This window comes from Stutzerimonas nosocomialis (assembly GCF_005876855.1).
In the GTDB taxonomy this organism is placed as follows: Bacteria; Pseudomonadota; Gammaproteobacteria; order Pseudomonadales; family Pseudomonadaceae; genus Stutzerimonas; species Stutzerimonas nosocomialis.
In genome coordinates this window covers 173,015-229,512 of record NZ_QLAE01000002.1, presented here as the reverse complement: position 1 = coordinate 229,512, position 56,498 = coordinate 173,015, and the positions used below count along the sequence as shown (strand labels likewise).

Annotated in this window: 50 protein-coding genes and 1 other RNA gene (1 of these 51 cut by a window edge); 25 read left to right on the top strand and 26 right to left on the bottom strand. The window is 67.0% G+C overall.

The window, feature by feature from the left end:
* A protein-coding gene (radC, locus tag DN824_RS02135) for a RadC family protein (protein WP_138406744.1) crosses the window boundary here: on the bottom strand, nucleotides 1-632 show its 5' portion. 43 nt of this gene lie to the left of the window's left edge; 632 of the gene's 675 nt are visible here — the first part of the coding sequence; its start codon is at nucleotides 630-632; its stop codon lies off the left edge, out of view.
* Between the two features lie 249 nt (nucleotides 633-881).
* Between radC and coaBC the strand changes: the two genes are divergently transcribed.
* The 4 genes from coaBC (at nucleotide 882) to argB (ending at nucleotide 6,106) form a co-directional block, all read left to right on the top strand.
* Nucleotides 882-2,090, top strand: a complete 1,209-nt coding sequence (gene coaBC, locus DN824_RS02130) for a bifunctional phosphopantothenoylcysteine decarboxylase/phosphopantothenate--cysteine ligase CoaBC (RefSeq protein WP_138406743.1) — start codon at nucleotides 882-884, stop codon at nucleotides 2,088-2,090.
* A gap of 6 nt (nucleotides 2,091-2,096) precedes the next feature.
* Nucleotides 2,097-2,552, top strand: a complete 456-nt coding sequence (gene dut, locus DN824_RS02125; protein WP_138406742.1) for a dUTP diphosphatase — start codon at nucleotides 2,097-2,099, stop codon at nucleotides 2,550-2,552.
* Between the two features lie 1,241 nt (nucleotides 2,553-3,793).
* A complete protein-coding gene (gene algC / locus DN824_RS22635) occupies nucleotides 3,794-5,185 on the top strand; it encodes a phosphomannomutase/phosphoglucomutase (RefSeq protein WP_206666157.1) in 1,392 nt (463 codons plus the stop codon).
* Nucleotides 5,186-5,200: 15 nt separating this feature from the next.
* A complete protein-coding gene (gene argB / locus DN824_RS02115; RefSeq protein WP_138406740.1) occupies nucleotides 5,201-6,106 on the top strand; it encodes an acetylglutamate kinase in 906 nt (301 codons plus the stop codon).
* A 334-nt stretch (nucleotides 6,107-6,440) separates the two neighbouring features.
* Here the strand turns inward: argB and DN824_RS02110 are convergent, their stop codons facing one another.
* The gene (locus DN824_RS02110; RefSeq protein ID WP_138406739.1) at nucleotides 6,441-7,037 is read right to left on the bottom strand and encodes a DUF4124 domain-containing protein; all 597 of its coding nucleotides are present in this window, start codon (nucleotides 7,035-7,037) and stop codon (nucleotides 6,441-6,443) included.
* 21 nt (nucleotides 7,038-7,058) lie between these two features.
* Nucleotides 7,059-7,700, bottom strand: a complete 642-nt coding sequence (gene pyrE / locus DN824_RS02105) for an orotate phosphoribosyltransferase (RefSeq protein ID WP_138406738.1) — start codon at nucleotides 7,698-7,700, stop codon at nucleotides 7,059-7,061.
* Nucleotides 7,701-7,783: 83 nt separating this feature from the next.
* Here pyrE and DN824_RS02100 point away from each other — a divergent pair, with 83 nt between their 5' ends.
* Entirely contained in the window at nucleotides 7,784-8,563 is a 780-nt protein-coding gene (locus DN824_RS02100; protein WP_138406737.1) for an exodeoxyribonuclease III, read from the top strand.
* 40 nt (nucleotides 8,564-8,603) lie between these two features.
* Here DN824_RS02100 and DN824_RS02095 read toward each other — a convergent pair whose 3' ends face one another.
* Complete coding sequence (locus DN824_RS02095; RefSeq protein ID WP_138406736.1) at nucleotides 8,604-8,972, bottom strand: DUF4870 domain-containing protein; 369 nt, start codon at nucleotides 8,970-8,972, stop codon at nucleotides 8,604-8,606.
* 11 nt (nucleotides 8,973-8,983) lie between these two features.
* On the bottom strand, nucleotides 8,984-9,706 hold the full coding sequence (gene rph / locus DN824_RS02090) for a ribonuclease PH (protein WP_138406735.1): 723 nt from the start codon (nucleotides 9,704-9,706) through the stop codon (nucleotides 8,984-8,986).
* 171 nt (nucleotides 9,707-9,877) lie between these two features.
* On the opposite strand from rph, the gene DN824_RS02085 reads away from it, so the two are divergent.
* The 6 genes from DN824_RS02085 (at nucleotide 9,878) to DN824_RS02060 (ending at nucleotide 16,654) form a co-directional block, all read left to right on the top strand.
* Nucleotides 9,878-10,741 carry a YicC/YloC family endoribonuclease gene (locus DN824_RS02085; protein WP_138406734.1) on the top strand — a complete coding sequence of 288 codons (864 nt, stop codon included), beginning with the start codon at nucleotides 9,878-9,880 and terminating at the stop codon, nucleotides 10,739-10,741.
* A gap of 52 nt (nucleotides 10,742-10,793) precedes the next feature.
* Nucleotides 10,794-11,411: a guanylate kinase gene (gmk, locus tag DN824_RS02080; RefSeq protein ID WP_138406733.1), complete on the top strand. Its 618-nt coding sequence runs from the start codon at nucleotides 10,794-10,796 to the stop codon at nucleotides 11,409-11,411.
* A gap of 117 nt (nucleotides 11,412-11,528) precedes the next feature.
* Nucleotides 11,529-11,792, top strand: a complete 264-nt coding sequence (gene rpoZ / locus DN824_RS02075) for a DNA-directed RNA polymerase subunit omega (protein ID WP_138406732.1) — start codon at nucleotides 11,529-11,531, stop codon at nucleotides 11,790-11,792.
* A 60-nt stretch (nucleotides 11,793-11,852) separates the two neighbouring features.
* Nucleotides 11,853-13,961 (top strand): bifunctional GTP diphosphokinase/guanosine-3',5'-bis pyrophosphate 3'-pyrophosphohydrolase, encoded by a 2,109-nt coding sequence (gene spoT, locus DN824_RS02070; protein WP_138406731.1) that lies wholly within the window; start codon nucleotides 11,853-11,855, stop codon nucleotides 13,959-13,961.
* Nucleotides 13,962-14,084: 123 nt separating this feature from the next.
* Nucleotides 14,085-14,465: a RidA family protein gene (locus DN824_RS02065; protein WP_138406730.1), complete on the top strand. Its 381-nt coding sequence runs from the start codon at nucleotides 14,085-14,087 to the stop codon at nucleotides 14,463-14,465.
* A gap of 77 nt (nucleotides 14,466-14,542) precedes the next feature.
* A complete protein-coding gene (locus tag DN824_RS02060) occupies nucleotides 14,543-16,654 on the top strand; it encodes a CHASE2 domain-containing protein (RefSeq protein ID WP_138406729.1) in 2,112 nt (703 codons plus the stop codon).
* Nucleotides 16,655-16,660: 6 nt separating this feature from the next.
* Here DN824_RS02060 and DN824_RS02055 read toward each other — a convergent pair whose 3' ends face one another.
* Nucleotides 16,661-17,248 (bottom strand): OmpA family protein, encoded by a 588-nt coding sequence (locus DN824_RS02055; RefSeq protein ID WP_138406728.1) that lies wholly within the window; start codon nucleotides 17,246-17,248, stop codon nucleotides 16,661-16,663.
* 3 nt (nucleotides 17,249-17,251) lie between these two features.
* Complete coding sequence (locus tag DN824_RS02050) at nucleotides 17,252-17,710, bottom strand: FecR family protein (protein WP_138406727.1); 459 nt, start codon at nucleotides 17,708-17,710, stop codon at nucleotides 17,252-17,254.
* Between the two features lie 114 nt (nucleotides 17,711-17,824).
* On the opposite strand from DN824_RS02050, the gene DN824_RS02045 reads away from it, so the two are divergent.
* From DN824_RS02045 to DN824_RS02030, 4 genes are all read left to right on the top strand, one after another.
* Entirely contained in the window at nucleotides 17,825-19,903 is a 2,079-nt protein-coding gene (locus DN824_RS02045) for an HD family phosphohydrolase (RefSeq protein WP_138406726.1), read from the top strand.
* 419 nt (nucleotides 19,904-20,322) lie between these two features.
* Entirely contained in the window at nucleotides 20,323-22,290 is a 1,968-nt protein-coding gene (locus DN824_RS02040; protein WP_138406725.1) for an AAA family ATPase, read from the top strand.
* 464 nt (nucleotides 22,291-22,754) lie between these two features.
* Nucleotides 22,755-27,491: a PAS domain S-box protein gene (locus DN824_RS02035; RefSeq protein ID WP_138406724.1), complete on the top strand. Its 4,737-nt coding sequence runs from the start codon at nucleotides 22,755-22,757 to the stop codon at nucleotides 27,489-27,491.
* Nucleotides 27,492-27,571: 80 nt separating this feature from the next.
* The gene (locus DN824_RS02030; protein WP_138406723.1) at nucleotides 27,572-27,886 is read left to right on the top strand and encodes a DUF2388 domain-containing protein; all 315 of its coding nucleotides are present in this window, start codon (nucleotides 27,572-27,574) and stop codon (nucleotides 27,884-27,886) included.
* Nucleotides 27,887-27,941: 55 nt separating this feature from the next.
* Here the strand turns inward: DN824_RS02030 and gcvP are convergent, their stop codons facing one another.
* The 9 genes from gcvP to DN824_RS01985 all read right to left on the bottom strand — a co-directional run bounded on the left by gcvP (nucleotide 27,942) and on the right by DN824_RS01985 (nucleotide 39,786).
* The gene (gene gcvP, locus DN824_RS02025; protein ID WP_138406722.1) at nucleotides 27,942-30,818 is read right to left on the bottom strand and encodes an aminomethyl-transferring glycine dehydrogenase; all 2,877 of its coding nucleotides are present in this window, start codon (nucleotides 30,816-30,818) and stop codon (nucleotides 27,942-27,944) included.
* Nucleotides 30,819-30,961: 143 nt separating this feature from the next.
* Nucleotides 30,962-31,351: a glycine cleavage system protein GcvH gene (gene gcvH / locus DN824_RS02020; protein ID WP_138406721.1), complete on the bottom strand. Its 390-nt coding sequence runs from the start codon at nucleotides 31,349-31,351 to the stop codon at nucleotides 30,962-30,964.
* Between the two features lie 40 nt (nucleotides 31,352-31,391).
* Nucleotides 31,392-32,474, bottom strand: coding sequence for a glycine cleavage system aminomethyltransferase GcvT (gcvT, locus tag DN824_RS02015; RefSeq protein ID WP_138406720.1), 1,083 nt, complete (start codon nucleotides 32,472-32,474; stop codon nucleotides 31,392-31,394).
* A 144-nt stretch (nucleotides 32,475-32,618) separates the two neighbouring features.
* A complete protein-coding gene (locus DN824_RS02010; RefSeq protein ID WP_138406719.1) occupies nucleotides 32,619-34,235 on the bottom strand; it encodes an ABC transporter permease in 1,617 nt (538 codons plus the stop codon).
* Nucleotides 34,236-34,320: 85 nt separating this feature from the next.
* Nucleotides 34,321-35,322, bottom strand: a complete 1,002-nt coding sequence (locus DN824_RS02005; protein WP_138406718.1) for an extracellular solute-binding protein — start codon at nucleotides 35,320-35,322, stop codon at nucleotides 34,321-34,323.
* A 108-nt stretch (nucleotides 35,323-35,430) separates the two neighbouring features.
* Nucleotides 35,431-36,651, bottom strand: coding sequence for a 2-octaprenyl-3-methyl-6-methoxy-1,4-benzoquinol hydroxylase (locus DN824_RS02000; RefSeq protein WP_138406717.1), 1,221 nt, complete (start codon nucleotides 36,649-36,651; stop codon nucleotides 35,431-35,433).
* Nucleotides 36,652-36,706: 55 nt separating this feature from the next.
* Entirely contained in the window at nucleotides 36,707-37,882 is a 1,176-nt protein-coding gene (ubiH, locus tag DN824_RS01995) for a 2-octaprenyl-6-methoxyphenyl hydroxylase (RefSeq protein WP_138406716.1), read from the bottom strand.
* A complete protein-coding gene (gene pepP, locus DN824_RS01990) occupies nucleotides 37,883-39,217 on the bottom strand; it encodes a Xaa-Pro aminopeptidase (protein ID WP_138406715.1) in 1,335 nt (444 codons plus the stop codon). It abuts the gene before it with no gap.
* Between the two features lie 14 nt (nucleotides 39,218-39,231).
* Nucleotides 39,232-39,786, bottom strand: a complete 555-nt coding sequence (locus tag DN824_RS01985; RefSeq protein ID WP_138406714.1) for a YecA/YgfB family protein — start codon at nucleotides 39,784-39,786, stop codon at nucleotides 39,232-39,234.
* A 133-nt stretch (nucleotides 39,787-39,919) separates the two neighbouring features.
* Here DN824_RS01985 and DN824_RS01980 point away from each other — a divergent pair, with 133 nt between their 5' ends.
* The 5 genes from DN824_RS01980 (at nucleotide 39,920) to DN824_RS01960 (ending at nucleotide 42,066) form a co-directional block, all read left to right on the top strand.
* The gene (locus DN824_RS01980) at nucleotides 39,920-40,129 is read left to right on the top strand and encodes a TIGR02449 family protein (protein WP_138406713.1); all 210 of its coding nucleotides are present in this window, start codon (nucleotides 39,920-39,922) and stop codon (nucleotides 40,127-40,129) included.
* Nucleotides 40,126-40,440, top strand: a complete 315-nt coding sequence (locus DN824_RS01975) for a cell division protein ZapA (protein ID WP_138406712.1) — start codon at nucleotides 40,126-40,128, stop codon at nucleotides 40,438-40,440. Before DN824_RS01980 ends, DN824_RS01975 begins: the two co-directional genes overlap by 4 nt.
* 33 nt (nucleotides 40,441-40,473) lie before the next feature.
* A non-coding RNA gene (gene ssrS / locus DN824_RS01970) (6S RNA) lies at nucleotides 40,474-40,652 on the top strand.
* A 3-nt stretch (nucleotides 40,653-40,655) separates the two neighbouring features.
* Nucleotides 40,656-41,264: a 5-formyltetrahydrofolate cyclo-ligase gene (locus DN824_RS01965; protein ID WP_138406711.1), complete on the top strand. Its 609-nt coding sequence runs from the start codon at nucleotides 40,656-40,658 to the stop codon at nucleotides 41,262-41,264.
* Between the two features lie 352 nt (nucleotides 41,265-41,616).
* Nucleotides 41,617-42,066: an EVE domain-containing protein gene (locus DN824_RS01960; protein WP_138406710.1), complete on the top strand. Its 450-nt coding sequence runs from the start codon at nucleotides 41,617-41,619 to the stop codon at nucleotides 42,064-42,066.
* Between the two features lie 19 nt (nucleotides 42,067-42,085).
* On the opposite strand, the gene DN824_RS01955 is transcribed toward DN824_RS01960, so the two are convergent.
* The 6 genes from DN824_RS01955 to cyoA all read right to left on the bottom strand — a co-directional run bounded on the left by DN824_RS01955 (nucleotide 42,086) and on the right by cyoA (nucleotide 47,398).
* Nucleotides 42,086-42,490 (bottom strand): flagellar basal body-associated protein FliL, encoded by a 405-nt coding sequence (locus DN824_RS01955; protein WP_138406709.1) that lies wholly within the window; start codon nucleotides 42,488-42,490, stop codon nucleotides 42,086-42,088.
* A 124-nt stretch (nucleotides 42,491-42,614) separates the two neighbouring features.
* Nucleotides 42,615-43,514, bottom strand: a complete 900-nt coding sequence (gene cyoE / locus DN824_RS01950; RefSeq protein WP_138406762.1) for a heme o synthase — start codon at nucleotides 43,512-43,514, stop codon at nucleotides 42,615-42,617.
* A gap of 2 nt (nucleotides 43,515-43,516) precedes the next feature.
* Nucleotides 43,517-43,849 (bottom strand): cytochrome o ubiquinol oxidase subunit IV, encoded by a 333-nt coding sequence (cyoD, locus tag DN824_RS01945; protein ID WP_138406708.1) that lies wholly within the window; start codon nucleotides 43,847-43,849, stop codon nucleotides 43,517-43,519.
* Nucleotides 43,846-44,460: a cytochrome o ubiquinol oxidase subunit III gene (gene cyoC, locus DN824_RS01940; RefSeq protein ID WP_138406707.1), complete on the bottom strand. Its 615-nt coding sequence runs from the start codon at nucleotides 44,458-44,460 to the stop codon at nucleotides 43,846-43,848. The genes cyoD and cyoC overlap by 4 nt, the downstream gene beginning before the upstream one ends.
* A 4-nt stretch (nucleotides 44,461-44,464) precedes the next feature.
* Entirely contained in the window at nucleotides 44,465-46,438 is a 1,974-nt protein-coding gene (gene cyoB, locus DN824_RS01935) for a cytochrome o ubiquinol oxidase subunit I (RefSeq protein WP_138406706.1), read from the bottom strand.
* A gap of 48 nt (nucleotides 46,439-46,486) precedes the next feature.
* Nucleotides 46,487-47,398 carry a ubiquinol oxidase subunit II gene (gene cyoA, locus DN824_RS01930; protein WP_138406705.1) on the bottom strand — a complete coding sequence of 304 codons (912 nt, stop codon included), beginning with the start codon at nucleotides 47,396-47,398 and terminating at the stop codon, nucleotides 46,487-46,489.
* A 561-nt stretch (nucleotides 47,399-47,959) separates the two neighbouring features.
* On the opposite strand from cyoA, the gene DN824_RS01925 reads away from it, so the two are divergent.
* A complete protein-coding gene (locus DN824_RS01925; protein ID WP_138406704.1) occupies nucleotides 47,960-48,940 on the top strand; it encodes an NADPH:quinone oxidoreductase family protein in 981 nt (326 codons plus the stop codon).
* Nucleotides 48,941-49,030: 90 nt separating this feature from the next.
* Here the strand turns inward: DN824_RS01925 and secB are convergent, their stop codons facing one another.
* The 3 genes from secB to DN824_RS01910 form a co-directional block, all read right to left on the bottom strand.
* Nucleotides 49,031-49,528: a protein-export chaperone SecB gene (gene secB / locus DN824_RS01920; protein WP_138406703.1), complete on the bottom strand. Its 498-nt coding sequence runs from the start codon at nucleotides 49,526-49,528 to the stop codon at nucleotides 49,031-49,033.
* A 66-nt stretch (nucleotides 49,529-49,594) separates the two neighbouring features.
* Nucleotides 49,595-49,849 carry a glutaredoxin 3 gene (gene grxC, locus DN824_RS01915; RefSeq protein WP_138406702.1) on the bottom strand — a complete coding sequence of 85 codons (255 nt, stop codon included), beginning with the start codon at nucleotides 49,847-49,849 and terminating at the stop codon, nucleotides 49,595-49,597.
* 1 nt (nucleotide 49,850) lies between these two features.
* On the bottom strand, nucleotides 49,851-50,264 hold the full coding sequence (locus DN824_RS01910; RefSeq protein ID WP_138406701.1) for a rhodanese-like domain-containing protein: 414 nt from the start codon (nucleotides 50,262-50,264) through the stop codon (nucleotides 49,851-49,853).
* Nucleotides 50,265-50,402: 138 nt separating this feature from the next.
* On the opposite strand from DN824_RS01910, the gene gpmI reads away from it, so the two are divergent.
* From gpmI to DN824_RS01890, 4 genes are all read left to right on the top strand, one after another.
* The gene (gpmI, locus tag DN824_RS01905) at nucleotides 50,403-51,938 is read left to right on the top strand and encodes a 2,3-bisphosphoglycerate-independent phosphoglycerate mutase (protein ID WP_138406700.1); all 1,536 of its coding nucleotides are present in this window, start codon (nucleotides 50,403-50,405) and stop codon (nucleotides 51,936-51,938) included.
* A gap of 147 nt (nucleotides 51,939-52,085) precedes the next feature.
* Nucleotides 52,086-53,360 (top strand): murein hydrolase activator EnvC family protein, encoded by a 1,275-nt coding sequence (locus DN824_RS01900; RefSeq protein ID WP_138406699.1) that lies wholly within the window; start codon nucleotides 52,086-52,088, stop codon nucleotides 53,358-53,360.
* Between the two features lie 26 nt (nucleotides 53,361-53,386).
* Nucleotides 53,387-54,721 (top strand): S41 family peptidase, encoded by a 1,335-nt coding sequence (locus DN824_RS01895; RefSeq protein ID WP_138406698.1) that lies wholly within the window; start codon nucleotides 53,387-53,389, stop codon nucleotides 54,719-54,721.
* A 5-nt stretch (nucleotides 54,722-54,726) separates the two neighbouring features.
* Nucleotides 54,727-55,536, top strand: coding sequence for a divergent polysaccharide deacetylase family protein (locus DN824_RS01890; protein ID WP_414718391.1), 810 nt, complete (start codon nucleotides 54,727-54,729; stop codon nucleotides 55,534-55,536).
* 6 nt (nucleotides 55,537-55,542) lie between these two features.
* Here the strand turns inward: DN824_RS01890 and DN824_RS01885 are convergent, their stop codons facing one another.
* A complete protein-coding gene (locus DN824_RS01885; RefSeq protein WP_138406696.1) occupies nucleotides 55,543-56,292 on the bottom strand; it encodes a substrate-binding periplasmic protein in 750 nt (249 codons plus the stop codon).
* Nucleotides 56,293-56,498: the final 206 nt, after the last annotated feature.

Genomic DNA, 56,498 nt, shown 5'->3' with positions numbered 1-56,498 from the left:
CCGACGATGAAATGGTCGAGCACCCGCACGTCCACCAGCGCCAGGGCGTCGGTCAGGCGCCGGGTCAGCTGGCGGTCGGCCTGGCTCGGTTCGGCTACGCCGGAAGGGTGGTTGTGGGTCAGGATCAGCGCCGCCGCGTTGTGCGCCAGGGCGCGCTTGACCACCTGGCGCGGGTAGACGCTGGCGCCGTCGATGGTGCCGTGGAACAGCACCTCGAAGGCCAGCACGCGATGCCGCGAATCGAGAAACAGGCAGGCGAACAGCTCGTGGGGCTCGTGCCGCAGCCGCGCCTTGAGGTAGTCGCGTACCGCCTGCGGGCTCTCCAGCGCCGAGTCGCGACGCATGCGCTCGGCCAGGTGACGGCGGCCCATTTCCAGGACCGCCTGCAACTGGGCATATTTGGCAGGGCCCAGCCCCAGGTGCGCGCCGAATCGCGCGAGGTCCGATTCGAGCAGCGCGCGCAGGCCGCCGAATTCGGCCAGCAGGTGGCGCGACAGGTCCACCGCACTCTTGCCGGCCACGCCGGTACGCAGAAAGATCGCCAGCAGTTCGGCATCCGAAAGGGCCGCTGCGCCCTGTTCGAGGAGCTTTTCCCGGGGTCGCTCGGCCGCCGGCCAGTCACGAATGCTCATGTCATCTCCTTGTGAGCCGCGGCCCCTGTTCCATCAGGGGCGCTGTGCTATCTTAGCGCTCTTTTTCGCACAGCGGCCGCCCGGCAGGTCGCTGAAAATAACGAGAGCATCGGTTGCCCGGCACTAGGTGCCAGGGACCGCCGGGAAGCACGAACCGCCGCAGCGCCGGACCGATCGCGCCCTTCTCGCCCGCCTCCATTTTCAGCACCCGTCTGCGTCGCCCACCCTCTCCGGCAACAAGGCAGGCTTATGCAGCGGCTGTATCGTAAACGCATCGTCCTGGGCGTCGGCGGCGGCATCGCCGCCTACAAGAGCGCCGAACTGGTTCGCCGTCTGCGCGAGCATGGCGCCGAAGTCCGTGTCGTCATGACCCACGGCGGGCGCGAGTTCATCACCCCCCTGACCCTCCAGGCGCTGTCCGGCCATCCGGTTCATCTGGACCTGCTCGATCCCGCCGCCGAAGCCGCGATGGGCCATATCGAGCTGGCACGCTGGGCGGACCTGATCCTGGTCGCGCCCGCCACCGCCGACCTCATGGCACGCCTGGCCCAGGGCGTGGCCAACGACCTGCTGACCACCCTGGTCCTGGCTACCGACGCCCCCGTCGCCCTCGCCCCCGCCATGAACCAGGCGATGTGGCGCGACCCGGCCACCGAGGCCAACGCCGCCCTGCTGGTCGAGCGCGGCATCCGCCTGCTCGGCCCCGGCGCCGGCGTTCAGGCCTGCGGCGATGTCGGCCTCGGGCGGATGCTCGAGCCGGATGATCTGGCCCGCGCCGCGGCCGACTGCTTCGAACGGGACCTGCTCACCGGCCGCCACGTGCTGATCACCGCCGGGCCGACGCAGGAGAACATCGACCCGGTGCGCTACATCACCAACCACAGCTCCGGGAAGATGGGCTTCGCCCTGGCCGAGGCCGCCGCCGAGGCCGGCGCGCGGGTCACCCTGGTGTGCGGCCCGGTGCACCTGCCCACGCCCGACCGGGTCCACCGCATCGATGTGGTCAGCGCCCGCGACATGCTCGCCGCCTGCGAGGCCGCCATGCCCTGCGACCTGTTGATCGCCGCCGCCGCGGTCGCCGACTACCGCCCGGAAGTGGTCGCACCGCACAAGTTGAAAAAAGACCCCGCCAGCGGCGATGGTCTGCTGCTGCAGATGGTGCGCAACCCTGACATTCTGGCCACCCTTGCGGGCCGGGCGGATCGCCCCTTCAGCGTCGGCTTCGCCGCCGAGACCGAGAATCTGCTCGACTACGCCGCACGCAAGCTGCGCGACAAGAACCTCGATCTGATCGTCGCCAACGACGTCGCCAATCCGAGCATCGGCTTCAACAGCGAGGAAAACGCCGTGAGCGTGATCGACCGCAACCAGCAGGAAACCCGCTTTGGCCAGGCCAGCAAGGGGCACATCGCGCGCCAGCTGGTGGCCTTCATCGCCGACCGATTCAACCAGGCCTGACCCTCCATGCAAAAGCTCCAAGCCAAGATCCTCGACCCCCGCCTCGGCCGCGACTTTCCCTTGCCGCACTACGCCACGCCCGGCTCCGCCGGACTGGACCTGCGGGCCATGCTGCCCGCCGACAGCCGGGTCGAGCCCGGCCAGACCCTGTTGATCCCCACGGGCCTGGCGATCCACATCGCCGACCCCGGCCTGGCCGCCCTGGTGCTGCCGCGCTCGGGCCTGGGCCACAAGCACGGCATCGTGCTGGGCAACCTGGTCGGCCTGATCGACTCGGACTACCAGGGCGAGCTGATGGTGTCGTGCTGGAACCGCGGCAGCCAGCCGTTCGACATCGCCGTCGGCGAGCGCATCGCGCAGCTGATGCTGGTGCCGGTCGTGCAGGCCGAGTTCGAACTGGTCGAACGCTTCGACGACAGCGACCGCGGTGCGGGCGGCTTCGGCCATTCAGGCACACGCTGAACCCTTCTTTTCAGGATGAGATGTCGGCAGGAAACATGACAGTCTTCAAGCGCACCGCCAAGGAACCCGGCACGTTGAATCCGGCCGATGCCACCTCCACCCCGCGTCCCGCCGGCCCCGGCCTCGCGGCGATGCTGCCCGGCCTGGTTTCCAGCCTCGTCGGGCTGGCCGCCGCCGCCGCCCTGCTCTGGTTCAGCCTGCAGGCCAGCGAGCAGCGGCAGCTGAGCGAACTGCGCAGCGCCTGGGGGGAAGGCCAATCCGGTGCGATCAACCAGGCCCTGAACCAGATCGCCGCCGACACCCAGTCCGCCGCCAGCGACCCGCGTCTGCTCGAGGCGCTGCTCAGCGAGCAGCCCGAGCGCATCCGCACCGCGGAGCGCAACCTGGGCTACCGGAGCGGGGTCGTCGATGCCTACCTGAACCTTCGCGGCCGCGCCACCCAGAACACCGGGCGCGTGGCACCGGTGAGCTTCGCGGCGCTGGACCTGCTGCAACGCGCCGAGAACGGCCAGACACCGGCGCCCGAGGCCTACAAGGTCGGCAGCCGCTGGATGCTCTACAGCGTCGCCGCGCTTCGGCCCGACCCGCAGCAGCCGGCGGTCGGCACCCTGCTGCTGGTGTTCGAGTTCGACCGCCTGCTGGCCGCGCTGCCGGCGCTGCCCGATGGGGTCGGGCAACTGCGCCTGCAGCAGCAGTTCGGCAGCGCCCCGCCACAGCTGCTCGCCCAGCTCGGCACCCCGGGCCGCGACGACCTGCGCCAGAACCTGCCCAGCGGCAACCCGAACTGGCAGCTCAGCTTCTCTCCCGGCAACCGGCTGGTGCAGCCCTCCGTCTCGCCGGTGGTGCTGATCCTCGCCGCCCTGCTGGCACTGGCCGGCAGCCTGTTCGGCCTGCAACTGGTACTCGGTTCGCAACAACGGCGACTGCGCCAGGATGTCCTGCAGTTGAGTCGCATGGTGCAGGAACTCTCCGCCGGCAAGGCCATCAAACCTCCGACTTTGAGCCTGCCGGCGCTCGACGCGCTGGCCAAGAGCCTGGTCCGCATGCCACGGCGCCCCCCGGCTCCGGCAGCCGGCGCTGCGCCTGTCAGCCCCGCTCCCGCTCCGGTGGCCGCCTCCCGGCAAGCCAAACCCACCGAGTTCGTCGACCCGCTATACCAGGACACCGATATTCTCGACATCGACATCCTCGATGAAGACCAGGACCTGTTTGGCCTCGACACCATGGAGCGAGAATCCGCAATGAGCAGCGCCAAAGCCCCCCGATTGCCCGCAAGTATCTTCCGCGCCTACGACATCCGCGGCGTGGTTGGCGACAGCCTGACGCCCGAAGCGGCCTACTGGATCGGCCGCGCGATCGGCTCCGAAAGCCTGGCCAAGGGCGAACCGAACGTGGCGGTGGGCCGTGACGGGCGCCTGTCCGGGCCACAACTGGTGCAGCAGCTGATTCAGGGCATCGCCGATTGCGGCTGTACCGTCAGCGACATCGGCATGGTGCCGACCCCCGTGCTCTATTACGCCGCCAACGTCCTGGCCGGCAAATCCGGCGTGATGCTCACCGGCAGCCACAACCCACCCGACTACAACGGCTTCAAGATCGTCATAGCCGGCGACACCCTGGCCAACGAGCAGATCCAGGCGCTGCGCCAGCGCATCGAGAACAACGACCTGGCCAGCGGCGTCGGCAGGATCGAGCAGGTCGACGTGCTGGAGCGCTACTTCAAGCAGATCCGCGACGACATCGCCCTGGCCAAGCCGATGCGCGTGGTGGTCGACTGCGGCAACGGCGTGGCGGGCGTGATCGCGCCGCAACTGATCGAAGCGCTCGGTTGCACCGTGATCCCGATGTACTGCGACGTCGACGGCAACTTCCCGAACCACCACCCCGACCCGGGCAAGCTGGAAAACCTGCAGGACCTGATCGCACGCGTGAAGGCCGAGGACGCCGACCTGGGCCTGGCCTTCGACGGCGACGGCGACCGCGTCGGCGTGGTGACCAACACCGGCACCGTGGTCTATCCGGACCGCCTGCTGATGCTCTTCGCCAAGGACGTGGTCTCGCGCAACCCGGGCGCCGACATCATCTTCGACGTCAAATGCACCCGCCGCCTGACCCCGCTGATCAGCGGCTATGGCGGTCGCCCGGTGATGTGGAAGACCGGCCACTCGCTGATCAAGAAGAAGATGAAGGAATCCGGCGCCCTGCTCGCAGGCGAGATGAGCGGCCACATCTTCTTCCAGGAGCGCTGGTTCGGCTTCGACGACGGCATCTACAGTGCCGCCCGCCTGCTGGAAATCCTCAGCCAGGACAAGCGCAACGCCGAAAGCGTCTTCGCCGCCTTCCCCAACGACATCTCGACGCCGGAGATCAACGTCACCGTCACCGAGGAGAGCAAGTTCACCATCATCGAGGCGCTGCAGCGCGACGCCGAATGGGGCGAGGCGAACCTGACCACCCTCGACGGGGTGCGGGTGGATTACCAGAAGGGCTGGGGCCTGGTGCGTGCCTCCAACACCACGCCGGTGCTGGTGCTGCGTTTCGAGGCCGAGTCCGAGGAAGAACTGGCGCGCATCCAGGAAGTCTTCCGCGCCCAGCTCTATACTGTTGCGCCTGATCTTGCCCTGCCGTTCTGACATTCGGAGCCCTGCATGACCCTCAGCCGTGAAGCTGCCACCCAATTCGCCCAGGTACTGTCCGAGGCGCTGCCCTACATCCGACGCTTCGTCGGCAAGACGCTGGTCATCAAGTACGGCGGCAACGCGATGGAAAGCGAGGAGCTCAAGACCGGCTTCGCCCGCGACATCGTGCTGATGAAGGCGGTGGGCATCAACCCGGTGGTGGTTCACGGCGGCGGTCCGCAGATCGCCGAGCTGCTCAAGCGTCTGAACATCGAGAGCCAGTTCATCGACGGCATGCGGGTGACCGACAGCCAGACCATGGACGTGGTCGAGATGGTTCTCGGCGGGCAGGTCAACAAGAGCATCGTCAACCTGATCAACGGGCACGGCGGCAGCGCCATCGGCCTGACCGGCAAGGATGCGCAGCTGATCCGCGCGAAGAAGCTGCACGCCAGCCGCCAGACCCCGGAGATGACCAAGCCGGAGATCATCGACATCGGCCAGGTCGGTGAAGTCACCGGGGTCAACACCGAGCTGCTGGACATGCTGGTGCGCGGCAACTTCATCCCGGTCATCGCGCCCATCGGCGTCGGCCAGGATGGCGAGTCCTACAACATCAACGCCGACCTGGTGGCAGGCAAGGTGGCCGAGGCCCTGAAAGCCGAGAAGCTGATGCTGCTGACCAACATCGCCGGCCTGATGGACAAGGAAGGCAAGGTGCTCACCGGCCTGACCACCGCCCAGGTCGACGCGCTGATCGCCGACGGCACCATCTACGGCGGCATGCTGCCGAAGATCCGCTGCGCACTCGAGGCCGTCCAGGGTGGCGTCCACAGCGCCCATATCATCGACGGCCGGGTGCCCAATGCGGTGCTGCTGGAGATCTTCACCGACGTCGGCGTCGGCACCCTGATCACCAACCGCAAGCATCACTGACACCCGCACCGCCGCGATAGCCAGGCCTGGCTGTGGCGGCGGTCCGCGCCCAAAGCCCTCCGGCGCACGCTGATCCGGGTCGCCCTGACCTCACCACTCCCCCTGAAACCCCTCATCCTGGCCCGGATATGCGTTTTTGCGTGCAGCCGCAGTCGCCAGCGCACGTCCGCTCTCCCGCACCCAGCAGATCGGGCAAGCGTTGGCCTCGGCGCAGCGCGTCAGGCGTGAATTCGGATCGTCATGAGACCGGAGGGCTTGCGGGGGAGATCGCCGCGCTCGGCGGCAGGGAGGTGCCATGCACCTGGTATCGGCATGGCAAGGAGCGGAGATCGGCTTAGCGCTGCAGGCGCCCCAGCAGTTCCTGCAGGCGATCGCGATCGGCGGTGAAACTGGCGTCGGCCTGCTCGCGGACCTGCCTGTAGCGCTCGACGTTGCGCTGCAGACTGGCCTGTTCCTTCTTCAGGTTTTCGATCTGGGCCAGCAGATGCTCGGGCACCTTGCGCCCCGCGCGCTCATGGTCGGCCGCCTGGCTCTGCAGGTTCGCCTGCTGGGTGCGCAGCGACTGCAGGTTGCCCTGGGTCACGCCGATGACGCTTTCCAGCTCCGCCAGCTTGCGCGCCTTGGCGCGCTCGACGTCCTCGACGCTGGTGTAGAGGCGCAGCAGTTGGGCGTCGGAACTGGCACGCGCCTTCTCTTCCAGCAGGCGCTTCATTTCCTCGGGCGAGGGCGCCGGCGGAACGACCCGCACCACACGGCCCTGCTCGTTGAGCACCTCGTAGCCCTTGCCGATATGCTGCGGCGGCACGCCTAGGCGGTCGAGCACCACGACACCCTTGTCATCGACGTAGCGATAGAGTTCGGCGGCGCCAGCAAGCTGCGCCTGCAGCAGACCAAGCATAACGAAGGAGCCAACGGCAGCCGGCTTGAACATGGGTGCTGTACCTTCCTGGGATCAGATTCCGTATTGCGCGCGGTAGGCCTCCACCGCTGGCAAGTGCTGTTTCAGCTGATTATCGCAGGCCAGATATTCCAGAACTTGCGACAAGGACACAATACTGACTACTGGCATATTGAAATCACGCTCGACTTCCTGGATCGCCGACAGCGCGCCTTGACCCCGCTCCTCGCGGTTGAGTGCAATCAGCACGCCCGCCGGCTGCGCCTGGTTGGCCTGGATGATCTGCATCACCTCGCGGATGGCGGTGCCCGCGGTGATCACGTCATCGACGATCATCACCCGCCCGGTCAGCGGCGCACCGACGAGGGTGCCGCCCTCGCCGTGATCCTTGGCCTCCTTGCGATTGAAGCACCAGGGAAGGTCCCGGCCGTGGTGTTCGGCCAGCGCCACGGCGGTGGAGGCCGCCAGGGGAATGCCCTTGTAGGCCGGCCCGAACAGCACGTCGATCTCAAGGCCACTGGCGACCAGTGCCTCGGCATAGAAACGACCCAACTGCGCCAGCGCCGAACCGCTGTTGAAGAGGCCGGCGTTGAAGAAATAAGGACTGGTGCGTCCGGATTTCAGGGTGAACTCACCGAAGCGCAGGACGCCGCGCTCGATGGCAAAACGGATGAATTCGCGCTGGTACGCCTGCATGAAAGAAATTCCCGGAAGCCACGGATTTAGCTAATTGCAAACAGCTCGGTTATCATACACCGACGTGTTTTTAGGGGCCATTTATGCGGATCATCAGTGTCAACGTGAATGGCATTCAAGCGGCAGCACAGCGAGGACTTCTCAGCTGGCTGCAGGCTCAGAATGCCGACGTCATTTGCCTGCAGGATACCCGCGCCTCTGTCCTGGAACTCGAGGACCCTGCCTACCAGCTCGACGGCTACTTTCTCTACGCCAGCGACGCCGAGATTCCCGAACAGGGCGGTGTAGCCCTCTATTCCCGGCTACAACCGAAAGCGGTGATCAGCGGGCTCGGCTTCGAAATGGCCGACCGCTACGGGCGTTATCTGCAGGCCGACTTCGACAAGGTGAGCATCGCCAGCCTGCTGATGCCTTCGGGCCAGAACGGTGATGAGAACCTGAACCAGAAATTCAAGTTCATGGACGACTTCACCCATTACCTGGACAAGCAGCGCCGCAAGCGCCGCGAGTACCTGTATTGCGGCTCGCTGTATGTTGCCCACCAGAAGCTGGACCTGAAGAACTGGCGCGACTGCCAGCAGACCCCGGGCTTCCTGCCGCCGGAGCGCGCGTGGCTGGATGAAGTGTTCGGCAACCTGGGCTACGTCGACGCCCTGCGTGAAGTCACCCGCGAGGGCGACCTGTACAGCTGGTGGCCGGACACCGAGCAGGCCGAGATGCTCAACCTCGGCTGGCGCTTCGACTACCAGGTCCTCACCTCGGGCCTGCGCCGCTTCGTACGCAGCGCGCGCCTGCCGCGCCAGCCGCGCTTCTCCCAGCACGCCCCGCTGATCGTCGACTACGACTGGACGCTGAGCCTCTGACGACCATCGGGCCGGCCACAGGCCCGATGGATGCGATCCCCTACTTGACCAGCCGCCAGCAGAACGGATAGCGATAGGGCTTGCCCTCGTTGGCGCGGATTCCGGCGATCACCACCAGCACCAGCGTCACGATGCTGATCAGCGCCATCAGCGGGAAACCGATCAGAACCCAGGCCAGCAGGCCGCAGATCATCATCAGCACGCTGAAGGTGATCTGGAAGTTAAGCGCCTCCTTGCCCTGCTGGTCGACGAACGGGTCGCTGTCCTTCTTCAGCTGCCAGACGATCAGCGGCCCCAGCACGTTGCCGATCATCGGCACCAGAAACCAGAAGAACGCCGAATAGTGGCAGAACATCGCCCACTGCCTCGCCTCGCGGCTGGGCAGGGGTACCAGATCCTGATCGTTCATCCGCGCCTCCTTCAGTCGCTCAGCGCGGCGCGCTGCAGCGTGAACAGCTCGCGCGTGCCCGCCTGGGCCAGCGCCAGCATGGCGTTGAGCTCCTCGGGCTGGAACGGGGCGCCCTCGGCCGTGCCCTGCACCTCGATGAAGCCACCGCCTTCGGTCATCACCACGTTCAGATCGGTCTCCGCCGCCGAATCCTCGAGGTAGTCCAGATCCAGCACCGGCTCGCCCTGGTAGATGCCGACCGACACGGCGGCGACCATCTGCTTGAGCGGATCGCCGCCCTTGAGCCCACCGCGCTTCTTCAGCACCTTCAGCGCGTCGGCCAGCGCGACCATTGCCCCGGTGATCGAAGCGGTACGGGTGCCGCCATCGGCCTGGATCACGTCGCAGTCGATGTAGAGGGTGTTTTCGCCCAGCTTGGTCATGTCCAGCGAGGCGCGCAGCGAACGGCCGATCAGCCGCTGGATTTCCAGTGTCCGTCCTCCCTGCTTGCCACGGCTGGCCTCGCGCTGGTTACGGTCGCCGGTGGCCCGGGGCAGCATGCCGTATTCGGCGGTGAGCCAGCCCTGGCCCTGCCCCTTGAGGAAACGTGGCACGCCGGACTCGATACTGGCGGTGCAGATCACCTTGGTATCGCCGAACTCGACCAGCACCGAACCCTCGGCATGCTTGGTGTAGTTGCGGGTGATGCGAATCGGGCGCAGCTGATCGGCGGTGCGGCCACTGGGACGTTTCATGAAGTTCTCGCTTAGCAATAGGAGGATCGGCGGCCATTATAGAAGCGTCGACCGGCCTTGCGGGGATCGGCATGGCACCAGCCGACCGCCGCCGCCGAGCCGCCCACCCCGCGAGGGGCTTTTGCTTTACAATCCACCGCCTTTTCGCAGCCCGCACCGAGAGGTATTCCCATGACCCACAGCATGACGGCCTTTGCCCGCACCGAGCAGGCCGGCACCCAGGGCACCCTCAGCTGGGAAATCCGCTCGGTCAACCACCGCTACCTCGAACCCCACCTGCGTCTGCCCGACGCCTTCCGCGAACTCGAAGGCCCGGTGCGCGAGGCGCTGCGCAAGGGGCTGTCGCGCGGCAAGGTCGAATGCACGCTGCGCTTCGTCGAGGAATCGGGCAGCCGCTCGCTGCAGATCGACGAGGACAGGGCCAGGCAGGTCATCGCCGCCGCCGAGCAGCTGTCGCGCCTGATCGCCCAGCCGGCGCCGCTCAATCCGCTGGAGGTCCTCGCCTGGCCAGGCGTGATGGCGGGCGACGCGAGCGATCCGCAGGCGCTCAACCAGAGCGCGCTGCAGTTGTTCCACGCCGCGCTCGACGAGCTGAAGAAGGGCCGCCAGCGCGAAGGCGCCGAGCTGGCCCGCCTGATCGACGAACGCCTGGAGGCGATCCTCGCCGAGGTGGCCACCCTGCGCGAGCAGGTGCCGCAGATGCTCGCCGCCCAGCGCCAGAAGGTGCTCGACCGCTTCGCCGAGATGCAGGCCGAACTCGACCCTCAGCGCCTGGAACAGGAAATGGTGCTGCTGGCGCAGAAGAGTGACGTCGCCGAGGAGCTCGACCGCCTGAACACCCACGTGACCGAGGTGCGCCGTGTGCTCAAGAGCGAGGGTGCCGCCGGTCGCCGGCTCGACTTCCTGATGCAGGAGCTCAACCGCGAGGCCAACACCCTGGGCTCCAAGGCGTTCGACCCGCGCAGCACCCAGGCCGCGGTCAACCTCAAGGTCCTGATCGAGCAGATGCGCGAGCAGGTCCAGAACATCGAATGACGGCGGCACCACGCCGCGCATGACTCCACACCGGATACCTCAGGAAACCATCATGTCCGCCACCGGCACGCTCTACATCGTTTCAGCCCCCTCCGGCGCGGGCAAGACCAGCCTCGTCAAAGCGCTGGTCGACGCCCAGCCGCAGGTCCGTGTGTCGGTGTCGCACACCACCCGGGCGATGCGCCCTGGCGAGGTCGACGGGGTGAACTACCACTTCGTGACCCGCGAGGACTTCCTCGAGCGCCTTGAGCGCAACGAATTCCTCGAACACGCCGAGGTCTTCGGCAACCTCTACGGCACCTCCCAGCGCTGGCTGGAGCAGACCCTGGAGGAAGGCTACGACCTGATCCTGGAAATCGACTGGCAAGGCGCCCAGCAGGTCCGCCGGCTGATGCCCCAGGCCCGCTCGATCTTCATTCTGCCGCCCACCCAGGACGCCCTGCGCCAGCGCCTGACCAACCGCGGCCAGGACAGCGACGAGATCATCGAGCGGCGCATGCGCGAGGCGGTCAGCGAGATGAGTCACTACGTCGAGTACGACTACCTGGTGATCAACGACGACTTCGCCCACGCCCTGGCCGACCTGCAGGCGATCTTCCGCGCCAACCAGCTGCGCCAGGCCACCCAGCAGCAGCGCTACGGAAGCCTGCTCAGCCAGCTGCTGGCCTGAGTTGGCCGCCGCCGGCGATCGATTTACCGCTTCCCTAACAGCTGGTTATTTTTTAAACTAATCCGTCCGCTCGCCCATTCGGGCACGCTCCACCGCTCAAAGATCACGAGGAACACCATGGCTCGCGTTACCGTCGAAGACTGCCTGGACAACGTTGATAACCGCTTCGAGCTCGTCATGCTCGCCACCAAGCGCGCGCGCCAGCTCGCAACCGGCGGCAAGGAGCCGAAGGTAGCCTGGGAAAACGACAAGCCGACCGTGGTCGCCCTGCGCGAAATCGCTTCCGGCCTGGTCGATTACGACGTGATCGCCCAGGACGAGATCGTCACCGACGAGCCGCTGTTCGCGCCCTTCGAGGATGATTCCAACGAGGCCATCTGATTCCATGCCAGGTCGAAGTCGAGCCGCGCGCGCTGCATCTCGCCGGCAGGGAGGCCATCCTTGCCAGCCATAGATTCACTTGCCGATCGCCTGTCGACCTACCTGGACGAAGAACAGGTCAACCTGGTCCGCCGCGCGTACTTCTACGCCGAGCAGGCCCATGACGGGCAGCGCCGCCGCAGCGGCGAAGCCTACGTCACGCATCCGCTGGCGGTAGCCGGCATTCTCGCCGACATGCACATGGACCATCAGAGCCTGATGGCCGCCATGCTGCACGACGTCATCGAAGACACCGGCATCGCCAAGGAAGCGCTCACCGCGCAGTTCGGCGAGACCGTGGCCGAACTGGTCGACGGGGTCAGCAAACTGACCCAGATGAACTTCGAGACCAAGGCCGAGGCGCAGGCCGAGAATTTCCAGAAGATGGCCATGGCCATGGCGCGCGACATCCGCGTGATCCTGGTCAAGCTCGCCGACCGCCTGCACAACATGCGCACCCTCGAAGTGCTCTCAGGCGAGAAGCGCCGGCGCATCGCAAAGGAAACCCTGGAGATCTACGCGCCCATCGCCAACCGCCTCGGCATGCACGCGATGCGCGTCGAGTTCGAAGACCTGGGCTTCAAGGCGATGCACCCGATGCGTTCCGAGCGCATCCGCGCCGCGGTGCGCCGCGCCCGAGGCAACCGCAAGGAAATCGTCAACAAGATCGAGCAGTCGCTGATCCACTGCCTGGAGCGCGAAGGGCTCGAGGGCGAGGTGATCGGGCGCGAGAAACACCTGTTCAGCATCTACCAGAAGATGCGCGGCAAACGTAAGGCGTTCAACGAGATCATGGACGTCTACGCCTTCCGTATCGTGGTCGACAAGGTCGACACCTGTTACCGCATCCTCGGCGCCGTGCACAGTCTTTACAAGCCGCTGCCCGGCCGCTTCAAGGACTACATCGCGATTCCCAAGGCCAACGGCTACCAGTCGCTGCACACCACCCTGTTCGGCATGCACGGCGTGCCCATCGAGATCCAGATCCGCACCCGCGAGATGGAAGAGATGGCCAACAACGGCATCGCCGCCCACTGGTTGTACAAGTCCAGCGACGATGAAGCGCCCAAGGGCACCCATGCCCGCGCCCGCGAGTGGGTCCGCGGCGTACTCGAACTGCAGCAGCGCGCCGGCAATTCGCTGGAATTCATCGAGAGCGTGAAGATCGACCTCTTCCCCGACGAGGTCTACGTCTTTACGCCCAAGGGCAGCATCATGGAGCTGCCCAAGGGGTCCACCGCGGTGGACTTCGCCTACGCGGTGCACACCGACGTCGGCAACACTTGCATCGCCTGCCGCATCAACCGCCGCCTCGCACCGTTGTCGCAGGCGCTGGAAAGCGGCTCGACGGTGGAGATCGTGACCGCTCCCGGCGCCCGGCCCAACCCCGCCTGGCTCAATTTCGTCGTGACCGGCAAGGCACGCACCCACATTCGCCACGCGCTCAAGCTGCAACGCCGCTCGGAATCGATCAACCTCGGCGAGCGGCTGCTCAACAAGGCCCTCAACGGCTTCGATACCAGCCTCGAGAAGATCCCGATGGAGCGGATTCGCCAGGTGGTGGCCGAATACCGCATGGAAGTGCTCGAGGACCTGCTCGAAGACATCGGCCTGGGCAACCGCATGGCCTATGTCATCGCACGCCGGCTGGTGGCCAGCGAGGGCGAACAGGCGCCGAGCGTCGAGGGGCCGCTGGCGATCCGCGGCACCGAAGGCTTGGTGCTCAACTACGCCAAGTGCTGCACGCCCATCCCCGGCGACCCGATCGTCGGCCACTTGTCGGCGGGCAAGGGCATGGTGGTGCACCTGGAGACCTGCCGGAACATCGCCGAAATCCGCCACAACCCGGACAAGTGCATCCAGCTTTCCTGGTCCAAGGACGTCACCGGCGAGTTCAACGTCGAACTGCGCGTCGAGCTCGAGCACCAGCGCGGCCTCATCGCCCTGCTGGCCAGCAGCGTCAACGCGGCCGATGGCAACATCGAGAAGATCGGCATGGACGAGCGCGACGGCCGCATCAGCGTCGTCCAGCTGGTGGTCAGCGTCCACGATCGGGTGCACCTGGCGCGGGTCATCCGCAAACTGCGCACCATCGGCGGCGTCATGCGCATCACACGGGTGCGCGCCTAAGCGAGCTGGAAGCTGGAAGCTGGAAGCTGGAAAAGGTGGTCACATCTGCTCGGCTTGTCTAGCATCCCGCTTTTACTCCCCGCTTCAGGCTTCCCGCTTCAAGCGCTCGAAAGAGGACTTCCCATGCCCCGTACCGTCATCAATACCGACAAAGCCCCTGCCGCCATCGGCACCTATTCCCAGGCGATCAAGACCGGCGATACGGTCTACCTGTCGGGCCAGATCCCCCTGGACCCGGCCAGCATGCAGCTGGTCGAGGGCTTCGACGCCCAGGTCGTACAGGTCTTCGAGAACCTCAAGGCCGTGGCAGAAGCCGCCGGCGGCTCGCTCAAGGACATCGCCAAGCTGAACATCTTCCTCACCGACCTCTCCCACTTCGCCACCGTGAACGAGATCATGAGCCGCTACTTCGAGCAGCCCTACCCCGCGCGGGCGGCCATCGGCGTGGCAGCGCTGCCCAAGGGCGCCCAGGTGGAAATGGACGGCATCATGGTGCTCGGCTAACACCCATCCGGGCCGGCACGCCGGCCCCTTCGCGGCCATCCACCGGCACGGTCCGGGGTGCAGGGAGCGCAACGACCGTGGCGTTTTCAGGTTCCATATCGCTCGGCAGGCTGGCTGCCTTCGGCGGGCTGCTGGCGGCCTGCCTGGTCTACCTGTACGAGCCGGCCGTGGTGCAGACGCTGCGCAACGGCCTGTTCGACCAGTACCAGCGCTGGCAGCCCCGCGCCGCGCCGGCCGGAACGCCCGCCATCCAGATCGTCGACATTGATGAAGCCAGCCTTGCACGGCTCGGCCAGTGGCCCTGGCCGCGCACGCGCATGGCCGAGCTGCTCGACCGGCTGCGCGAGGCCGGCGCCGCGGTCGTGGTATTCGACGTGCTGTTCGCCGAGCCGGACCGCACCTCCCCTGCCCGCGTCGCCACGCAACCCGGCATTCCCGAGGCGCTGTCGCGGCAACTGGCGCAGCTGGCCGACCACGACCAGCAGCTAGCCGTCGCCCTGGCCCGGCAACCGACCGTACTGGGGTTCGCCGCGACCGCCGCGGCCGGCGCAGACTCGCCGCGCAAGCGCTTCGCCGTGCGCAGCGACGATCCGCAGGCCGTCCTCGCCCAGGTACCCGGCTTCGGCGGCAGCGTCGGCGCATTGCCCGAGCTGCAGGAGGTTGCCGCCGGCAACGGCGCGATGACCTTCGTTCCCGACGCCGATGGCGTGGTGCGCCGCGTGCCGCTGCTGATCCGCGCCGGCGAGGAACTGTTGCCCTCGCTGTCGGCCGAGGCGCTACGGGTGTTCCTCGGCCAGCAGGTCTATCGCGTCGCCCTGCAGCCGCTCGGCATCGAGCGCATCGACATCGGCCCGCAGCCGATCGCGACCAACCGCCGTGGCGAGCTCTGGGTGCACTATCGCCCCCTGCCCGCCGACCAGGCGCTGCCGGCCTGGCAGGTGCTGGACGGCCGAGTCGATGCCAGCACGCTGAAAGACAGCCTGGTGCTCGTCGGCAGCTCGGCCCAGGGCCTGCAGGACCTTCGCTTCAGCCCGCTGGGCGGCATCATCCCGGGCGTGCAGGTGCATGCCCAGGCGCTCGAGCAGGTACTGAGCGGCGCGCGTCTGCAGCGGCCGGTCTGGAGCGCCGCCTTCGAAGCCCTCGGCCTGCTGCTCGGCGCAATCCTGCTGTGCGCGGTGGTGATGCACACCGGCGCGCTCTCCGGCGCGCTGCTCGCCATCGGGCTGATCGCCGCGTTCAACCTCGGCGCCTGGTGGGCGTTCTCCGCGCAAGGGTTGCTGCTCGACGCGCTGACGCCCTCGGTGGGCCTGCTGCTCTGCTATTTCGGCGCGAGCCTGGCCCGCCACCGCCACAGCGAGCGCCAGCAACGCTGGATCCGCGATGCCTTCTCGCATTACGTGTCGCCCAACCTCGTCGAGCACCTGGTGCGCCACCCGGCGCAGCTGCAGCTGGGCGGCCGCCGGCAGACCTGCAGCTTCGTGTTCACCGACCTCACCGGGTTCACCCGCCTGATGGAAAGCCAGCCGCCCGAACGGGTGGTCAGTCTGCTCAACGAGTACCTGGACGGCATCATCCAGATTGCCTTCCGCCATGAAGGCACCCTCGATCGCATCGTCGGCGACGCGGTGGCGATCCTGTTCTCCGCGCCCGTCGTCCAGCCGGATCACGCGTCCCGGGCACTGGCCTGCGCGCTGGAGATCCGCCGCTTCGCCGGCGAGCACGCCCGACGCCAGCAGGCCGCCGGCATCGCCCTAGGCGTGACCCGCATCGGCGTCCACAGCGGCGAGGTGGTGGTGGGCAACTTCGGCGGCTCGACACTCTTCGACTACCGGGCGCTGGGCGACGCGGTGAACGTGGCGGCGCGCCTGGAAAGCCTCAACCGCCACCTCGGCACCTCGTTGTGCGTCTCCGAGCCGATTCGCCAGGCCAACGCCCAGCAACCGATGCGGCCCGTCGGCGACGTGGTGCTCATGGGCAAGAACGAACCGGTCAGCCTGTACGAGCCGCTGGAAGCGGCCGATGAGCCGTACGAGAAGGCCTATGCGCTGCTGGCCAACTGTCCGGCGCAGGCCCGGGAGGCCTTCGAACAGCTGGCCATGGCACGGCCCGAGGATGGGCTGGTCGCCTTCCAGCTGGGGAGGTTGCGCCGTGGCGAGCAGGGCATCCGCATCGCCATGGAGCGAAAGTGAGCGGCCCTAGCGGACGATGATCTCGACGCGGCGGTTGCGCGGCTCCGGCGTGTCGTCCGGGGTCTTCACCAGCAGGTTGCGCTCGCCGTGGGACTGCACCTTCAGCTCGATCACCTCCAGCCCGCGCGCCTTGAGCAGGTCGGCGATGGCCTGGGCACGCATCAGCCCGAGCTGCTCGTTCCAGCGCGTGCCGCTGACCGTGTCGGTATGGCCGGTCACCGAGACGGCCGACGGCCCCCGGGCGCGAATGGTTTCGAGCACACGGGGAATCTCGGCTTCCGATTCGGGCGTGAGGTTCGGGCCACCGGTCTGGAAATAGATCAGGAAGGTTTCCGGCAGCGCCGGCTGTGCTGCCAGGGCAGCGGAGAAGTCACGGTCCAGGCGCGCCTGGGGCACGCTGAACTGGCCCCGCCGCAGGCCACCGAGCGTCACGCCCTGCTGCTTGCGCTCGACCCGCGTGGTGCCCATCGCATCGCTGACCTCGATGGCGCCGGTGGTGCCATCCGGGCTTTCCAGCAGCACCACGTAGGATTTCGACGCACAGCCGCCGAGGGCGAGCGTCATCAGCACGAGCGGGTACAACAGAACTCTCATCGATCAGTTATCTACTTTCACCAGGAAATGGGTACCGCGCACGCCGATGGTGCCGGTGGGCGTGTTGATTTCCACCGCCTCGGGCTTGAGCTTGGCGATGACCCCGGAGATGAAGTTCATCGTCCCACGGCTGATGCGGGCGCTCAGGCGCAGCTGCTCCTGGGCGGGGGTGAACAGGTATTCGTCGACCGTCAGCGACGTGTTGGGCCCGAAGGACATCACCGTATTGTCGGTCAGGGTGACGCCCAGGGCGCCGTCGCCGCCGGTGCGCAGTTCCGCCCCAAGCATGACGGCTTGCCCTACACTGGCCGGCAGGGCCTGGCCGCGCGTCACCACGATGGCTTCCCCCTCGACCTTCATGACGTAGCCGATGGGCTCCCCCGGCTCGTCGGCACTGGCATGACCGGTGGTCGCCAGAAGGGTCACGAACGCGCTGAGCAAAATATTTTTGAACCGAAACATAGTAATCTCCGTCCATAAAGGCGATTGGCCATCAAACCACTTCGCGGCCTTAAACCCAAGTCCTTGAGGCCTCGCGTGAAGAGTCGGTCCAGGAATGCTGATGCAGGATGCAGTATGACATCAAAACACCCCTTGCTCCGATACGATGCCTGGTCGCTCGCGCTTTGTCTGTTCTACATCCTGCAACCGACCCTGATGATCGTCCTGATCGGCTTCGGGGTGCTCGAAACCCGCACCGTGCTGCTGGGGGGCCTGGTGCTGATGCTGCTGACCCTGCCGCTGGCGATCGCCGGCTTCGAGAGTATCCGCCGCTCGATCGCGGCCCTGACCGAGGACGCCCAGCGCATCCGCAGCCTCGATTTCAGCGCCACGCACAGGCCGCGGGCGCTGTTTCGCGAGCTCGAAGACCTGCATCACCAGCATCGCGAGATGAAGCGCTCGCTCAAGACCCAGACCCAGACCCTCGGCGAAGCCCAGCGCAAGCTGGCCAGCCTGGTGGAGAACGGCCTGCTGCTGTCCTCCGAACGCGACAAGCACCGGCTGCTGCGCCACATCCTGATGGAAGGCAAGCGCATCTGCCATGCCGACGCCGCCACCCTCTACCTGATGACCGACCACGACAGCCTGCGCTTCACCCTGCGCTCGAAGGCCGATCCGCTGCCGGACTTCGAAATCCCGCTGCACGACCCGCAGACCGGCGAGCCCAACGAGCGGCACGTCTCGACCTACGTGGCCCTGCGCAACGAAACGGTCGCCATCGACGACGTCTACGCGCAGACCCGCTTCGACCTCTCCGGCACGCGCCGCTTCGATAGCGAGTCCGGCTACCGGACCGTGTCGATGCTGTGCGTTCCGCTGACCGCGCACAGCGGCGAAGTGCTCGGCGTGCTGCAGTTCATGAACGCCCTCGACCCGCAGACCGGCGAGGTGATCGGCTTTTCCCGGCAGAGCCTCAACTTCATCGAGGCGCTCGCCTCCCAGGCCGCGGTGGCGCTGGACAACCACAACCTCATCGACTCGCAGAAGGCGCTGATCGACGCGATGATCGAAATGCTCGCCGGCGCCATCGACGCCAAGAGCGCCTACACCGGCGGCCACTGCGCGCGAGTGCCGGAGCTGGCGCTGATGCTCGCCGAGCAGGCCTGCGCCGTCACCGAGGGGCCGCTGGCCTCGTTCGCGTTCCGCAGCGAGGACGAATGGCGCGAGTTCCGCATCGGCGCCTGGCTGCACGACTGCGGCAAGATCACCACGCCCGAGCACATCGTCGACAAGGCGACCAAGCTCGAGATCGTCTACAACCGCATCCACGAGGTACGGATGCGCTTCGAGGTGCTGCTGCGCGACGCGACCATCGCCCGCCTCCAGGCGCTGGCCAACGGCGTGCCGGCCGAGGAAGTCGAGACGACCTACCGCGAGCGGCTGGCCAGCCTGCAGGACGACTTCGCCTTCGTCGCCACCTGCAACATCGGCGGCGAGCTGATGGCGCCGGAGCGCATCGAGCGCCTCAAACGCATCGCCGCGCAGACCTGGGTGCGGCATTTCGACGACCGCCTGGGGCTGTCCCACGAGGAGAGCACCCGCCTCGAAACCATTCCCGCCGCGCCTCTGCCGGCCGTCGAACAGCTGCTGGCCGACAAGGCCGAACACCTGATCCCCCGTGGCGAGGACCGCGCGCTGGACCCCAAGTACGGTTTCAAGGTCACGGTCCCCGAATACCGCTTCAACTACGGGGAGATCTACAACCTCAGCATCAGCCGCGGCACCCTGACCGCCGAAGAGCGCTACAAGGTCAACGACCACATCAACCAGACCATCGTGATGCTCGAGAGCATGCCGTTCCCGAAGAACCTGCGGCGCGTACCGGAATACGCCGGCACCCATCACGAAACGCTGCTGGGCACCGGCTATCCGCGCCAGCTCGACAAGGACAGCCTGTCGATCCCGGCGCGCATCATGGCCATCGCCGACATCTTCGAGGCCCTCACCGCCTCCGACCGCCCCTACAAGAAGGCCAAGACCCTCAGCGAATCCATCGACATCCTCGCCAGCCTGCGTGACCGCGGCCATATCGACGCCGACCTATTCGCGCTCTTCCTCACGTCCGGCCTGCACCTGCAGTACGGCGAGCGGCGGCTCAAGCCCGAGCAACTCGATCAGGTCGACGTCCAGGCCTACCTGCGCGAGCCCGCCTGACCCCAGCCCGCACCCCGGCGCCGGGGTGGCGGGCGTCAGCCATTTCGTGCGCCACCGCTTCGATGGCCTGGACGCTGCGCTGAACGAGCAGCAGGTCCGCGGGCGGCGCGGGAACATCAGCCTCCGGGTGGCCGTCGCAACGGCGGGCCGCCACGACCTGTCACCCGTCGCAAAATGCCCTTCCATTCGTCGCTTCATCCGCCAGGCGGCGACGCTTACCGTATTCTGCGGGCCTGGTCGGATTCCCCACCCGACCGACGGTCTCCTCGCACAGGGATCCCCGCCGATAAACCGGCAGTGCCCAGACCGTGCATGCGCCTCGGGCGCAGCGGGCAAATGCCCGCAAGAACACCCTCGTCCGTCTCCCTGCCGGGACGGTTGTCCGTAGTTGCGTCGGGTTTGCCCCGCCTGGATGTGAAATGAAAAAACCTCGCTTACTGCAAGGCCGCCGCGCGCTGGGCGCCTATGCTCTGGTCGTCCTGCTCGCCACCGCAGCGGCCCTCTGGCAGTTCTACCCAGCGCCACCGGCCAACCCGCCACAGGCCGGCACGGCCGCCGCGATGCTGGCCCAGCTCCAGGAATCCACCGCGCCCTGGCAGGCCAATCGCGAAGACCTCTCCACGCTGATGGGCGACCTGCGCAACCAGGCCATCGCCACCGCGGCCGTGGGCAAGGATGCGCTGTACATCACCACCACCTCGGGCAGCCGCTACTGGGTGCCGGATCAGTCCGGGCGCGTCGCCGATCTGCTGCTGGACCAGTACCGCAGCACCGAAGGCCAGCTGTTCCCGGTGACCCTGTTCGAAACCGACGGCGAGTCGCCCTGGTACAAGCGCGTCCTGCCCTGGTGGCCGGTGGCCCTGCTGCTGGTGGTGGCGATCGTCGCCGGCGCGCTCAAGCTCAAGCCCTACCGGGTCAGCCGCAAGGGCACCGGGATTCGCTTCGCCGATGTGATCGGTGCGGCCGAGGCCAAGCAGGCGCTGCATGACGTCACCGCCTACCTGCGCGACCCGCAGGCCTATGCAGCCCTCGGCGCCCGGCCGCCCAAGGGCGTGCTGCTGACCGGCGAGCCCGGCACCGGCAAGACCCAGCTGGCCAAGGCGCTGGCGACCGAGTCCGACGCGGCCTTCATCCAGGTCACCGGCAGCGACTTCTCCTCGATGTACTTCGGCGTCGGCATCCAGAAGGTCAAGTCGCTGTTCCGCGCCGCCCGCAAGCAGGCGCCGTGCATCATCTTCATCGACGAGATCGACGGCATCGGCAAACGCTCCGAGCAGACCCGCTCGAGCGACGCAGAAAGCAACCGCATCATCAACCAGTTCCTCGCCGAGATGGACGGCTTCGACGCGGCCAGCGGCGTGCTGGTGCTCGGCGCCACCAACTTCCCCAATTCCCTGGACCCGGCGCTGGTGCGCGAAGGCCGTTTCGACCGTTCGATCGCCGTCGGCCTGCCGAGCCTGGACGACCGCGAAGCGCTGTTCCGCCTCTACGCCGGCAAGATCCGCGTCGGCGGCGAGCTGGATTTCCCCCAGCTGGCGCGCAACACCGTCGGCCTGACTCCCGCGGCCATCGCCTACATCGCCAACCATGCCGCCCTGCTGGCCGCCCGTGCGGGTGCCAGCCAGGTCGAGATGGCGCATTTCGTCGATGCCATCGAGACCTGCCGCATCGGCGAGCAGCCCTCGGGCGTCACGCCAATGTCGCCGAGCGACCGCAAGCGCATCGCCGTTCACGAAGCCGGCCATGCCCTGGTCGCCGCCGAGCTCAAGGTAGGCCGCGTGGAAAAGGTCACCATCCTGCCGCGCGGGCAGGCACTCGGGGTCACCCTGGTGACGCCGGTCGAGGACAAGCGCCTGCACATGGAGTCCGAACTGCGCGCCCGCATCCAGATGCTGCTGGCCGGCCGTGGCGCCGAACAGCTGTATTTCCACGAGGTGTCTTCCGGCGCCGGACAGGACCTGCAGGAAGCGTCGCGCATCGCGCTGTCCATGGTGGGCGCGCTGGGCATGGGGCCGACCGGCTCCCTGCTGAGCCTGCAGGCGGTACGCGAAGCCCACATCGAGTTCGACTCGGCCGACTCGATCCGCGCCGCGGACGACCTGCTGCGCCAGCTCGAACGCGAATGCCTGGCACTGCTGCAACGCCTCAGGCCCGCGCTCGACGAGATCGCCCAGCGCCTGCTGGACGAGGAAACCGTGCCGGGCGAGGACGTGCTGGAGGCGATCGCCAGGCTGCCGCACCACGCCCGCGACGGGAGCGTCAGCCCCTTGCTGGCCCCGGCGCTCAGCACCATCGACCGGGTCGCCGCGAGCATGCTCGACAGCGCCGACCATTTCGAGTTGACGCCCGCCAGCAGCCCCGAGGACGACGGCCCGGGCATGGCCTGAGGCACTCGCGCACGGTCCGCCGCGCCGTGGCGCACGACCGTGCGTCGCCTGCCCCCGGGCGGTCCGCGCGACGGGCGCCGCGGGCCCCGTCTGCAAGCCGCGCGCTAGAGGCCCTGTTTCGCTTGCACGGCGAATCCTCGGGCGCGCCGCGGCTACCCGCGAGCATCAATCGAATCGATCAGCTGAACGGCCCGCTGGAGCGCGGGTCGACTGAATGTCGACCCGTTTGCAGGCAAGAACATGAACATTCCCCGATTTTCGCTCCTGCCGCCCCTCCCCTGCCCACGACCACCGGCAGGCGGACCCCGCCCTGCGCAAAGCTGTCCAACTGCCACCAGCGCCAGAAACGATAACGATCGCTATTCTTGTACCGAAGGCGGTGGAACGCCTGATGTGGCGCATGCACACTTGCGTCGCGACATGTTCGGGAGCCTTGGCGCGTAGCGCCAGGTGCCGGGCGAGCCATGGAAAGCCGAGCAGATATCGTGAACGTACACCCGAGCATTCTTCCCCCCGCCTCCAGGCCCGACACTTTGCGCCTGGCGGAGCTGGCCAGCTATCGCATCATCGGCTCGCCAGCGGAGCCCGCTTTCGACGACCTGGCGGCTCTGGCCGCAGAACTCTGCGGGGCCAGGAGCGCCGCGATCGTCTTCTGCGACGAGGGGCAGTGGACCAAGGCCGCCGTCGAACTCGATCGACAGACGCTCGCCCTCGCCGAATCGATCTGCGCCCAAACCCTCCTGCAAGCCGACCTGACGGTCATCCCGGATCTGCGCCAGGATCCCCGCTTTTCCCAGCACCCCGCCGTCGCCGATGCCTCCGGCGTGCATTTCTATGCCGGGGCGACCCTGCGCTCGACCGAAGGCACCCCGCTCGGCATGCTCTGCGTACTCGACGAGGGCACGCACCCGCTGAGCGAACGCCAGGCCGAGCGCCTTCGCGCGCTGGCGCGCCAGGTCATGGCGCTGCTGGAAATGCGCCGGCTCGGTGAAAGCCGCCGCCGTGACCAGCTGATCATCGACAGCGCGGTGGATTACGCGATCTTCTCCACCGACCTCGACGGCTGCATCACCAGCTGGAGCGAGGGCGCCACGCGGGTGCTCGGCTGGAGCGCCGAGGAAATGCTCGGCCAGTCGGCCGAGCGCATCTACACCGAGGAGGATCGCGCCACCCACGAGCGCGAGCGGGAAATGCGCGGGGCTCGCGACTGCGGCTGCGCCACTGACGAGCGCTGGCACCTGCGCAAGGACGGCAGCCGGCTCTGGGGCAGCGGCGAGATGATGCCGCTGCGCGACGAAGCCGGACAGATGACCGGCTTCATCAAGATCCTGCGCGACCGCACCGACCTGCGCCGCGAACAGATGGCGCGGGTCGAGGCCGAGGAACGCTACCGCGCGCTGATCGACCTGAGCCCCCAGGCCCTGCGTCTGGCCGACGCCCGGGGCCGGGTCACCTTCGCCAACGCCTACTGGTGCGACTACACCGGCCTGGGCCCCGAGGCCTCGCTCGGCGACGGCTGGCTGCAGGCGGTCTGCGCCGAGGAGCGCGCGCGGGTCGAACACGACTGGCGCGCGGTCATCGACGCCAGGCAGCCCTACACCCTGGAGCTGCCCCTGACCGGCGCCGACGGCAGCGTGCGCTGGTTTCAGGAGCGCGGTGTGCCTGAGCTCGACGCCGGGGGCGCGGTCACCCGCTGGATGTGCGTGGCCCACGACATCGACGCACGCCGTCGCGCCGATACCGAGCGTCTGGAAAGCGAAGCCTTCACCCGCCTGCTGGTCGACTCGGCCAGCGAGGGGTTCTTTTCCATCGATCGCAACGGGGCGATCACCCTGTGCAACGAGGCCTTCGTCAAGCTGCTCGGCATGAGCGGCAAGGAGCAGGCGCTCGGCAAGCCGATGCAGCAGGTCATTCACCGGCACAACGCCGACGGCTCGCCGGTCGACGAGCGCGACTGTCCGATCCAGCGCACCGCCCGCACCGGCGAGCCGGCGCACATCAACCACGAGCTGTTCTTCCGCCAGGACGGCAGCAGCCTCTCGGTCGAATACCGCGTCGAGCCGATCTGGCGCGAGGGCGAGCTGCAAGGCGCGATCTGCACCTTCACCGACATCAGCGAACGCGCCCGCGGCGAGGCGCTGCAGAGCTACCTGCTGGAACTCAGCGACCGCTTGCAGGACACCCGCGAGCGGGTCGACGTCCCCGCCCTGCTCGGCGAGCGGCTCGGCAAGCTGATGGGTTGCGACCGCCTTGCCTACGGCCACGTCAGCTCGCCCGACTCGCTCACCATCCATTACGAATGGACGCCACCCGGCCGGGGCAGCAGCCTGGGCCAGCACGGCATCGGCCACAGCGCCACCCTGATCGCGTCGCGCCTGCAGCAGGGCGAGCCGGTCGTCATCGACGACCTGGAGGACGGCCATTACGACGAGGCCGCCCTCGCCGTCCCGCAACGCCTGGGCTGCCGCAGCCTGATGTACACGCCGCTGTTCGAGCAGAGCCCGCAGCCGACCTTCCTGCTGCTGGCCTGCGAGCGTCCCCGCCACTGGACGCAGAACGACCTGACCCTGGTGCGCGAGGTGGTGGACCGCATTCGCGCCGCCAACGAACGCGCCCAGGCCAATACCGCGCTGCGCGAAGCCGAGCAGCGGGTCAGCCTGGCCAACGAGATCGCCTCGATCGGCGTCTGGGAATACAACAACACACGCAACACCCTGCACCTGGATGCCCAGCTGAGGGCGATGGCGGGCCTGACCCCGGACCACCCCTCGCTACGCGTGGACGAGCTGCTCGCGCGCCTGCATCCGGATGATCGCAGCCGCTTCTTCGAAGCCCTGCACAACGCCCTCGACGGCGACAACGAGCTGAACCTCGACTACCGGGTGTTCGACCCGCAGACCAACCGCTACCTGTGGCTGGCCAACCGTGGCCGCCGGGTGACCGATGCCAGCGGGGAGGTGCGCATCATCGGCACCGCCCGCGACATCACCGAAGAGCGCAATGCCGCCCAGGAATTGCTGCGCATCAACACCCTGCTGGAAGAGCAGATCGCGGAGCGGCGCCAGGCCGAACGGCGCCAGGCGGCCCTCATCGAACTGGGCGACCTGCTGCGCGAGCAACCCGACAGCGCCACCATCGCCACCGCCGCGGAAAGAGTCCTGAGCAGCACCCTGGGGGTCGCACGGGTCGCGTTCGCCAGCATCGACCCGACCGGGGAATACGCCACGATGCAGCGCAGCTGGATCGACGAAAAGGACGAGGACCCCCGCACCCAGATCCGCTTCGCCGACTTCGGCGACCTGGCCTATGACCTGCGCGCCGGCGAACTGGTGGCTATCGACGACATCCAGCACGACGTGCGCACCGCCACCAGCGCCGACGCCTACGAACGGCGGAACATCCGCAGCCTGGTGTGCGTGCCACTGCTGGAAAACGCCCGGCTCAGCGCCGCCCTGGTCATCCTCGACGCCCTGCCTCGCCACTGGGCCGACGACGACATCTCCTTCATCCGCGACGTGGCCGACCGTGCCTGGACGGCGGACGAGCGCATCCGCGCCGAGCGCGCCCTGCGCGAAAGCGAGGAGCAGTTCCGCACGCTCGCCGACAACATGAGCCAGTTCGCCTGGACCGCCGACCCCAGCGGCCGGATCTACTGGTACAACAAGCGCTGGTACGACTACACCGGCACCACGTTCGAGGCCATGCGCGCGCTGGGCTGGCGCTCGGTGCATCATCCCGAGCACATGGAGCGCGTCTCGGCCTCGATGAAGCGCGCCTTCGCCATCGGCTCGATCTGGGAAGACACCTTCCCGCTGCGCGGCAAGGACGGCAAATACCGCTGGTTCCTGTCGCGCGCCCTGCCGATCCGCAACGAGCTGGGCCAGGTCACCCACTGGCTGGGCACCAACACCGACATCACCGCCCAGGTCGCCGCCGAGGAGGCGCTGCGCGAGCTCAACGACAACCTCGAGCGCCGGGTCGCCGAGCGTACCCGGGAGCTGGCCGAGATCAACCACCGCCTGCACCGGGAAATGAGCGAACGCGAACGCGCCGAGGAAGCCCTGCGCCACGCACAGAAGATGGAAGCCATCGGCCAGCTCACCGGCGGCCTGGCCCACGACTTCAACAACATGCTGACCGGCGTGCTCGGCGCGCTGGACCTGATCCAGCGGCGGGTCACCGCCGGGCGGACGGGCGAACTCGATCGCTACATCGACGCCGCCGTGACCTCGGCCAACCGCGCCGCGGCCCTCACCCACCGCCTGCTGGCGTTCGCCCGCCGCCAGTCGCTCGACCCCAAGCCGGTGGACGTCGACGCCCTGGTCGGCTCGATGGAGGACATGCTGCGACGCACCATGGGCGAACGGATCCGCCTGCAGACGCACCTGACCGCCGAACCCTGGCTGGCCTATACCGATGCCCCCCAGTTGGAAAACGCCCTGCTCAACCTGGTCATCAACGCACGCGATGCGATGCCCGAGGGCGGCGAACTGAACATCGAGACCCGCTGCGTCAGCCTCGCCAGCCATCAGCCCGACGGGCCGGAAGCCGGCGACTACGTGGTGCTGTGCGTCAGCGACAGCGGCCTGGGCATGCCGGCCGAGATCATCGCCAAGGCTTTCGACCCCTTCTTCACGACCAAGCCGATCGGCCAGGGGACCGGGCTCGGACTGTCGATGGTCTATGGGTTCGCCAAGCAGACCGGCGGGCACGTGCGCATCGACAGCCAGGTCGGCGTCGGCACCCGCATCACGCTCTATCTGCCGCGCAACCAGGAGCCCGTCGATGCCCAAGGCGAACCGCGCACCGCCAACAGCGACATTCCGCGCGCCCAGCTGGGCGAGACGGTGCTGGTGGTCGAGGACGAGGCCGCGGTGCGCCTGCTGGTCATCGAGGTGCTCAAGGAGCTCGGCTATCGGGCCCTCGAGGCGGTGGACGGGCCTTCGGCGCTGCCGTACCTGCAGGGCGACCAGCGCATCGACCTGCTGGTCACCGACGTCGGCCTGCCCGGCATGAACGGTCGCCAGCTGGCGGAAATCGCCCGCCAGCACCGCAAGGACCTCAAGGTATTGTTCATCACCGGTTATGCGCCCAATGCCGAAGTGCGCGGCGAGTTCCTCGGCCCGGGCATGGACATGCTGGCCAAGCCGTTCAACATCGACGCGCTCGCCGGACGCATCCGCCAGATGATCGAAGGCTGAGCCGAGCCAGGCGCCGCCGGGGCGGAACTCGCTCCGCGTCGCCGGACTCCTACCTGTAACAACAGAAGGAGGCGTCCACCATGCGCACTAAAGCTCTGATCGCTGTTCTAGCCCTCTCCGCCGCCCCGCTGGGCAGCGCCATGGCCGATTCCTGGTTCCGCAACCTGTTCACCACGGGTGCGACCATCGGCTCGACCTACGCGACCACCCACGACAACAAGCTGGTGCTCGGCGCGCGTGAAGACGCCGGCAGCTTCGTCGCCAGCAACGGCGAAATCCGCGGGCCTTACCTGGAAGCCGCGCTGCAGCGCGTTCGCGCCGAGCAGCCGGACCTGGCCGCCAGCGACATGGAGCTGGCCACTGCGATCCTGATGAGCGAAGACGCCCCGCGCTGACGTTCGAGCAGGCATGAAAAAGCCGCCCGAGGGCGGCTTTTTCATGTCCGGGGCCTTACTCGCGGTAGTCGTCCACCGGCACGCAGGCACAGAACAGGTTGCGGTCACCGTAGACGTTGTCGACCCGGTTCACCGTCGGCCAGTACTTGTGCGCCTGGGTATGGGCCGTCGGCGTGACCGCCTCGACCACGCCGTAGGCGCGATCCCAGCCGCCGAGCACGTCGGCCAGGGTATGGGGCGCGCGGGCCAGCGGGTTGTCCTCGGCCGGCCACTGGCCGGACTGGACCTTGTCGATCTCGGCGCGGATCTGCAGCATCGCCTCGACGAAGCGGTCCAGCTCGGCCTTCGACTCGCTCTCGGTCGGCTCGATCATCAGCGTACCGGGCACCGGGAAGGACATGGTCGGCGCGTGGAAGCCGTAGTCCATCAGGCGCTTGGCCACGTCTTCCTCGGTGACCCCGGTCTGCGCCTTGAGCGGACGCAGGTCGAGGATGCACTCGTGGGCGACGCGCCCGTTGCGCCCGGTGTAGAGCACCGGGAAGGCGTCACCCAGGCGATGGGCCAGGTAGTTGGCGTTGAGGATGGCGACCTCGGTGGCGTCCTTGAGCTGCGGCCCCATCATGGCGATGTACATCCAGCTGATTGGCAGGATGCTGGCGCTGCCCCAGGGCGCGGCGCTGACCGCGCCGTTCTGCGGGTTCGGCCCTTCCAGCTCGACCACCGGGTGGTTGGCGACGAAAGGCGCCAGGTGCGCCTTGACGCCGATCGGGCCCATGCCCGGGCCGCCGCCGCCGTGGGGAATGCAGAAGGTCTTGTGCAGGTTCATGTGCGAGACGTCGGCACCCATGTCCGCCGGCCGCGCCAGGCCGACCTGGGCGTTGAGGTTGGCGCCGTCCATGTAGACCTGCCCGCCCTGGGCGTGGACCACCTCGCAGATCTCGCGGATGCCTTCCTCGTAGACGCCGTGGGTCGACGGGTAGGTGACCATCAGGCAGGACAGCTCGGCGCCGGCCTCGGCGGCCTTGCGCTTGAGGTCCTCCAGGTCGACGTTGCCGGCCTTGTCGCACTCGACGATCACCACCCGCATGCTCGCCATCTGCGCCGAGGCCGGGTTGGTGCCGTGGGCCGAGGACGGAATCAGGCAGATGTTGCGCTGCCCTTCGCCACGGCTCTCGTGGTACTTGCGGATCGCCAGCAGGCCCGCGTACTCGCCCTGGGCGCCGGAGTTGGGCTGCATGCTGATCGCATCGAAACCGGTGATCGCGCAGAGCCAGGCTTCCAGCTCGTCGATCATCAACCGGTAGCCCTGGGCCTGCTCGCGCGGGGCGAAGGGGTGCAGGTTGGCGAATTCCGGCCAGGTGATCGGGATCATCTCGCTGGTGGCGTTGAGCTTCATGGTGCAGGAGCCGAGCGGAATCATCGCCTGGTTCAGCGCCAGGTCCTTGTTCTCCAGCTGCTTGAGGTAGCGCAGCATCTCGGTCTCGCTGTGGTGCGCGCTGAACACCGGGTGGCCGAGGAAGGCCGACTGGCGGACCAGCTCGGCGGGAATCCCGGACGGCACGTCGCCGGCATCGAGGGTGGCGACATCCAGGCCGTGGTCGGCGCCCAGGAAGATCGCCAGCAGCTGCTCGAGGGTCTCCACGGTGCTGGTCTCGTCCAGGCTCACGCCCAGCTTGCCGCGGCCGAGGATGCGCAGGTTGATGCGCGCCGCCTGGGCGCTCTCGACGATGGCGGTCTGGCTGCCACCGACGTCCAGCGTCAGGGTGTCGAAGAAATGCTGGTTGACCCGCTTGATGCCACGCTGCTCCAGCGCCATCGCCAGGATGGCGGTCAGCCGGTGCACGCGCTGGGCGATGCGCTTGAGGCCTTCGGGGCCGTGGTAGACGGCGTAGAAACCGGCGATGTTGGCCAGCAGCACCTGGGCGGTGCAGATGTTGGAGTTGGCCTTCTCGCGGCGGATGTGCTGCTCGCGGGTCTGCAGCGCCATGCGCAGCGCGGTGTTGCCGCGCGCGTCCTTGGACACGCCGATGATGCGCCCGGGCATGGCGCGCTTGTATTCGTCGCGGGTGGCGAAGTAGGCCGCGTGCGGGCCGCCGTAGCCCATCGGCACGCCGAAGCGCTGGGTCGAACCGAGCACCACGTCGGCACCCAGCTCACCCGGCGGGGTGAGCAGCACCAGGCTGAGCAGGTCGGCGGCGACGCAGGCGATGGCCTGCTGGCTGTGCAGCGCCTCGATCAGCGGACGCAGGTCCTGGATCTCGCCATGGGTGTCGGGATACTGCAGCAGCGCGCCGAATACCGGCTCCTGGCCGAGGCTCCCGGGCGCACCGACCACCAGCTCGAAGCCGAACGCCTCGGCGCGGGTCTGCACCACCGAGAGCGTCTGCGGGTGGCAGTTCTCGTCGACGAAGAAGCGGTTGCTCTTGTTCTTGGCCATGCGCTTGGCCAGCGCCATGGCCTCGGCGGCCGCGGTGGCCTCATCGAGCAGCGAGGCGTTGGCCAGGTCCAGACCGGTCAGGTCGATGGTCATCTGCTGGAAATTGAGCAGCGCCTCGAGTCGGCCCTGGGCGATTTCCGGCTGATAGGGCGTGTAGGCGGTGTACCAGCCCGGGTTTTCCAGCACGTTGCGCAGGATCACCGGCGGGGTGATGGTGCCGTGGTAGCCCATGCCGATCAGGCTGGTCCACAGCTGGTTCTGCTCGGCATGCCCGCGCAGCCGCGCCAGCGCCTGCTGCTCGTCGAGGGCGACCGGCAACTGCAGCGGACCCTGCAGACGGATGCTCGGCGGCACCGTCTGGTCGATCAGCTGTTCGCGCCGCTCCAGGCCGAGCGCCTCGAGCATCGCCTGCTGCTCGGCGGCATCCGGGCCCAGGTGGCGGCGCAGAAACGCATCGGGCTGATGAAGCTGGGAAAGACTGGGAGTCTGGGACATGACGGTTTCTCTCGGAGTAACGGGCCGACGCGTGTCGTCGCGCGAATCGCGGGGCAGTGCCGGCATCTGACCACCGGCATGGGCTGCCAGCGGCGGGCTTATATGAGAAAGCCCCGCATCGCGGGGCTTTGGCAGAACGCGGATCAGGCGTCGCTGTCGCAGGAGGCCTTGTAGCCGTCGGCGTCGAGCAGTTTGTCGAGTTCGCCCTTGTCGCTCGGCTGCAGGCGGAAGAACCAGCTGCCGTAGGGGTCGCCGTTGACCTGCTCGGGCGAGTCGGCCAGCGCGCTGTTGACCTCCAGCACCTCGCCCGAAACGGGCGCATAGATGTCGGATGCGGCCTTGACCGACTCGACCACACCGGCTTCCTGGCCAGCGGTCAGCTGCTGGCCGACTTCCGGCAGTTCGACGAAAACCACGTCACCCAGGGCTTCCTGGGCGTGGTCGGAAATGCCCACGGTCACGCTGCCGTCGGCTTCCAGGCGCGCCCACTCGTGGCTGGCGGCGTAACGCAGATCGCTGGGGATGTCGCTCATGTTATGTCCTCGAGGGCTGTTGGCGCTGCAGTCGCCGGATTCAGATCAGAACCTTGCCGTGGCGCACGAAGTTCGGCTGCACCACGCGCACGGGATACCACTTGCCGCGGATTTCCACTTCCGCGCGTTCCCCGGTGGCGGCTGGAACCCGCGCCAGGGCGATCGATTTGCCAAGGGTAGGCGAAAAACTGCCACTGGTGATCTCGCCATCGCCGACGCCGCCGACGCGAACCACCTGATGCGCGCGCAACACGCCGCGCTCTTCGAGCACCAGGCCTACCAGCTTCTGAGATTCGCCGTGGCGGCGCTCGCTTTCCAGCGCCGCACGTCCGACGAAGTCACGCTCGCTCGGCTCCCAGGCGATGGTCCAGCCCATGTTGGCCGCCAGCGGCGAGACGTTCTCGTCCATGTCCTGGCCATAGAGATTGAGCCCGGCCTCCAGGCGCAGCGTGTCGCGCGCGCCCAGCCCGATCGGGGCGATGCCCGCGCCGACCAGCTCGCAGAAGAAGTCCGAGGCCTCGGCAGCGGGCAGGATGATCTCCAGGCCGTCTTCGCCGGTGTAGCCGGTGCGCCCGATGAACCAGTCGCCCTCGGCGAGTCCCTGGAAGGGCTTGAGTTCGTGGATCAGCGCCGCGCGCGGCTGGCTGACCAGCTCGGCGACCTTGGCGCGCGCCTGCGGCCCCTGGATGGCGAGCATGGCCACGTCCGGCCGCTCCTGCACGCTGACCTCGAAGCCTTCGGCCTGGGCCTGCATCCAGGCCAGGTCCTTGTCGCGGGTGCTGGCGTTGACCACCACGCGGTAGCCATCCTCGACGAGGTAGACGATGAGGTCGTCGACCACGCCGCCCCGCTCGTTGAGCATGCCGCTGTAGAGCGCCTTGCCCAGGGTGGTGAGGCGGGCGACGTCATTGGCCAGCAGGCGCTGCAGATATGCCTTGGCATCGCGCCCGGCGACGTCGACCACCGTCATGTGGGAAACGTCGAAAACGCCGCATTCGCGCCGCACCTGGTGGTGTTCTTCGACCTGGGAGCCGTAATGCAGCGGCATGTCCCAGCCGCCGAAATCGACCATCTTGGCACCGAGAGCCAGGTGCTGTTCGTAGAGGGGAGTACGCTGACCCATGGGTTTTCTCCTTCCGGGCAGGACACTGGAGCCGCACCGACTCGGTGCTCGGACCCGCTCCGGGAGGGCGGGCTGCTTCGAATGGCGCGCATTGTAGCGGCAAGGTCGGGGAAGGTCACGGCATGCCGACCGAGGGGGTGGCGCTCAGCCGATGCGCCTGGCCGAGCGACGGATCAGCAGGATCACCGGCAGCAGCCCCACCAGCACGAGGGTCAGCGCCGGCAGGGAGGCACGCGCCCATTCACCCTCGCTGGTCATCTCGAAAATCCGCACCGCCAGCGTGTCCCAGCCGAACGGACGCATCAGCAGGGTGGCCGGCATTTCCTTGAGCACGTCGACGAACACCAGCAATGCCGCGCTCAGCGCACCGGGCACCAGCAGCGGCAGGTAGATCCGCAGGAACAGCGCCGGCCCGCCCACCCCGAGACTGCGCGAGGCCTGCGGCAGGGACGGCCGGATGCGCGCCAGGCTGCTCTCCAGCGGGCCGAAGGCCACCGCCATGAAGCGGATCAGGTAGGCCAGGAGCAAGGCGCCGAGGCTGCCCAGCAGGATCGGCTTGCCAGCGCCGCCGAGCCAACCGGACAGCGGCACCACCAGTTCGCGGTCCAGGTAGCTGAAGGCGAGCATGATCGAGACCGCCAGCACCGAGCCCGGCAGCGCGTACCCCAGGTTCGCCAGCCCGACCGCGCCGCGCACCGCGCGTACCGGCGCCTGACGGCGGGCGAAGGCGAGCAGCAAGGCCACCGCCACGGTGATCAGCGCGGCCAGTGTCCCCAGCGAGAGGCTGCGCACGATCAGGCCGACGTAACGCTCGTCGAGGTCGAAGCGACCGCGTTGCCAGAGCCAGGCCAGCAGCTGCAGCACGGGAATCACGAAGGCACAGGCGAACACCAGGCCACACCAGAAGGTCGCGGCGAACGCCTTCACCCCGCGCAGCCGATAGAGCGCCCCGGCGCGGGCGCGCTCGCTGGCCGGGCGCGCCGCGCCGCGCGCACGGCGCTCGCCATAGAGCACCAGCATCACCGCCAGCAGCAGCAGGCTGGCGAGCTGGGCGGCGCTGCCGAGGCTGAAGAAGCCGTACCAGGTCTTGTAGATGGCGGTGGTGAAGGTGTCGAAGTTGAACACCGAGACCGCGCCGAAGTCGGCTAGGGTTTCCATCAGCGCCAGCGCCAGCCCGGCGCCGATCGCAGGCCGGGCCATCGGCAGCGCGACGCGCCAGAACGCCTGCCAAGGCGACTGCCCGAGCACCCGCGCGGCCTCCATCAGCCCCCGGCCCTGGGCCAGGAAGGCCGAACGGGCGAGCAGGTACACGTAGGGGTAGAAGACCAGCACCAGCACCAGGATCACCCCGCCGGTGGAGCGCACCCGCGGGAAGCGAATGCCGCTGCCGAACCATTCCCGGGCCAGGGTCTGCACCGGGCCGGAGAAGTCCAGCAGGCCGATGAAGACGAACGCCAGGACGTAGGCCGGGACGGCGAAAGGCAGCATCAGCGCCCAGTCCAGCCAGCGCCGCCCGGGAAACTCGCACAGCGCGGTCAGCCAGGCGAGGCTGACGCCCAGCAGCGTCACCCCGAACCCCACCCCCAGTACCAGCGTCAGGGTGTTGCCCAGCAAACGGGGCATCTGGGTGGACCACAGGTGCGACCAGATTTCCAGATCCACCTCGTGCCAGCTGAAGGCGAGGATGCTCAGCGGCAGCAGCACCAGCGACGCGACGGCGAAGGTGATCGGATACCAGCGGCGCTGCACGGGAAAGGACAAGAAAAAGCTCCTGGCGGATACAAGACGCCCCGGGCTCAGCCGGGGCGCGAGAGTATAACGGCGGTCTGCCGGTACCGGTTGGGCGTCAGTTCCAGCCCACCCGGTCCATCATGCGGATGGCCTCGGCCTGACGCTTGCCGGCCACCTCCACCGCGATGGTGTCGGCCTTGAAGCTGCCCCAGGCGGCGACCTCGTCGGACGGCGCCACTTTCGGATTGGCCGGAAACTCCTGGTTGACGCCGGCGAACAGGCTCTGGGCCTCGTCGCTGGTCATCCACTCCACCAGCTTCTGTGCGGCTTCCGGATGCGGGGCGTGCTGAGTCAGGCCGATGCCGGAGAGGTTCACGTGCACGCCACGGTCGCCCTGGTTCGGCCAGAACAGCCTGGCTTTCAGCCCCGGGTTCTGCTTGTGCAGGCGCCCATAGTAGTAAGTGTTGACGATACCGACGTCGCACTGCCCGGCGTCGACGGCCTGGATCACCGAGTTGTCGTCGGCGAAGACGTCGGTCGCCAGGTTGTTCACCCAGCCCTTGAGGATCTGCTCGGTCTTCTCGGCGCCGTGGGTTTCGATCAGGGTGGCGGTCAGCGACTGGTTGTAGACCTTCTTGCTGGTGCGCAGGCACAGGCGGCCTTCCCAGTTCTGGTCGGCGAGCGCCTCGTAGGTGGACAGCTCGCCTTCGCTGACCCGCTCGGGCGAATAGACGATGGTCCGGGCACGCAGTGACAGGCCGGTCCAGGCGCCGCTGGAAGCGCGGTACTGCGGGGGAATGTTCTGCTCGATGATGTCCGACTTCATCGGCTTGAGAATGCCCATCTGCTCGGCCTGCCAGAGGTTGCCGGCATCGACGGTGAGCAGCAGGTCGGCCGGCGTGTTGGCGCCTTCGGCCTTGATCCGCGCCATCAGCGGCGCTTCCTTGTCGGTGATGAACTTGACCGTGACCCCGGTCTTGGCGGTGTAGGCGTCGAATACCGGCTTGATCAGCTCATCGATGCGCGATGAATAGACCACCACTTCGTCGGCGGCCTGGCTGATTCCGGCCAGGCCGGTCAAGGCCATGATGGCCAGTAGTCCTTTGCGTGCGCGCATGATCCTGCCTCGTTGCGTCGTTTTTCAAGAGGCCAGATAGTAGTGAATCTTATTTAGCTTCTCAACGCGAACGTCCCGGACAGCGGTTACAAGCCGTATCCGGGGCGCTCAGGCACGCGCCAGTTCGGGCAGATCGCCGGACAAGCCCAGCGCCTGGCGAACGAACATCGCCTTGGCGCCCGGCAGCGTTTCCACCAGCTTCAGGCCACTGTTGCGCAGCCAGCGCAGCGGCAACGGGTCGGCCTGGAACAGCCGCTCGAAGCCCTCCATCGCCGCCATCATCGACAGGTTGTGCGGCATGCGCCGCCGCTCGAAACGGCTGAGCACCCGCAGATCGCCCGGCTGTTCGCCGCGGCGCAGCGCCGCCTGCAGCACCTCGGCCAGGACCGCGGCGTCCAGCAGGCCCAGGTTGACGCCCTGCCCCGCCAGCGGATGGATGGTGTGCGCGGCATCGCCGATCAGGGCCAGCCCCTGCTGCACGTAGCGCTTGGCATGGCGCTGGCGCAACGGGATGCACAGGCGCGGATCGGCGTGTTCCACTTCGCCCAAACGCGTCTCGAAGGCGCGCCCGAGCGCCTGGCAGAAGGCCGCGTCGTCCAGCGCCATGAGCCGTTCGGCCTCGCGCTCGGGCACCGACCAGACGATCGAGCACCCGTGCGTGTCGCCGTCCCGGGTCAGCGGCAGGAAGGCCAGCGGGCCGTCGTCGGTGAAGCGCTGCCAGGCGGTCAGGCGATGGGACTCTCGGCACCGCACGCTGGTGACGATGGCGTGGTGCAGGTAATCCCACTCGCGGGTTTCGCAGCCACTCAGGCGTCGGACCGCGGAATTGGCGCCATCGGCGGCCACCAGCAGCGGCGTGCGGATCTGTTGGCCGTCCTCCAGGGTCAGCAGCCATTCGTCGCCGGAACGACGCAGCTGCTCGAGGCGCGCATCGGCGAGCAGCCGGACGCGGCCCCGCTCGCGCAGGCGCTCGACCAGCGCATCCTGGACCACGCGGTTCTCGACGATGTGGCCCAGCACCGGGGCATGCACGGATGCGGCGCAAAAATGGACCTGCCCGGTCCCCGAGCCGTCCCAGACCTGCATGTCGGTGTAGGGACTGGCGCGCCGGGCGGCGATCCCGGACCAGGCCCCGACACGCTCGAGGATTCGCTGGCTCGCCGCCGAAAGCGCGCTGACGCGGGGCTCGAAGGGCGCCTGGGCGTCGAAGGGCGACACCTCGAGAGGGCCGCCGTCGACCACCACGATATCCAGGCCGGTGCCTTCGAGCGCCAGCGCCAGCGTGCTGCCGACCATGCCGGCACCGACGATGATCAGGTCCGCGTGCATCCTGTTTCCTCCGCTTGCCGTCGCTGCGGCGTGAGTGTGCGAGCGCATGCGCCCCTCATCGGCTGGCGAAACCCATCGCCTGCCGGGCGAACCAGTGCTTGGCGGCGGGCAGCAGATCGAGCCCGACCAGGCCGAGGTTGCGCCCGATGATCGACAACGGCGCGCTGTCGCCGAACAGGCGCGTCACCTGGTCGGAAAACCCGACGGTCAGTTTCTGATCCAGGCGCTGCCGTTGCAGATAGCCCTGGAGGGTGGCCAGGTCGCCCAGCGCGGCGGGGCTTTCCAGCAGCGCCGTGCCCAGCACATCGGCATCACGCAGGGACAGGTTGTAGCCCTGCCCGGCGATCGGATGCAGGCTGTGCGCCGCGTTGCCGAGCACCACCAGTCCGGCGCGCACCTGCTCGGCCGCCTCGACGAGCGAGAGCGGGTAGAGATGGCGGGCGCCGACCTGGGCGAAAGCACCGAGCCGGTAGCCGAAGGCCTCCTGCAGCTCGGCCAGGAAGGCCGCTTCGCCGAGCGCCGCCAGCCGCGCCGCATCCGCCTCGGGACGCGTCCACACCAGTGCGCAGCGCTTTTCCTGAAGGGGCAGCAGCGCCATCGGCCCGTCGTCGGTGAAACGTTCGAAGGCCTGGCCGCCGTGGGGCTTGCCCGGCGTCACGTTGGCGATCAGCGCGGTCTGCCCGTAGGGCGTACGGCGCACCTCGATCCCCAGCTGCTCGCGCAGGCCGGAGCGGCCGCCATCGGCCAGCACGGTCAGGGCGCAGTCGAAGGACTGGCCATCGGTCAGGGTCAGGCGGTAGCCGCCTTCGACCGCCTGCAGGCGATCGACCTCGGCGGGGCAGCGGCGCGTCACGACCTCATCGTCCAGCGCCTGCCACAGGCAGTGGCCGATCCAGGCGTTCTCGACGACGTAGCCCAGCGCCGGGACCCGCTCCTCCTGCGCGCTCAGGCGGGCCGCGCCGAAGCGCCCCCGGTCGGAGACGTGAATGTCGAGGATCGCTTCGGCGCGCGCGGCGATGGCGTCCCACACGCCGAGTCGGTCGTAGATCAACCGGGTGCCGTAGGACAGCGCGGTGGAACGGGCGTCGTAGCTCGGCTGGTATTCCTCGCCGGGGGCGAACGGCTCGATCAGCTCGATGCGCCAGCCCCGTGCCCGTGCGCCCTGCTGCAGGGCCAACGCCAGGCTGGCACCGACCAGCCCGCCACCGATGATCGCCAGGCGCCCGTTCATTCAGGCGACCTGTTCGCGGGAGGCGGCCATCAACGCCTCGATCTCGGCGATTTCCTTGGGTACGCCGCCGGTGAGAATCTCGCAGCCGTCGCGGGTGACCACCACGTCGTCCTCGATGCGCACGCCGATACCCCGCCACTTCCTGGCGACCTTTTCGTTGTCGGCGGCGATGTAAATCCCGGGCTCGACGGTCATGCACATTCCCGGCTCGAGCACCCGCCATTCGCCGCCGACCTTGTAGTCGCCCACGTCATGCACGTCCATGCCCAGCCAGTGGCCGGCGCGGTGCATGTAGAACGCCTTGTAGGCCTCGGCCGCGATCAGCTCGTCCACCTCGCCTTCGAGCAGCCCCAGCCTGACCAACCCGGCGGTGATGACCCGGACCGTCGCCTCGTGGGCCTCGTTCCAGTGCTTGCCCGGCGCGATGTGCTTGAAGGCTTCCAGGTTGGCGTCCAGCACGATCTGGTAGATCGCCTTCTGTTCGGCGGAGAACCGGCCATTGACCGGAAAGGTGCGGGTGATGTCGCTGGCGTAGCAGTCGATCTCGCAACCGGCGTCGATCAGCACCACGTCGCCGTCCTTGAGCGGCGCGTCGTTTTCCCGGTAATGCAGGATGCAGGCGTTGCGCCCGGCCGCGACGATCGAGCCGTATGCCGGCATCCTCGCCCCGCCCTTGCGGAATTCGTAATCCAGCTCGGCCTCCAGGTGGTATTCGAACAGCCCGGGACGACTGGCCTGCATCGCGCGGACATGGGCCTGCGCGGAGATCTCGGCCGCGGCGCGCATCACCTTCACCTCGTTGGCCGACTTGTACAGGCGCATGTCGTGCAGCAGGTGGTCGAGGGCGACGAACTCGCTCGGCGGCTGGGCGCCGAGGCGCGCCTTGGAGCGGATGGTGTTTATCCACTCCATCAGCTGGTGATCGAATTCGGGGTTGCTGCCGATCGCGTAGTAGACCCGCGAGCGCCCTTCGATCAGCCCCGGCAGGATGTCGTCGATATCGCCGATGGGAAAGGCGTCGTCCGCGCCGTATTCCCGGATCGCGCCGTCCTGGCCCGCGCGCAGGCCGTCCCAGAGCTCGCGCTCGGGGTCCCGCTCGCGGCAGAACAGCACGTACTCGCCATGCTCGCGGCCGGGGATCAGCGCGATCACCGCTTCGGGCTCGGGAAAGCCGGACAGGTACTGGAAGTCGCTGTCCTGGCGGTAGACGTGCTCGACATCCCGGTTGCGCAGATGCACCGGCGCGGCCGGAAGGATGGCGATGCTGTTGGGCTCCATCTGATCCATCAGGGCTTTGCGGCGGCGGGCGAATTCCGATTTCGGGATGCGGGTCATGGGCGAACTTCTCGTTAATGCAGGGAAGGTTTGGACACCGGAGCGACCGGCTTGGCGCACTCGGTGAACAATAGCAGGGGCGCCACGCGCAGATATTCCATCACTTCCATGTAATCGTTCTCGCCGTCTTCGGACTCCTCCAGCCCGCCCTGCACCTGGGCGATGGCCGCCAGGTCCTGCAGCACCTCGGTGGCTTCGGCGCCCAGCGCGCGGTCGCCCAGGGTCAGGCCGAAACCGGCCAGGAAGCCCTGGCACCACTGACCGAGGGCGGCGGTGCGCTCGGCCAGCGGCGCCTCGTCGCTCGGCAGCAGCAGGACGAGGGCGATGTCCTCGCCGGCCAGTTCGCCCTTGACCATTTCCTGCAGGCCCAGGAGGGCCTGGCGGACCGGGTCCTCGGGCTCGCCGCCGAGCAGCTCGGCGGCGTAGGACAGCCAGGCGTCGGCCTCGAAGCCGGCGCCGGCGCAGCTGCGGCCCAGCAGGTGACCGTGCAGTTCGGCGGGAGAAACGGGTTGAGCGCTGCCGGCCAGCAGTGCGGAGAAGGCAGCGTAGGGGGAATTCGGGATCGACATGGTGGCTAGGCGCATAGGAGCGCAATGACTAGAATGAAGGCCTCGTATCCTAGCACCGGGGTGCGAGCCAAGACCAACGCGCGGGCGCCGCCTCCTGCGGCCCATCTCCCATCCGTCGCCACGTAGAGATCCCATGGAAGACGCCGATCTGCATCTGCTAACCGCCAAGCTGGAGCTGCTGATCCAGCGCATCGAACAGCTCACGGCGCAGAACAAGACCCTGCGCGCGAGCGAGCAGGCGTGGCGCGAAGAGCGCGCTCATCTGATTGAAAAGAACGAAATGGCGCGGTTGAAGGTCGAATCGATGATTTCACGCCTGAAAGCCCTGGAGCAGGACTCATGAGCCAGCCGAACACCGTCAACGTGCGTATTCTCGACAAGGAATACTGCATCGCCTGTCCACCCGAAGAGCGCAGCAAGCTCGAAGGTGCCGCCCGCTACCTCGACGGCAAGATGCGCGACATCCGCAACAGCGGAAAAGTCATAGGCGCCGACCGGATCGCGGTGATGGCCGCCCTGAACATCACCCACGAGCTGCTCGACAAGCAGAAGAGCCTCGACGAGGAGGCCGGCAACACCCGCGAGCACGTACGCTCGCTGCTCGAGCGGGTCGACAATGCCCTGGCCACTGATCCGAACGGCACGGGTAACTGATGGATGGTGCCCGGATTGGGTTATACTGCCGGCAACTCCCTGGCATGTGCGCCAGTCGGCGATGACCCTCTCCCGATACGCAAAACCATGGAGGCTGCACGTTTGACCGGTGTGCATGTCCGCCCGACGGAAAGCCTGATGGTCTTCGGCAGTCGCCACCTTGAACTTTCGGGTTCAAGGGCCTACGCCGGCAGCGGCATGCTGGGGAGCCTTTCTTGACCGTCGCAGCCGAGAGCCTTTCCAGGCCCGCACTGCGTCGTCACCTGCGCCAGCTACGGCGCGATCTCAGTCCCGCCCAGCAACGCCAGGCCTCCCTACGACTCTACCGCCAGCTGGCACAGCATCCGCTGTTTCGCCGGGCACGCCACATTGCCCTGTACCTGCCCAACGACGGCGAGATCGATCCGCGTCCGCTGCTGCGCGAAGCACAGCGCCGTGGCAAGGCGACCTACCTGCCGGTACTCGATCCCTGGCCGCGTACGCGCATGGTGTTTCAGCGCATCGCCCCGGGCGAGCGGCTGCGCTGCAACCGCTTCCGCATCCTCGAGCCCCATCGAGCCCCGGCCAGGCAACGCCCGCTGTGGACACTCGATCTGGTGATGATGCCCCTGGTGGGCTTCGACGAACGTGGCGGCCGCCTGGGCATGGGCGGTGGCTTCTACGACCGCAGCCTGGCGTACCGGCGGCTGCGCAAAAATTGTCACAAACCGACTCTGCTGGGCCTGGCCCACGAGTGCCAGAAGGTGGATCGCCTGCCCCTGGCCAGCTGGGACGTGCCCATGACGGCGACGGTGACTGACCAGGGTTGGTACCGCGGTACCTGAGTGCGTCGCCGGAACGGCCGGCGACGGGCCTTCAGCGTGGCGTCTGGATTACCGGGGGCGCGTCACTCTGGCGCTCCCAAAGGCTCTGGGTGTAGCCCGTGGTGACCACACCGAGGCCAAAAATCACCACCAATACCCACAAAATATCTGGCTTGCGTCTCATAAGTTCGCCTCCCCCTGTCAGGCGAATATCCGTCGAAGCTTCTTTTCTGGTTCTGTGCCGGCGACGGTCGATTTCGAAAGCGAGGCATTTTCCGTGAAGGGTGGGCGTCCCGCAAACCGGTGCTGACACCAGTTGTCGGTTAACCTTGCCGTCATTCGGCTGCCTGCGGTAATTCACGGAGCAAACTTCATGCCCTATTGGTTGATGAAATCGGAACCTGACGAATTTTCCATCCAGCACCTGAAGGAAAAGGGCAACGCCCGCTGGGACGGCGTGCGCAACTACCAGGCGCGCAATTATTTGCGCGAGATGCGCGAGGGTGACCGCTTCTTCTTCTATCACTCTAGCTGCCCGGAGCCGGGCGTGGCGGGGATTGGCGAAATCCTTCGCGTCGCCTACCCCGACCCTGCCGCCCTCGACGACCAGAGCCCCTACTTCGACCCCAAGGCCAGCGCCGACAAGAATCCCTGGAGCGCGGTCGACGTACGCTTCGTCGAGGCCTTCGACATGGTGCTGCCGCTGGCGCGACTGAAGGCCGCGCCGGCCCTCGCGGACCTCGCACTGGTTCGCAAGGGCAGCCGCCTCTCGGTGATGCCGGTGTCGCCCGACGAATGGGACGCGATCCTGGCGCTACGCTGAACCGGGCGCGGCCAGTCGGTCATTGGATGATCAGGTTATTGAACAGCAGATCGTCCACCAGAGGCTGGCCGGTTTCCTGGCTCAGCACGTCCTGCACCTGCTTGAGCGCTTCCTGGCGCAGGGTCTCCTTGGCGTCCAGGCTCCCCAGGCTTTCGTCGGTCTGCTGCGAGAAGAGCATGACCAGCTGATTGCGGATGAGCGGCTCGTGATGCTTCACGCGGTTTTCCGCATCGATATTGGCGACCCGCAGGGCCACGTCGGCCTTGTAGTACTTCAGCCGCTCACCGCTGCCGTAGTTGCCGACCAGCGCAGGCGTCAGGGTGTAGTAGAGGGTCTTGTTGACCGTTGCTTCAGGCGCCGAGCTGGCCATGGCCTGGCAGCACAGCCCCAGCGTCAGGGCCAGCAGGGCAGCGAACGACTTCATCGGGCTTCTCCTCGAAAACGGCGATTCTGCCTGTCCCTGCGCACGGCGTCAGTACCGGGGCGCAGGCGGCGTCGATTGTTCCCGATGAATCGGCCAGCGGCGGCCTATCTTGAGCCGCCCTTCTTCAACCGACGTAGCTGAGCAGCATCTGGCCCGTGCGCTGGACGTCCACCGCCATCATCAGGCTCAGGGCGGTGATGATATAGATGGAGAAGAAGAACAGCTTGCGCGCCCACAGCCGATCGTCCATCGCCTGGTAACCGGTCCAGGCCAGGTACAGCCAGTAGGAACCCATCGCGGCCGCGACCACCAGATAGCTGACGCCCGCATAGCCCCAGAACGCGAGCATCAGCGTGGCGAGCAGGAACGCCAGGATATAAAGAAGGATATGCCGCTTGGCCACCGCGATGCCCCGCTCCACCGGCAACACGGGGATCGATGCCGCCAGGTAATCCTTGTAGCGAAAGATCGCGATCGCATAGGAGTGCGGCACCTGCCAGAGGCTGAAGATGACCAGCAACGTCAGCGCGGCCAGGTCGAACGAGCCGCTCGCCGCGCAGTAGCCGATCACCGGCGGCATGGCGCCGGAGATGCTGCCGACCAGCGTGCCATGCACCGACCTGCGCTTGAGGTACAGGCTGTAGAAGCCCACGTAGATGACGAAGCCGAGCACCGCGAACAGCGCGGACAGCGGGCTCGCCCCCCGATACAGCAGGGACACGCCGGCCAGCCCCAGCACCGTGGCGTAAGCCAGCACCACCCGGCCCGGCAGCAGCCCCTGCACCAGCACGCGGTTGCGGGTGCGCTCCATCATCACATCGATGTCGCGGTCGATGTAGTTGTTGAAAGCGCAGCCGGAAGCCACCACCAGGGCGGTGCCGACCAGCGTCACCAGCAGCAGCCAGAGGTCGACAGCCCCCCGCGCGGCGAGGAGGTACCCCCCCGCCACCGAGATCGCGTTGCCGAAGATGATCCCCGGCTTGGTGACCTGTAAGAAATGCCCCAGCGCATCGCGCGGCTTCATCATCAGTGCGCCAGCATGTAGTGGTGAACGCTGAACATGATCCACAGCGACAGGAACACCAGCAGAAAGATGATCAGCGCCGAGAAGCCCAGCGCCACCAGGTTCCAGCGCTGCTCCGAAGAGCCGTTCATGTGCAGGAAGAACACCAGGTGCACCAGCACCTGGGCTACCGCGAAGCCAACCACCAGCCAGAGCGTGGTGCTCTGGGAGAAGGTGGGGAACATCACCAGCGCAAAGGGTATGACGGTGAGGATGACCGACAGCACGAAGCCGAGGAGGTAGGAACCCGCGGTGCCGTGATCGGCGCCGGTGGCGTCCGTGAAGGTGTTGCTCATCGCAGAACTCCCATCAGGTAAACGACGGTAAACACGCAGATCCACACCACGTCGAGGAAGTGCCAGAACAGGCTCAGGCAACGCAGGCGGGTCTGGTTGGTCTCGGTCAGCCCCCTGGCGCGCACCTGGAACATCAGCACGGCCATCCACAGCAGCCCGCTGATCACGTGCAGCCCGTGGGTGCCGACCAGGGTGAAGAAGCCGGAGAGGAATGCGCTGCGGTTGGGGCCGTAGCCCTCGCTGATCAGCTTGTGGAACTCGTTGATCTCGAGCCCGATGAATGCCAGGCCCAGCAGGAAGGTGGCCCCCAGCCAGCCCAGCAGCTTCTGCTTGTCGCCCCGGTGCATCGCCAGCATGGCGAAGCCATAGGTGATGCTGGAAAACAGCAGGCAGAAGGTTTCCACCAGCACGTAGGGCAGCTCGAAGATCTCGGCGCCGGACGGGCCGCCCGCCACGCTGTCGACCAGGACCGCATAGGTCGCGAAGAGGGTCGCGAACAGGATGCAGTCGGTCATCAGGTAGATCCAGAAGCCGAACACCGTCACCGAGCCGACATGCTCCGGACCGTGCTCCTCGGCGGCGTGCTCTGTTGCATGAAGTACATGTTGCATATCGTCAAGCCTTCGCCAGTGATTCGAGTCGTGCGCTCTCGATCCGCGCCACCTCTTCGGCCGGCACGTAATAATCGATGTCGTCGTCGTTGCTGCGGATGATGAAAGCGACCACCGAGCCCACCAGGCCGGCGATGGCCATCCACCAGATGTGCCAGACCAGGGCGAAGCCGATCACCAGGCTGAAGCCGGCGAGGACCAGGCCTGCGCTGGTATTGCGCGGCATGTGGATCTTCTTGTAGTCGCTGCGTATGGCCGTGCTGACCCCGCGCTCCTTCATGCCCCAGTAGGCGTCCAGGTCGTCCACCTCGGGCTGTTCGGCGAAGTTGTAGAACGGCGGCGGCGAGGAGGTCGACCATTCCAGGGTGCGGCCATTCCAGGGGTCGCCCGTCACATCGCGCAGCGTCTCGCGGTTGCGGTAGCTCACCACGAGTTGCGCCGCCTGGGCGCAGACACCGATCAGGATCAGGGCCACGCCCACCAGTTCCAGCATCAGGAAAGGCCGCCACTCGGGCACGTCGAAACTGCTCAGGCGCCGGGTCATGCCCATGAAGCCCAGGAAATAGGACGGAACGAAGGCGAAGAAGAAGCCCACCAGCCAGCACCAGAAGGCAACCTGTCCGAGGCGGTTGTGCAGGCGGTAACCGAACGCTTTGGGGAACCAGTACGTCAGCCCCGCCAGGTAGCCGAACACCGCGCCGCCGATGATCACGTTATGGAAGTGCGCGATCAGGAACAGGCTGTTGTGCAGCAGGAAGTCGGCACCGGGTACGGCCAGCAGCACACCGGTCATGCCCCCGATGGTGAAGGTGATGATGAAGCCGATGGTCCACATGATCGGCGTCTCGAACACGATCCGCCCGCGGAACATGGTGAACAGCCAGGTGAAGATCTTCACCCCCGTCGGTACCGCGATGATCATCGTCATGATGCCGAAGAAGGCGTTGACGTTCGCCCCGGCGCCCATGGTGAAGAAGTGATGCACCCACACCACGAACGACAGCACCGTGATCGCGATGGTCGCCCACACCAGCGAGGCGTAGCCGAACAACCGCTTGCGGGCGAAGGTCGAGGTCACTTCGGAGAAGATGCCGAACGCCGGCAGGATCAGGATGTACACCTCAGGATGGCCCCAGGCCCAGATGAGGTTGACGTACATCATCGGGTTGCCGCCCAGCTCATTGGTGAAGAAATGCATGTCCAGGTAGCGATCCAGGGTCAGCAGGCCGAGGGTCGCGGTCAGGATCGGGAAGGCGGCGAGGATCAGGATCGCGGTGCAGAAGCAGGTCCAGGTGAAGATCGGCATCTTCATCAGGTCCATGCCCCTGGTGCGCATCTTGAGGATGGTCACGAAGAAGTTCAGGCCCGTCAGCAGCGTCCCGATACCCGATATCTGCAACGACCAGATGTAGTAGTCCATCCCCACGCCCGGGCTGTAGCCGAGCTCCGACAGCGGCGGATACGCCACCCAGCCGGTGCGGGCGAATTCGCCGACGCCGAGCGAGATGTTCACCAGCACCGCGCCGACCACGAACAGCCAGAAGCTCAGCGAGTTGAGGAAGGGGAACGCGACGTCGCGGGCACCGATCTGCAGCGGCACGACGATGTTCATCAGGCCGATCATGAAGGGCATGGCCATGAAGAAGATCATGATCACGCCGTGGGCGGTGAAGATCTGGTCGTAGTGTTCCGGCGGCAGGTAGCCGGCCGAACCGGCGGCGGCCATCGCCTGCTGGGTGCGCATCATGATCGCGTCGGAGAAGCCACGCAGCAGCATGATCAGCGCCACGACGATGTACATCACGCCGATCTTCTTGTGGTCCACCGAGGTCAGCCAGTCACGCCACAGCGGTCCCCAGCCCTTGGCACGGGTGATCAGGGCGAGAACGGCAACCCCGATGACCCCGACGACGGCCAGCGTGTACATGATGATGGGCTCGTGCCACGGGATGGCATCAAGGGTCAACTTACCGAACATGCTCAATTTCCTCTGCCTTCATTCGAATGCATCTGTGTCTGCCTCGGCTCAATGGCTATCCATGGTCATGTCGGGCATGTCATCCATCTTTCCGTGGGCGGGTGCGCCCCTGTTCATGCCCTCGTACTTGTCCACCACGTGCTGGAACAGGCCCGGCTGCACCGAAGCGAAATGCTGGACGGGATGCTCGATGCTGGGCTTGGCCAGCACCTCGTAGTCGGCCATCGAGGCCAGCCGTGCCGAGTCGCCACGCACCTGTGCGACCCAGGCCTGGAAGTCGGCGGGACTCATGGCCCGGGCGGCGAAACCCATCTTGGAAAAGCCTTCGCCGTTGTAGTTGGCGGCGAATCCGCGGTACTCGCCGATCTCGTTGGCGATCAGGTGCAGCTGCGTCTGCATGCCGGCCATCGCGTAGATCTGCCCGCCGAGCGCCGGGATGAAGAACGAAGTCATCGCCCCGTCCGAGGTGATGCGGAAGTTGATGGGCGTGTTGTCGGGAATCGCCAGCTCGTTGACCGATGCCACGCCGAGCTCCGGGTAGATGAACAGCCACTTCCAGTCCATGGCGATGACCTGGACGGTCACCGGCGGCACGTCCGACTCGAGCGGCTTGTAGGGGTCCAGGGCGTGGGTGCTTTTCCAGGTGAGGATGCCGAGGGCGATGATGATCAGCGCCGGAACGCCCCAGACCACGGCCTCGATGCGGACCGAATGCGCCCAATTGGGCTGGTAGTTCGCCTGGGTGTTGCTGGCGCGGTATTTCCAGGCGAACACGGCGGTCATGATGAATACCGGGATCACCACGATCAGCATCAGCAGCGTCGCGGCGATGATCAGGTTCCGCTCATCCAGCCCCACCTGCCCCTTGGGATTGAACAGGACCATGTCACACCCGCCGAGCAGCAGCATGGTCAGAAACGGCAGGACGCTCAGAAATCTCGGGTATCGCTTGTTGCTCATTCTCGGCCTCGAACTGTGTGCCTGAAGGCATCGACCATTGGCTGCCATTCAGTCCTTGGGAATCGATAGGTCGCAGGTGCCCGTACCTTCGAAGCGGCTCGAAGGCAGGCAGAGGAGCGCGAAGGCTCGTCTGTCGGCGCGGTGCGTTATTGCCGGATAACGGCGACTGGCGTTGCGCCAGCGGATCCGTGGCCCAAATTGTTGTGTTCTGGTGGGCGGAGGGGGCGGTGCAGGCGCATCCATGGCCGGTGCCATGAATCGCCCCATGGCAGGGACGGACAGCAGCGCGATGGCGAGCTAGCCAGCGGCTCTGGATCAACCAGAGCAACGCATCCGTGTCCTAGGTAACAAATCAAGTGTGAAGCAAAGTTTTAATTGTTTCAAGACAATACAAACTTTTGCAATTTGTGTCAGCGCCTCGACCCGCCCACACCAGGCAAGGCAGCGCTCGGACCGCACTTATGCGACGCCATCAGGGAGGGCCATGCTCGTTGCGCCCCGGCCTCGCGGACCTAGACTGCCTGCAACTGCGGCCCGACAACTCCAACAAGGACCCTCCCGATGAAAGCCATCCTGTGCAAAGCCTTCGGCCCCGCCGACACCCTGGTGCTGGAAGAGACCGCCAGCCCCGAGATCAAGAAGAACGAGATCCTGCTCGACGTGCACGCCGCCGGGGTCAACTTTCCAGACACGCTGATCATCGAGGGCAAGTACCAGTTCAAGCCGCCGTTTCCCTTCTCCCCCGGCGGCGAGGCGGCCGGCGTGGTGGCGGCGGTGGGCGAGAAGGTCACCCACCTGAAGGTCGGCGACCGGGTGATGGGCCTGACCGGCTGGAGCGCGTTCGCCGAGCAGACCGCGGTCCCGGCCTACAACGTCCTGCCCATTCCTGACAGCATGGATTTCGAAACGGCCGCGGCCTTCAGCATGACCTACGGCACGTCCATGCACGCGCTGCGTCAGCGCGGCAACCTGCAGCCGGGCGAGACCCTGCTGGTACTCGGCGCCTCGGGCGGCGTGGGGCTGGCGGCGGTGGAAATCGGCAAGGCGATGGGCGCCCGGGTGATCGCGGCGGCCTCGACGACCGAGAAGCTCGAAGTGGCGCGCAAGGCCGGCGCCGACGAGCTGATCAACTACAGCGAAGGCGGTATCAAGGACCGGCTCAAGGAGCTGACCGGCGGCCAGGGCGTCGACGTGATCTACGATCCGGTCGGCGGCTCGCTGTTCGAGGAGGCATTCCGCAGCATCGCCTGGAACGGCCGCATGCTGGTGGTCGGCTTCGCCGCCGGGGACGGCATTCCTGCGCTGCCGGCCAACCTGCCGCTGCTCAAGGGCGCATCCCTGGTCGGCGTGTTCTGGGGCGCCTTCGCCCAGCGCCAGCCCCAGGACAACGCCGCCAACTTCCAGCAGCTGTTCGCCTGGCATGCCGAGGGCAAGCTCAAGCCGCTGGTGTCCCAGACCTTCCCGCTGGCGCAAGCCTCCGAGGCGATCGATACCCTGGCCCAGCGCCGCGCCGTCGGTAAGGTCGTGGTCAAGGTTCGCTGAGACGAGACCTCGGGCGCCAGAACGACGAAGGGCCCGCCATCAGGCGAGCCCTTCGTATCCGGCGCGTGATGCCGCAGACGCGGCGCGGCCTCAGTGCTGAGCGGTGCTCGGCGCCTGGCCCGCCTGCTGCATGCGGGCCATTTCCTGCGCGTAGAGCGCATCGAAGTTCACCGGGGAAAGCATCAGCGCCGGGAACGAGCCGCGGGTGACCAGGTTGTCCAGGGCTTCGCGGGCATAAGGGAACAGGATGTTCGGGCAGAACGCACCGAGGGTGTGGCTCATGGACGGCGCATCCAGCCCCTTGATCAGGAAGATGCCGGCCTGCTGCACTTCGGCGATGAACGCCACTTCTTCGTTGGTCTTGACCGTGACCGACAGGGTCAGCACCACTTCGTGGAAGTCGCCTTCGAGCGCCTTCTGCTTGGTGTTCAGATCCAAAGCGACGCTCGGATTCCACTCCTGGCGGAAGATTTCCGGGCTCTTGGGCGCCTCGAACGACAGATCGCGGACGTAGATGCGCTGCAGGGAGAACTGCGCGCCTTGCTCGCCGTTCTGGGAAGCGGCGCCGTTGGTTTCTTGTTCAGCCATTTTCGAAGCCTTCTCGTTGTGCGTTTGATAAGGGTTGTCGGCGACCGTCCGCTGCGGCCCGAGCCGTCAGGATGCGAGCAGCGGGTCGAGACGGCCGGCGCGATCGAGGGCGAAAAGATCGTCGCAACCACCGATGTGCTGCTCGCCGATCCAGATCTGCGGCACCGACGTGCGCCCCGCCTTGCGAGCCATCTCGGCGCGCAGGTCGGACCGGCCGTCGACCGGGATTTCCTCATAGTCGACGCCCTTCTTGTCCAGCAGGCTCTTGGCCCGCAGACAGTAGGGGCACCAGGCGGTGGTGTAGATCACGACATGGGACATATCACTTGACCAGGGGAAGGTTGTCGCCGCGCCAGCTGGAAATCCCTCCGCCCAGCTTGGCGGCCGTGTGGCCTGCCTTCTGCAACTCCCGACAAACCGTACCGGCGTGCTGGCCGAGGGCGTCGACGACGATCAGCGTCTTGCCCTTGTACTTTTCCAGCTCCGCCATTCGGCTGACCAGTTTGTCGTGCGGAATGTTCAACGCGTCGACGATATGGCCGGCGGCGAACTCCTTCTTCGCCCGCACGTCCAACACCACGCCTTCACCACTGTTGACCAGGGCGGTCAGCTCGCGATTGCTCAGGCTCTTGCCGCCCTTGCGAGTCTCGGTGATGACCAGAAGGATCAGCAGCACGACGAACAGGCTGCTCAATACATAGTGGTTGGAGACAAATTCAATCAGGTTAGCGACCATCAATAGGGTACCCGGGGGATAAAATGCGGGCCAGTATACACAGCCCCCCCAGCCGGCTGAACCCTGATACTCGTGACCCTGGCCCGGCCCGCCAGTAGACTGGCCGCCCTTTCAAGTCCCCGCGCAAGGAGCCCGAACATGCCTGCTGCACCCAAACCCCTGGTACTCGTCATCCTCGACGGCTTCGGGCATAGCGAAAGCCCCGAGTTCAACGCCATCCATGCGGCCAACACACCGGTCTACGACCGCCTGCTGAGCACCCAGCCGCACGGGCTCATTTCCGGCAGCGGCATGGATGTGGGCTTGCCCGACGGGCAGATGGGCAACTCCGAGGTGGGCCACATGAACCTCGGCGCCGGCCGCGTGGTGTACCAGGACTTCACCCGGGTGACCAAATCCATCCGCGACGGCGACTTCTTCGAGAACCCGACCCTCTGCGCCGCGGTGGACAAGGCGGTCGGCGCCGGCAAGGCCGTACACATTCTCGGCCTGCTGTCCGACGGCGGTGTGCACAGCCATCAGGACCACCTGGTCGCCATGGCCGAGCTGGCCGCCAAGCGCGGCGCCGAGAAGATCTACCTGCACGCCTTCCTCGACGGCCGCGACACGCCGCCCAAGAGCGCCCAGGGCTCCATCGAACTGATGCAGGCCACCTTCGGCCGCCTCGGCAAGGGCAAGGTGGCCAGCCTGATCGGCCGCTACTTCGCGATGGACCGCGACAACCGCTGGGACCGCGTGCAGCAGGCCTTCGAGCTGATCGTCGACGGCAAGGCCGAGTACCACGCCGACTACGCGGTGGACGGCCTGATCGCCGCCTACGAGCGCGGCGAGAGCGACGAGTTCGTCAAGGCCACCACCATCGGCGAGCCGGTGAAGGTCGAGGACGGCGATGCCGTGGTGTTCATGAACTTCCGCGCCGACCGCGCCCGCGAGCTGTCCCGCGCCTTCGTCGAGGACGACTTCGACGGCTTCGCCCGTGCCCGCCGCCCGCAGCTGGCCGGTTTCGTCATGCTCACCCAGTATTCGGCCAGCATCCCGGCGCCCAGCGCCTTCGCCCAGGAGTCGCTGAGCAACGTGCTAGGCGAGTACCTGGCCAAGAACGGCAAGACCCAGCTGCGTATCGCCGAAACCGAGAAGTACGCCCATGTCACCTTCTTCTTTTCCGGCGGGCGCGAGGAACCCTTCGAAGGCGAGGAGCGCATCCTGATCCCGTCGCCCAAGGTCGCGACCTACGACATGCAGCCGGAAATGAGCGCCCCGGAGGTGACCGACCGGATCGTCGACGCCATCGAGAACCAGCGCTATGACGTCATCGTGGTCAACTACGCCAACGGCGACATGGTCGGCCACACCGGCGTATTCGAGGCGGCGGTCAAGGCGGTCGAATGCCTGGATCATTGCGTCGGCCGGATCGTCGCGGCCCTGGACAAGGTCGGCGGCGAGGCGCTGATCACGGCCGACCACGGCAACGTCGAGCAGATGGAAGATGCCATGACCGGCCAGGCGCACACGGCGCATACCTGCGAGCCGGTGCCCTTCATCTATGTCGGCAAGCGCAGCCTGAAGATCCGCGAAGGCGGCGTGCTCGCCGATGTGGCGCCCACCATGCTGACCCTCCTGGGCCTGCCGCAGCCAGCCGAAATGACCGGCCGCAGCATCGTCGAACTCGACTGAAGCGGCCAGCGGCGGGGCTGACGCCCGCCGCTCATCGGGCCGCGCGGCGCCGTTCACAACGCCGCGCGGCTTTTATTCGGCGTGCAGCCTCAGGCTGCATTTTTTAGGCATACTAGCCCGGTCTCGTACCCTGGTATCGCGCCACTCATGCTCCGCCTTCTCCCTCCCCTGTTACTCGCGCTCGTCGTTGGCACCGCCGTGGCGGACGATCGCGCCGCCGCCCGTGCGCAGATCGAGGCCGCCCGCAAGGATGTCGCCGAGCTGCAGAAACTGCTCAAGCAGATCGAGCAGGAGAAGAGCAGCGTGCAGAAGCAGCTGCAGACCACCGAAAAGGAAATGGGCACGCTGGAAAGGCAGGTCGACACCCTGCAGCAGGAGATCGACCGCAGCCAGTCGGAGCTGCAGCGCCTGGAGGAGGAGAAGACCACCCTCGAAGGCGCCCGGATCGAACAGCAGCGGTTGATTGGCATCCAGGCCCGGGCCGCGTACCAGAGCGGCCGGCAGGAATACCTCAAGCTGCTGCTCAACCAGCAGAATCCGGAAAAATTCAGCCGCACGCTGACCTATTACGACTACCTGAACAAGGCCCGCTTCGAACAGCTCGACGCCTTCAACGAAACCCTGCGCCAGCTGGCCAACGTCGAGGCCGGCATCGCCGCCGAGCAGAGCCGCCTGGCCGACCAGCGCAACGGCCTGCAGGCGCGCCGCAGCGAGCTTGCCGAGGTGCGCAAGGAGCGCCAGCAGGTGCTGGCCAAGCTCAACCAGGACCAGTCCAGCCGCGGCCGGGCGCTCAAGGCCAGGCAGCAGGAGCAGGCCGAGTTCGAAGGGGTGCTCAGAACCATCGAACAGACCCTCGCCCGCCAGGCGCGCGAGGCCGAAGAAGCCCGCCAGCGGGCCCTCGCCGAGGCGCGCGAAGCCCAGGAGCGCCAGCGCCAGGCCAACGCCGCCGCGCCGGCCGCCGCGCCCGGTACCGCACCGCAGCAGATCGTTTCCAGCGCCGGCGCCAGTTACGGCGGCCCGTTCGACAAGGCCAAGGGCAAGCTGCCGTGGCCGGTCGACGGCCAATTGATCGCGCGCTACGGCACTCCGCGCGGCGGCGACGCTCGAACCAAGTGGGACGGTGTCCTGATCGGCGCCAGCGCCGGCACCCAGGTACGCGCCGTGCACGGCGGCCGGGTGGTGTTCGCCGACTGGCTGCGCGGTGCCGGGTTGCTGGTGATCCTCGACCATGGCAACGGCTACCTGAGCCTGTACGGCCACAACCAGAGCCTGCTGCGCGACGCCGGCGACATCGTCAAGGCGGGAGACCCCATCGCCACGGTAGGCACCAGTGGCGGGCAGGAAGCTGCCGCATTGTATTTCGCCATTCGCCAACAGGGTCGTCCAAGCGACCCGGCGCAATGGTGCCGCGCGCAAGGATAAGCGCGCCCTCAAACTCGGAGTTCGACATGCTGTACCTGCGCCGCTTTGCCCGACCTTCAACGCTCGCCCTGGCCGTCACGCTGGGAGCCTACGGCAACGCCTGGGCGCAGCAGCCCGCGGAGCTGGTACCGCCGCCCGTGATCGACGCGCCGGCCAACAAGTCGCCGCTGCCGCTGGACGAACTGCGCACCTTCGCCGAGGTGCTGGACCGCATCAAGGCCGCCTACGTCGAGCCGGTGGACGACAAGACGCTGCTGGAGAACGCGATCAAGGGGATGCTCAGCAACCTCGATCCTCATTCGGCCTACCTCGAGCCCGAGGCCTTCGCCGAACTGCAGGAAAGCACCAGCGGCGAATTCGGCGGCCTGGGCATCGAGGTCGGTCTCGAGGATGGCTTCATCAAGGTGGTATCGCCCATCGACGACACGCCGGCCTCCAAGGCGGGCATCGAGGCCGGCGACCTGATCGTCAAGATCGACGGCCAGCCCACCAAGGGCCTGTCGATGATGGAAGCCGTGGAAAAGATGCGCGGCAAGCCGGGCAGCGAGATCACCCTGAGCATCGTGCGCGACGGCGGCAGCCCGCGGGACATCAAGCTCACCCGCGCGGTGATCAAGGTGCGCAGCGTGCGCAGCCAGATCCTCGAACCGGGCTACGGCTACCTGCGGATCACCCAGTTCCAGGTCAACACCGGCGACGAGGTGGGCAAGGCCCTGGAGCGCCTGAAGAAGGAAAACCAGGGCAACAAGCTCAACGGCCTGGTGCTCGACCTTCGCAACAACCCCGGCGGCGTGCTGCAGGCCGCGGTCGAAGTGGCCGACCACTTCCTCACCGGCGGCCTCGTGGTGTACACCAAGGGCCGCATCGCCAACTCCGAACTGCGCTTCAACGCCGATCCGGCCGACCCCAGCGAAGGGGTGCCGCTGGTGGTGCTGATCAACGGCGGCAGCGCATCGGCCTCGGAAATCGTCGCCGGCGCCCTGCAGGACCACAAGCGCGGCGTGCTGATGGGGACCGACAGCTTCGGCAAGGGCTCGGTGCAGACCGTGCTGCCGCTCAACAACGACCGCGCCCTGAAACTGACCACGGCGCTGTACTACACGCCCAACGGCCGCTCGATCCAGGCCCAGGGCATCGTCCCGGACATCCAGGTCGAGCGCGCCAAGCTCACCCGCGAGCAGGCGGCCGAGGGCTTCCGCGAAGCGGACCTGCAAGGGCACCTGGGCAATGGCAACGGCGGCCCGGACCGCCCGAGCAGCACCCAGGTGGTCAGCGACTCGCCGCGTCCGCAGGACGACGATTTCCAGCTCGGCCAGGCGCTGAACCTGCTCAAAGGGTTGAACCTCACCCGCGGAAAATGACCGGAGTGCGGTTTCTCGCTCCGCTGCTGCTGGCCCTGCTGAGCAGTGCTCTGGCCGCTCAGCCCGCCGCGCCGGCAGCGGGCGAACCCACCGACCGGCACGCGCAGGCAAGCACCGCGCCTGCCCGCCTGACCCTCATCATCGACGACCTCGGCCAGACGCCCAGCCGCGACCGCCGGGTGCTCGCCCTGCCCGGCCCGGTGGCGCTGGCGATCCTTCCCGACACGCCCCACGCCACGCGGCTGGCCGAGGAGGCCCACCGCAACGGCAAGACGGTCATGCTGCATCTGCCGATGGACCCCGCCGGAGGCCGCTATGCCTGGCACCCCGGGCTTCCCGTCGACGAACTGGAGAAGCGGCTCGACGCGGCATTCGACGCCGTGCCCCATGCCCACGGGGTCAACAACCACATGGGCAGCCGCATGACGGCCGACGCCACGGCCATGAGCTGGCTGATGGGCGAACTGCAACGACGCCATCGGTTCTTCATCGACAGCCGCACCAGCACAGCCACGGTCGCCGGCGCCACCGCCCAGCGCGTTGGCCTGGCGAGCCTGTCCCGCGACGTCTTCCTGGATAACGAGCCCACGGCCGAGGCGGTCGCCGCGCAACTCGAAAAGGCCGTGGAGCTTGCGCGCAAGCAGGGCTCGGTGGTGGTGATCGGCCACCCCTATCCCGCCACGCTCGACGTGCTCGAACGCGAACTGCCACGGCTGGCGGCACGCGGTATCGACTGGATAGGGGTGGAGCAGATGATCGCCGTGCGCGGCAACCGGGCGATGGCCGCGCACGGGAAAGGCGGTATCTACCGCTGAGGCGTGTTACAGGTAGCGGCGACGGATCTCGTCGATGGTGCCGTCTGCGCGCATCTGGTTGAGCGCGTTCTGCAGACGCTTGACGACTTCGTCCGGCGTGTCCTTGTTCAGCGCCAGAAACTGCTCGGCATCGTTGAAGCGCAGCGCGGTGACCAGTCCGGCCACGCCCTCCTGCTTGGCCCAGTAGGGGCCGACGGGGTCGGTGGTCGCCCACATGTCGATTTCGCCCCTGAGCAGCTTGGCGACGTTGTCCTGGTCCTTGAGCGCGTTGATCGGCTCCAGCCCCTTGTCTTCCAGATGCTGGCTCACCGAGCCGTTCTTGTAGGCGCCGATCCGGTACTGCCGGGCCTGCTCGAGGGAGGTCAGGCGGATATCGCTGCCGGGGGCGGCGAGCAGCACCCAGCCGGTGTTCGAGAGCGGGCCGACCCATTTGAACAGCGGCTCACGGGCCGGCGTATAGGTGGTGGAGAAGATCGCCTGGTTCGGCTGGCTCAGGACCTGGCTGTAGATGCGGTCCCAGGGAAAGCGCAGCGTCAGGTTGTAGTTGATCTTCGCCCGCTTGAACATCTCACGCACGATGTCCGAGTTGATGCCGGTGATGTTCGCCTCCTGGGCGAAGTTCTTGTTGTCGACCGACATGTTGAACGGCGGGAAATTTTCCGTCAGCACGACAACTTGATAATCGGCCGGCAGTTCGGCCTTGGCAGCGGTGGCGATGAGCGCCAGCAGCAGAATGGACTGGATTCGCTTGAACATAGTGATCCCCATGGTTTCCATGTGCAGTGCACAAAAATTGTCTTTGTTATGTCGACGCCTTGGCGCCGGGCTATTGTCGCACTGGTTAAAGCAAGTTCTACACCAGAACAAACTGTGCCGGCTTCCACGTTTCGGCGCCGATGGCATAGTGCCAGATGGCCGCAGGCAGAGGCGAGAGAGAAAGGTAAACGAGAAATTTGAAGGAC

Excerpts from the sequence above, each read along its gene's own strand:
- coaBC (WP_138406743.1), top strand. The coding sequence starts at position 882 with ATGCAGCGGCTGTATCGTAAACGCATCGTCCTGGGCGTCGGCGGCGGC.
- dut (WP_138406742.1), top strand. The coding sequence starts at position 2,097 with ATGCAAAAGCTCCAAGCCAAGATCCTCGACCCCCGCCTCGGCCGCGAC.
- algC (WP_206666157.1), top strand. The coding sequence starts at position 3,794 with ATGAGCAGCGCCAAAGCCCCCCGATTGCCCGCAAGTATCTTCCGCGCC.
- argB (WP_138406740.1), top strand. The coding sequence starts at position 5,201 with ATGACCCTCAGCCGTGAAGCTGCCACCCAATTCGCCCAGGTACTGTCC.
- DN824_RS02110 (WP_138406739.1), bottom strand. The coding sequence starts at position 7,037 with ATGTTCAAGCCGGCTGCCGTTGGCTCCTTCGTTATGCTTGGTCTGCTG.
- pyrE (WP_138406738.1), bottom strand. The coding sequence starts at position 7,700 with ATGCAGGCGTACCAGCGCGAATTCATCCGTTTTGCCATCGAGCGCGGC.
- DN824_RS02100 (WP_138406737.1), top strand. The coding sequence starts at position 7,784 with ATGCGGATCATCAGTGTCAACGTGAATGGCATTCAAGCGGCAGCACAG.
- DN824_RS02095 (WP_138406736.1), bottom strand. The coding sequence starts at position 8,972 with ATGAACGATCAGGATCTGGTACCCCTGCCCAGCCGCGAGGCGAGGCAG.
- rph (WP_138406735.1), bottom strand. The coding sequence starts at position 9,706 with ATGAAACGTCCCAGTGGCCGCACCGCCGATCAGCTGCGCCCGATTCGC.
- DN824_RS02085 (WP_138406734.1), top strand. The coding sequence starts at position 9,878 with ATGACCCACAGCATGACGGCCTTTGCCCGCACCGAGCAGGCCGGCACC.
- gmk (WP_138406733.1), top strand. The coding sequence starts at position 10,794 with ATGTCCGCCACCGGCACGCTCTACATCGTTTCAGCCCCCTCCGGCGCG.
- rpoZ (WP_138406732.1), top strand. The coding sequence starts at position 11,529 with ATGGCTCGCGTTACCGTCGAAGACTGCCTGGACAACGTTGATAACCGC.
- DN824_RS02065 (WP_138406730.1), top strand. The coding sequence starts at position 14,085 with ATGCCCCGTACCGTCATCAATACCGACAAAGCCCCTGCCGCCATCGGC.
- DN824_RS02055 (WP_138406728.1), bottom strand. The coding sequence starts at position 17,248 with ATGAGAGTTCTGTTGTACCCGCTCGTGCTGATGACGCTCGCCCTCGGC.
- DN824_RS02050 (WP_138406727.1), bottom strand. The coding sequence starts at position 17,710 with ATGTTTCGGTTCAAAAATATTTTGCTCAGCGCGTTCGTGACCCTTCTG.
- DN824_RS02045 (WP_138406726.1), top strand. The coding sequence starts at position 17,825 with ATGACATCAAAACACCCCTTGCTCCGATACGATGCCTGGTCGCTCGCG.
- DN824_RS02040 (WP_138406725.1), top strand. The coding sequence starts at position 20,323 with ATGAAAAAACCTCGCTTACTGCAAGGCCGCCGCGCGCTGGGCGCCTAT.
- DN824_RS02035 (WP_138406724.1), top strand. The coding sequence starts at position 22,755 with ATGGAAAGCCGAGCAGATATCGTGAACGTACACCCGAGCATTCTTCCC.
- DN824_RS02030 (WP_138406723.1), top strand. The coding sequence starts at position 27,572 with ATGCGCACTAAAGCTCTGATCGCTGTTCTAGCCCTCTCCGCCGCCCCG.
- gcvP (WP_138406722.1), bottom strand. The coding sequence starts at position 30,818 with ATGTCCCAGACTCCCAGTCTTTCCCAGCTTCATCAGCCCGATGCGTTT.
- gcvH (WP_138406721.1), bottom strand. The coding sequence starts at position 31,351 with ATGAGCGACATCCCCAGCGATCTGCGTTACGCCGCCAGCCACGAGTGG.
- gcvT (WP_138406720.1), bottom strand. The coding sequence starts at position 32,474 with ATGGGTCAGCGTACTCCCCTCTACGAACAGCACCTGGCTCTCGGTGCC.
- DN824_RS02005 (WP_138406718.1), bottom strand. The coding sequence starts at position 35,322 with ATGCGCGCACGCAAAGGACTACTGGCCATCATGGCCTTGACCGGCCTG.
- DN824_RS02000 (WP_138406717.1), bottom strand. The coding sequence starts at position 36,651 with ATGCACGCGGACCTGATCATCGTCGGTGCCGGCATGGTCGGCAGCACG.
- ubiH (WP_138406716.1), bottom strand. The coding sequence starts at position 37,882 with ATGAACGGGCGCCTGGCGATCATCGGTGGCGGGCTGGTCGGTGCCAGC.
- pepP (WP_138406715.1), bottom strand. The coding sequence starts at position 39,217 with ATGACCCGCATCCCGAAATCGGAATTCGCCCGCCGCCGCAAAGCCCTG.
- DN824_RS01985 (WP_138406714.1), bottom strand. The coding sequence starts at position 39,786 with ATGTCGATCCCGAATTCCCCCTACGCTGCCTTCTCCGCACTGCTGGCC.
- DN824_RS01980 (WP_138406713.1), top strand. The coding sequence starts at position 39,920 with ATGGAAGACGCCGATCTGCATCTGCTAACCGCCAAGCTGGAGCTGCTG.
- DN824_RS01975 (WP_138406712.1), top strand. The coding sequence starts at position 40,126 with ATGAGCCAGCCGAACACCGTCAACGTGCGTATTCTCGACAAGGAATAC.
- DN824_RS01960 (WP_138406710.1), top strand. The coding sequence starts at position 41,617 with ATGCCCTATTGGTTGATGAAATCGGAACCTGACGAATTTTCCATCCAG.
- DN824_RS01955 (WP_138406709.1), bottom strand. The coding sequence starts at position 42,490 with ATGAAGTCGTTCGCTGCCCTGCTGGCCCTGACGCTGGGGCTGTGCTGC.
- cyoE (WP_138406762.1), bottom strand. The coding sequence starts at position 43,514 with ATGAAGCCGCGCGATGCGCTGGGGCATTTCTTACAGGTCACCAAGCCG.
- cyoD (WP_138406708.1), bottom strand. The coding sequence starts at position 43,849 with ATGAGCAACACCTTCACGGACGCCACCGGCGCCGATCACGGCACCGCG.
- cyoC (WP_138406707.1), bottom strand. The coding sequence starts at position 44,460 with ATGCAACATGTACTTCATGCAACAGAGCACGCCGCCGAGGAGCACGGT.
- cyoB (WP_138406706.1), bottom strand. The coding sequence starts at position 46,438 with ATGTTCGGTAAGTTGACCCTTGATGCCATCCCGTGGCACGAGCCCATC.
- cyoA (WP_138406705.1), bottom strand. The coding sequence starts at position 47,398 with ATGAGCAACAAGCGATACCCGAGATTTCTGAGCGTCCTGCCGTTTCTG.
- DN824_RS01925 (WP_138406704.1), top strand. The coding sequence starts at position 47,960 with ATGAAAGCCATCCTGTGCAAAGCCTTCGGCCCCGCCGACACCCTGGTG.
- secB (WP_138406703.1), bottom strand. The coding sequence starts at position 49,528 with ATGGCTGAACAAGAAACCAACGGCGCCGCTTCCCAGAACGGCGAGCAA.
- grxC (WP_138406702.1), bottom strand. The coding sequence starts at position 49,849 with ATGTCCCATGTCGTGATCTACACCACCGCCTGGTGCCCCTACTGTCTG.
- DN824_RS01910 (WP_138406701.1), bottom strand. The coding sequence starts at position 50,264 with ATGGTCGCTAACCTGATTGAATTTGTCTCCAACCACTATGTATTGAGC.
- gpmI (WP_138406700.1), top strand. The coding sequence starts at position 50,403 with ATGCCTGCTGCACCCAAACCCCTGGTACTCGTCATCCTCGACGGCTTC.
- DN824_RS01900 (WP_138406699.1), top strand. The coding sequence starts at position 52,086 with ATGCTCCGCCTTCTCCCTCCCCTGTTACTCGCGCTCGTCGTTGGCACC.
- DN824_RS01895 (WP_138406698.1), top strand. The coding sequence starts at position 53,387 with ATGCTGTACCTGCGCCGCTTTGCCCGACCTTCAACGCTCGCCCTGGCC.
- DN824_RS01885 (WP_138406696.1), bottom strand. The coding sequence starts at position 56,292 with ATGTTCAAGCGAATCCAGTCCATTCTGCTGCTGGCGCTCATCGCCACC.